This is a genomic window from Achromobacter sp. (assembly GCF_057314935.1).
This window is the reverse complement of record NZ_DBHKZA010000001.1, coordinates 1-56,205: the sequence shown is the minus strand read 5'-3', so window position 1 is coordinate 56,205 and position 56,205 is coordinate 1. Positions and strand designations below refer to the sequence as shown.

At 64.3% G+C, this 56,205-nt stretch carries 52 protein-coding genes and 2 tRNA genes (1 of these 54 only partly in view); 33 read left to right on the top strand and 21 right to left on the bottom strand.

The genetic code is table 11. From position 1 onward, the window contains the following. Positions 1 to 5,904, bottom strand: the 5' portion of a protein-coding gene (locus tag ACO6D5_RS00270; RefSeq protein WP_485824284.1) for a DUF3320 domain-containing protein. Its footprint begins 84 nt before the window's first position; only the first 5,904 of its 5,988 coding nucleotides appear in the window; its start codon is at positions 5,902 to 5,904; its stop codon lies off the left edge, out of view. Between the two features lie 191 nt (positions 5,905 to 6,095). Between ACO6D5_RS00270 and ACO6D5_RS00265 the strand changes: the two genes are divergently transcribed. Then, the gene (locus ACO6D5_RS00265; protein ID WP_485824283.1) at positions 6,096 to 6,866 is read left to right on the top strand and encodes a substrate-binding domain-containing protein; all 771 of its coding nucleotides are present in this window, start codon (positions 6,096 to 6,098) and stop codon (positions 6,864 to 6,866) included. On the opposite strand, the gene ACO6D5_RS00260 is transcribed toward ACO6D5_RS00265, so the two are convergent. After that, positions 6,838 to 7,758, bottom strand: a complete 921-nt coding sequence (locus tag ACO6D5_RS00260; RefSeq protein ID WP_315526631.1) for a LysR substrate-binding domain-containing protein — start codon at positions 7,756 to 7,758, stop codon at positions 6,838 to 6,840. The genes ACO6D5_RS00265 and ACO6D5_RS00260 overlap by 29 nt on opposite strands. Before the next feature lie 101 nt (positions 7,759 to 7,859). Here ACO6D5_RS00260 and ACO6D5_RS00255 point away from each other — a divergent pair, with 101 nt between their 5' ends. Together ACO6D5_RS00255 and ACO6D5_RS00250 are read left to right on the top strand one after the other, a co-directional pair. Continuing rightward, the gene (locus ACO6D5_RS00255) at positions 7,860 to 9,281 is read left to right on the top strand and encodes a CoA transferase (RefSeq protein WP_485824282.1); all 1,422 of its coding nucleotides are present in this window, start codon (positions 7,860 to 7,862) and stop codon (positions 9,279 to 9,281) included. 58 nt (positions 9,282 to 9,339) lie between these two features. Beyond that, positions 9,340 to 10,326: a tripartite tricarboxylate transporter substrate-binding protein gene (locus tag ACO6D5_RS00250; protein ID WP_315526629.1), complete on the top strand. Its 987-nt coding sequence runs from the start codon at positions 9,340 to 9,342 to the stop codon at positions 10,324 to 10,326. A 52-nt stretch (positions 10,327 to 10,378) separates the two neighbouring features. Here ACO6D5_RS00250 and ACO6D5_RS00245 read toward each other — a convergent pair whose 3' ends face one another. The 6 genes from ACO6D5_RS00245 to gcvA all read right to left on the bottom strand — a co-directional run bounded on the left by ACO6D5_RS00245 (position 10,379) and on the right by gcvA (position 16,034). Beyond that, a complete protein-coding gene (locus ACO6D5_RS00245; RefSeq protein ID WP_485824281.1) occupies positions 10,379 to 11,209 on the bottom strand; it encodes a lysozyme inhibitor LprI family protein in 831 nt (276 codons plus the stop codon). Between the two features lie 34 nt (positions 11,210 to 11,243). Further along, complete coding sequence (locus ACO6D5_RS00240; RefSeq protein WP_485824280.1) at positions 11,244 to 12,425, bottom strand: COG3904 family protein; 1,182 nt, start codon at positions 12,423 to 12,425, stop codon at positions 11,244 to 11,246. A 139-nt stretch (positions 12,426 to 12,564) separates the two neighbouring features. Continuing rightward, positions 12,565 to 12,993 carry a VOC family protein gene (locus tag ACO6D5_RS00235; protein WP_485824279.1) on the bottom strand — a complete coding sequence of 143 codons (429 nt, stop codon included), beginning with the start codon at positions 12,991 to 12,993 and terminating at the stop codon, positions 12,565 to 12,567. A gap of 60 nt (positions 12,994 to 13,053) precedes the next feature. After that, positions 13,054 to 14,109 (bottom strand): diguanylate cyclase, encoded by a 1,056-nt coding sequence (locus tag ACO6D5_RS00230; protein ID WP_315526625.1) that lies wholly within the window; start codon positions 14,107 to 14,109, stop codon positions 13,054 to 13,056. Positions 14,110 to 14,344: 235 nt separating this feature from the next. Next, positions 14,345 to 14,944 carry a nitroreductase family protein gene (locus ACO6D5_RS00225; RefSeq protein WP_315526624.1) on the bottom strand — a complete coding sequence of 200 codons (600 nt, stop codon included), beginning with the start codon at positions 14,942 to 14,944 and terminating at the stop codon, positions 14,345 to 14,347. Positions 14,945 to 15,110: 166 nt separating this feature from the next. After that, the gene (gcvA, locus tag ACO6D5_RS00220; protein ID WP_485824278.1) at positions 15,111 to 16,034 is read right to left on the bottom strand and encodes a transcriptional regulator GcvA; all 924 of its coding nucleotides are present in this window, start codon (positions 16,032 to 16,034) and stop codon (positions 15,111 to 15,113) included. 111 nt (positions 16,035 to 16,145) lie between these two features. Here gcvA and ACO6D5_RS00215 point away from each other — a divergent pair, with 111 nt between their 5' ends. Both ACO6D5_RS00215 and ACO6D5_RS00210 read left to right on the top strand, forming a co-directional pair. Further along, positions 16,146 to 16,964 (top strand): aminotransferase class IV family protein, encoded by an 819-nt coding sequence (locus ACO6D5_RS00215; protein WP_485824277.1) that lies wholly within the window; start codon positions 16,146 to 16,148, stop codon positions 16,962 to 16,964. 74 nt (positions 16,965 to 17,038) lie between these two features. Continuing rightward, positions 17,039 to 17,410 (top strand): tRNA-binding protein, encoded by a 372-nt coding sequence (locus tag ACO6D5_RS00210; RefSeq protein WP_315526621.1) that lies wholly within the window; start codon positions 17,039 to 17,041, stop codon positions 17,408 to 17,410. 56 nt (positions 17,411 to 17,466) lie between these two features. On the opposite strand, the gene ACO6D5_RS00205 is transcribed toward ACO6D5_RS00210, so the two are convergent. From ACO6D5_RS00205 to ACO6D5_RS00195, 3 genes are read right to left on the bottom strand one after another with little or no spacing between them, the layout of a single operon-like run. Then, the gene (locus ACO6D5_RS00205) at positions 17,467 to 18,432 is read right to left on the bottom strand and encodes a Bug family tripartite tricarboxylate transporter substrate binding protein (protein WP_485824276.1); all 966 of its coding nucleotides are present in this window, start codon (positions 18,430 to 18,432) and stop codon (positions 17,467 to 17,469) included. A gap of 51 nt (positions 18,433 to 18,483) precedes the next feature. Beyond that, positions 18,484 to 18,981, bottom strand: coding sequence for a DUF3237 family protein (locus ACO6D5_RS00200; RefSeq protein WP_315526619.1), 498 nt, complete (start codon positions 18,979 to 18,981; stop codon positions 18,484 to 18,486). Next, a complete protein-coding gene (locus ACO6D5_RS00195) occupies positions 18,978 to 20,243 on the bottom strand; it encodes a flavin-dependent oxidoreductase (protein WP_485824275.1) in 1,266 nt (421 codons plus the stop codon). The genes ACO6D5_RS00200 and ACO6D5_RS00195 overlap by 4 nt, the downstream gene beginning before the upstream one ends. A gap of 135 nt (positions 20,244 to 20,378) precedes the next feature. On the opposite strand from ACO6D5_RS00195, the gene ACO6D5_RS00190 reads away from it, so the two are divergent. From ACO6D5_RS00190 to ACO6D5_RS00125, 14 genes are all read left to right on the top strand, one after another. Beyond that, the gene (locus ACO6D5_RS00190; RefSeq protein WP_315526617.1) at positions 20,379 to 20,870 is read left to right on the top strand and encodes a MarR family winged helix-turn-helix transcriptional regulator; all 492 of its coding nucleotides are present in this window, start codon (positions 20,379 to 20,381) and stop codon (positions 20,868 to 20,870) included. A 72-nt stretch (positions 20,871 to 20,942) separates the two neighbouring features. Further along, entirely contained in the window at positions 20,943 to 21,722 is a 780-nt protein-coding gene (locus ACO6D5_RS00185) for a tyrosine-protein phosphatase (protein ID WP_485824274.1), read from the top strand. Positions 21,723 to 21,818: 96 nt separating this feature from the next. Next, on the top strand, positions 21,819 to 22,124 hold the full coding sequence (locus tag ACO6D5_RS00180) for a hypothetical protein (RefSeq protein ID WP_485824273.1): 306 nt from the start codon (positions 21,819 to 21,821) through the stop codon (positions 22,122 to 22,124). A gap of 174 nt (positions 22,125 to 22,298) precedes the next feature. Next, complete coding sequence (locus tag ACO6D5_RS00175) at positions 22,299 to 23,435, top strand: FAD-dependent oxidoreductase (RefSeq protein WP_315526614.1); 1,137 nt, start codon at positions 22,299 to 22,301, stop codon at positions 23,433 to 23,435. 28 nt (positions 23,436 to 23,463) lie between these two features. Then, positions 23,464 to 23,859, top strand: coding sequence for a Rid family hydrolase (locus tag ACO6D5_RS00170; RefSeq protein WP_315526613.1), 396 nt, complete (start codon positions 23,464 to 23,466; stop codon positions 23,857 to 23,859). A gap of 120 nt (positions 23,860 to 23,979) precedes the next feature. Beyond that, complete coding sequence (locus tag ACO6D5_RS00165; RefSeq protein ID WP_315526612.1) at positions 23,980 to 25,425, top strand: M81 family metallopeptidase; 1,446 nt, start codon at positions 23,980 to 23,982, stop codon at positions 25,423 to 25,425. A 54-nt stretch (positions 25,426 to 25,479) separates the two neighbouring features. After that, positions 25,480 to 27,051 carry an ABC transporter substrate-binding protein gene (locus tag ACO6D5_RS00160; RefSeq protein ID WP_315526611.1) on the top strand — a complete coding sequence of 524 codons (1,572 nt, stop codon included), beginning with the start codon at positions 25,480 to 25,482 and terminating at the stop codon, positions 27,049 to 27,051. Between the two features lie 52 nt (positions 27,052 to 27,103). Further along, entirely contained in the window at positions 27,104 to 28,039 is a 936-nt protein-coding gene (locus ACO6D5_RS00155; RefSeq protein WP_315526610.1) for an ABC transporter permease, read from the top strand. A 12-nt stretch (positions 28,040 to 28,051) separates the two neighbouring features. Next, positions 28,052 to 28,927 (top strand): ABC transporter permease subunit, encoded by an 876-nt coding sequence (locus tag ACO6D5_RS00150; protein WP_315526609.1) that lies wholly within the window; start codon positions 28,052 to 28,054, stop codon positions 28,925 to 28,927. A gap of 8 nt (positions 28,928 to 28,935) precedes the next feature. Next, positions 28,936 to 29,943: an ABC transporter ATP-binding protein gene (locus ACO6D5_RS00145; RefSeq protein ID WP_485824272.1), complete on the top strand. Its 1,008-nt coding sequence runs from the start codon at positions 28,936 to 28,938 to the stop codon at positions 29,941 to 29,943. A gap of 8 nt (positions 29,944 to 29,951) precedes the next feature. Continuing rightward, positions 29,952 to 30,959 carry an ABC transporter ATP-binding protein gene (locus tag ACO6D5_RS00140; RefSeq protein ID WP_485824271.1) on the top strand — a complete coding sequence of 336 codons (1,008 nt, stop codon included), beginning with the start codon at positions 29,952 to 29,954 and terminating at the stop codon, positions 30,957 to 30,959. Between the two features lie 22 nt (positions 30,960 to 30,981). After that, positions 30,982 to 32,436, top strand: a complete 1,455-nt coding sequence (locus tag ACO6D5_RS00135; RefSeq protein ID WP_315526606.1) for an amidohydrolase family protein — start codon at positions 30,982 to 30,984, stop codon at positions 32,434 to 32,436. Positions 32,437 to 32,526: 90 nt separating this feature from the next. Then, positions 32,527 to 33,159: a helix-turn-helix domain-containing protein gene (locus ACO6D5_RS00130; RefSeq protein ID WP_315526605.1), complete on the top strand. Its 633-nt coding sequence runs from the start codon at positions 32,527 to 32,529 to the stop codon at positions 33,157 to 33,159. A 262-nt stretch (positions 33,160 to 33,421) separates the two neighbouring features. Then, positions 33,422 to 33,601 (top strand): hypothetical protein, encoded by a 180-nt coding sequence (locus tag ACO6D5_RS00125; protein ID WP_183015264.1) that lies wholly within the window; start codon positions 33,422 to 33,424, stop codon positions 33,599 to 33,601. A gap of 203 nt (positions 33,602 to 33,804) precedes the next feature. Here the strand turns inward: ACO6D5_RS00125 and ACO6D5_RS00120 are convergent, their stop codons facing one another. Beyond that, the gene (locus ACO6D5_RS00120; RefSeq protein WP_485824270.1) at positions 33,805 to 34,251 is read right to left on the bottom strand and encodes a GNAT family N-acetyltransferase; all 447 of its coding nucleotides are present in this window, start codon (positions 34,249 to 34,251) and stop codon (positions 33,805 to 33,807) included. 321 nt (positions 34,252 to 34,572) lie between these two features. On the opposite strand from ACO6D5_RS00120, the gene ACO6D5_RS00115 reads away from it, so the two are divergent. Next, complete coding sequence (locus ACO6D5_RS00115) at positions 34,573 to 35,049, top strand: hypothetical protein (protein ID WP_485824269.1); 477 nt, start codon at positions 34,573 to 34,575, stop codon at positions 35,047 to 35,049. A gap of 65 nt (positions 35,050 to 35,114) precedes the next feature. Further along, positions 35,115 to 35,663: an AAA family ATPase gene (locus tag ACO6D5_RS00110; protein WP_485824268.1), complete on the top strand. Its 549-nt coding sequence runs from the start codon at positions 35,115 to 35,117 to the stop codon at positions 35,661 to 35,663. Between the two features lie 28 nt (positions 35,664 to 35,691). On the opposite strand, the gene ACO6D5_RS00105 is transcribed toward ACO6D5_RS00110, so the two are convergent. Then, on the bottom strand, positions 35,692 to 36,513 hold the full coding sequence (locus ACO6D5_RS00105; RefSeq protein ID WP_315526601.1) for an EAL domain-containing protein: 822 nt from the start codon (positions 36,511 to 36,513) through the stop codon (positions 35,692 to 35,694). 317 nt (positions 36,514 to 36,830) lie between these two features. Here ACO6D5_RS00105 and ACO6D5_RS00100 point away from each other — a divergent pair, with 317 nt between their 5' ends. From ACO6D5_RS00100 to ACO6D5_RS00075, 6 genes are all read left to right on the top strand, one after another. Further along, positions 36,831 to 37,421, top strand: a complete 591-nt coding sequence (locus ACO6D5_RS00100; protein WP_315526600.1) for a lipid-binding SYLF domain-containing protein — start codon at positions 36,831 to 36,833, stop codon at positions 37,419 to 37,421. A 110-nt stretch (positions 37,422 to 37,531) separates the two neighbouring features. Further along, the gene (locus ACO6D5_RS00095; protein WP_485824267.1) at positions 37,532 to 38,701 is read left to right on the top strand and encodes a helix-turn-helix domain-containing protein; all 1,170 of its coding nucleotides are present in this window, start codon (positions 37,532 to 37,534) and stop codon (positions 38,699 to 38,701) included. 145 nt (positions 38,702 to 38,846) lie between these two features. After that, positions 38,847 to 39,479: a paraquat-inducible protein A gene (locus ACO6D5_RS00090; RefSeq protein WP_485824266.1), complete on the top strand. Its 633-nt coding sequence runs from the start codon at positions 38,847 to 38,849 to the stop codon at positions 39,477 to 39,479. After that, positions 39,476 to 40,111, top strand: coding sequence for a paraquat-inducible protein A (locus ACO6D5_RS00085; RefSeq protein ID WP_485824265.1), 636 nt, complete (start codon positions 39,476 to 39,478; stop codon positions 40,109 to 40,111). Before ACO6D5_RS00090 ends, ACO6D5_RS00085 begins: the two co-directional genes overlap by 4 nt. Positions 40,112 to 40,227: 116 nt before the next feature. Further along, a complete protein-coding gene (locus tag ACO6D5_RS00080; protein ID WP_485824264.1) occupies positions 40,228 to 41,772 on the top strand; it encodes a PqiB family protein in 1,545 nt (514 codons plus the stop codon). After that, positions 41,769 to 42,395, top strand: a complete 627-nt coding sequence (locus ACO6D5_RS00075; protein WP_485824263.1) for a PqiC family protein — start codon at positions 41,769 to 41,771, stop codon at positions 42,393 to 42,395. The genes ACO6D5_RS00080 and ACO6D5_RS00075 overlap by 4 nt, the downstream gene beginning before the upstream one ends. A 97-nt stretch (positions 42,396 to 42,492) precedes the next feature. Here the strand turns inward: ACO6D5_RS00075 and ACO6D5_RS00070 are convergent. The 8 genes from ACO6D5_RS00070 to ACO6D5_RS00035 form a co-directional block, all read right to left on the bottom strand. Then, positions 42,493 to 42,577, bottom strand: a tRNA-Leu gene (locus ACO6D5_RS00070). Positions 42,578 to 42,743: 166 nt separating this feature from the next. Next, entirely contained in the window at positions 42,744 to 43,733 is a 990-nt protein-coding gene (locus ACO6D5_RS00065) for a Bug family tripartite tricarboxylate transporter substrate binding protein (protein WP_485824262.1), read from the bottom strand. 107 nt (positions 43,734 to 43,840) lie between these two features. Next, positions 43,841 to 45,016, bottom strand: a complete 1,176-nt coding sequence (locus ACO6D5_RS00060; RefSeq protein WP_315526593.1) for an alpha-hydroxy-acid oxidizing protein — start codon at positions 45,014 to 45,016, stop codon at positions 43,841 to 43,843. Further along, positions 45,013 to 46,410, bottom strand: a complete 1,398-nt coding sequence (hglS, locus tag ACO6D5_RS00055) for a 2-oxoadipate dioxygenase/decarboxylase HglS (protein WP_485824261.1) — start codon at positions 46,408 to 46,410, stop codon at positions 45,013 to 45,015. The genes ACO6D5_RS00060 and hglS overlap by 4 nt, the downstream gene beginning before the upstream one ends. A gap of 81 nt (positions 46,411 to 46,491) precedes the next feature. After that, entirely contained in the window at positions 46,492 to 47,433 is a 942-nt protein-coding gene (locus tag ACO6D5_RS00050; protein ID WP_485824260.1) for a LysR substrate-binding domain-containing protein, read from the bottom strand. Positions 47,434 to 47,560: 127 nt separating this feature from the next. Then, on the bottom strand, positions 47,561 to 48,034 hold the full coding sequence (gene secG / locus ACO6D5_RS00045; RefSeq protein WP_315526590.1) for a preprotein translocase subunit SecG: 474 nt from the start codon (positions 48,032 to 48,034) through the stop codon (positions 47,561 to 47,563). 21 nt (positions 48,035 to 48,055) lie between these two features. Further along, positions 48,056 to 48,802, bottom strand: a complete 747-nt coding sequence (tpiA, locus tag ACO6D5_RS00040) for a triose-phosphate isomerase (protein ID WP_006223634.1) — start codon at positions 48,800 to 48,802, stop codon at positions 48,056 to 48,058. Positions 48,803 to 48,932: 130 nt separating this feature from the next. Beyond that, positions 48,933 to 49,910: an NAD(P)H-quinone oxidoreductase gene (locus ACO6D5_RS00035; protein WP_315526588.1), complete on the bottom strand. Its 978-nt coding sequence runs from the start codon at positions 49,908 to 49,910 to the stop codon at positions 48,933 to 48,935. Positions 49,911 to 50,065: 155 nt separating this feature from the next. Here ACO6D5_RS00035 and ACO6D5_RS00030 point away from each other — a divergent pair. From ACO6D5_RS00030 to ACO6D5_RS00005, 6 genes are all read left to right on the top strand, one after another. After that, positions 50,066 to 50,153 (top strand) — tRNA-Ser (locus ACO6D5_RS00030). A 367-nt stretch (positions 50,154 to 50,520) separates the two neighbouring features. Then, positions 50,521 to 52,233, top strand: a complete 1,713-nt coding sequence (locus ACO6D5_RS00025; protein WP_485824259.1) for a hypothetical protein — start codon at positions 50,521 to 50,523, stop codon at positions 52,231 to 52,233. Between the two features lie 144 nt (positions 52,234 to 52,377). After that, positions 52,378 to 52,815: a universal stress protein gene (locus ACO6D5_RS00020; RefSeq protein ID WP_315526586.1), complete on the top strand. Its 438-nt coding sequence runs from the start codon at positions 52,378 to 52,380 to the stop codon at positions 52,813 to 52,815. After that, entirely contained in the window at positions 52,812 to 53,048 is a 237-nt protein-coding gene (locus ACO6D5_RS00015) for a hypothetical protein (protein ID WP_485824258.1), read from the top strand. Before ACO6D5_RS00020 ends, ACO6D5_RS00015 begins: the two co-directional genes overlap by 4 nt. A gap of 105 nt (positions 53,049 to 53,153) precedes the next feature. Beyond that, positions 53,154 to 54,233: an RDD family protein gene (locus ACO6D5_RS00010; protein ID WP_315526584.1), complete on the top strand. Its 1,080-nt coding sequence runs from the start codon at positions 53,154 to 53,156 to the stop codon at positions 54,231 to 54,233. 27 nt (positions 54,234 to 54,260) lie between these two features. After that, a complete protein-coding gene (locus tag ACO6D5_RS00005) occupies positions 54,261 to 55,796 on the top strand; it encodes a tetratricopeptide repeat protein (RefSeq protein WP_485824257.1) in 1,536 nt (511 codons plus the stop codon). Positions 55,797 to 56,205: the final 409 nt, after the last annotated feature.

Sequence of the window (56,205 nt, the reverse complement as noted above, 5' to 3'; positions counted from 1 at the left end):
CGCCTCCGCCAAGGTCCGTGCCATTCCCAGCATCCTGCACACCGACTTGATCACATCTGCCTTCGGTGAGTTTCCGGTCATCGCCAACACATGCAAGACGCCGTTGGCCAGTTCCTGGACGCACACGTCGTCGACGCGACGGCGCGTCGCCTCGTCTTCGCCTGCCCCGCGAAAGCCCGTCCATTCCTCGGGCTTCACGCCTGCCGGCCAGTAGAAGGTGGCTTCGCCTTCCTCTGTCTGCCCCACGTCCATCGGCGTCAGCGCGCGCAGCCGCTCGACGATCCTGACGCCCGTGCGCTCCAGGCCCCAGGCCCGCGCCACCTTACGGTGCAGCACGGTTTCGGCAATCGGCCCTTCGGTCTCGATCACCGCACGCAGCTGTTCGGTCACCTGGCCGTTGTTGGCGCGGCTGTAGAACGCGTCTGAATCCCCGCCGTCCAGCGCCGCCAGGGGGTACACCTCGAACCCGCCCGCCATGCCGGCGTCGGCCGATGCGCCGATCCCGGCCGCCCAAGCGCCCTCTTCCGTCGTAATCACGAACGCCACGGCGGGGCCTGCGTCCGGCGCGTTCGCCTGAACCGTTTCCTCCACCTCGTCCTCTTCCAGCGCCTCGTCGGCCTTGCGCTGCAGCTCCGCATCCAATCGGGCCAGGATCTTCTCCACTTCACGTTCGGGGTTGATCCACCAGTCGGTCGACCAGACCCGGTGCAGGCGCCATCCCAACCCTTCCAGCACGACCTGCCGCAGACGGTCGCGGTCGCGCGCCGTGGCGCCGGAATGGTAGGCGCGGCCATCGCATTCGATTCCCATCAGGTACCGGCCCGGCGCGCGCGGATCCACCACGCCCATGTCGATCCGGTATCCCGAACATCCCACTTGGGGATGCACGGTCCAACCGTGATTGCGCAGCACCTTGATAACCTGGGTCTCAAACGGGCTATCCGGCTCGCGCCCCGTGGGCAACGACTGCTCGACCAGCGCGCGCGGCCCCTTCAGCGCAAACTCCAGGTAGTGCTTCAGGTCCCGCACGCCTGTCGCCCGCACGCGGGACAGGTCGATCTGTTCCGGCATCAGCGTGCTGTAGATCACCACGCCTTCCCGCGCGCGCGAAATCGCGACGTTCAAGCGGCGATGGCCGCCCTCGCCATTCAACGGCCCGAAGTTCATCGTCATCTTGCCCGCCGCATCCGGGCCAAAGGTGATCGAAAAATAGATGACATCGCGCTCGTCGCCCTGCACGTTCTCCAGGTTCTTGATGAAAAGCGGTTCGCGCGATTGGGCAGAGATGGCCTTGTCCAGTTCGGCATTGGCGCGGCGGCGCGCGTCCAGCAGCGTTTCGATCAGCGATTGCTGAGGTTGGTTGAAGGTCACCACACCCAGCGTCTGACGGCGGCGCGACTTGTCCAGATAGTGCTGTTCGATACCTTGCACGATGGCTTCGGCTTCGCGCCGGTTGGTGCGGCTGCCGCCCCGGTCATAGACGCCCGCCACCTTTTCCAGGCGCACGGCCACGTCGTCGGTGACAGGCGACGGGAAGGTGATCAGCTGCGAATCGTAGTAGGTCACGTTGCTGAAGGTGATCAGGCTTTCATGCTTGCTGCGGTAGTGCCACTGCAGGCGCAGACGGTTCATGTCGGCGCCCAGGCATTCATCCAGGATGCTCTCCAGGTCTTCGACCTGCCCGTCGTCGCCGGCGCCGTCCTCTTCCGGCGCGGACTTGCTGAAGAAACTGGTGGGCGGCAGCTGCTTGGTATCACCCACCACCACCAGTTGCTGGCCGCGCGCGATGGCGCCGACGGAATCCCACACGGGAATCTGCGACGCCTCGTCGAAGACCACGACATCGAACTGCGAATGGCCCGCGTCCAGGTACTGCGCAACGGACAACGGCGACATCAGCAGGCAGGGCTTCAGCTTGGGCAACAGCGACGGCAGGCGTTGCATCAGCTGGCGCACGGGAACGTGGCGGGCCTTCTTCTGCAGCTCGCGCCGCAGCAATCCCAATTCGCTGTCCGGGCTGACCAGGATGCCGTTGCCCGCGGGCACCTTGCCGGCCAGCAGGGCGGCGATGTAGGCCGACGTGAGTTTCTGGAATCGGTCGTCGGCATCGCGGAATTCGCGGATCTTGCGTTCGTGGTCGGCGCTGGAGAATGACCGCAGCACCGGCGAATGGTCGATGACCTTCTTCACCCACCAATTGCGGTAGCTGAATTCAAAATGCGCTTCGACCTGCGCAAGGGGAACGCGCCCCTGTTCCAGCGATGCAACCAGGCCTTGCAGTTGCGCGCCGATCGCCTGTTCGCGGGCTTCGCGCCACACGCACCAGGGCATCAGGAACTGCCTGTTGTGGCGCCAGCCGGCGAGGACGCCCTGGATGCGTTCCAGTGCGCCATTGGCATCCGTGCCTCCCGACAGCGCCTCGGTGGGCTTTGCCAGCGTGTCCACGTCGGCGATCCTGTCTTGCAGGACGCGCCACGCGTTGCGGCAGTCGGCCAGGCGCTTGGCCAACGCCGCGCCCGGTTGCAGCAAGGCGCGGTTCTCGCCCACCAGCGGCTGCAGCCGCGTGCGCAAATCGGCGGCCACGGCAGCATCGCCCGCCACCCGCGTGACGGCGTCGGCAAAGCGCTGCGCCCATTGCTCGTGGCGTTGGACCTGATCCCAATCCGTACTCAGACCCGTGTAGGCATCCTGCAGCAGACGCTGAGCGTCGGCCTTCAGGACAGCCAGCTCGCGATCTTCGAGATTGACCAACGCCAGCGGCGTCAGCACCGCGCTGATCGCCGCGTCGTCCGGGCGTTGGGAATCCGTGCGGTAGGCGGCCAGGCGCTTGCGGATGCCGCCCTTGGCGAACACGGACTTCGGCCACCACGACGAACACGCGGCCAGCCATTCAGCCTTCAGCGCATTGGCGTCCACTTCCGCCAACTGCGCGTTCCATTGCGCCCCCACTTGCGCCCAGTGCGCGTTGCGCGCCAGCCCGTGGCGCACCATGTCCTGCACCTGGACGCGGGCAGAAGGATCGTGCGCTTGCCCAGCCAATCCGAGAGGCACTTGCGGGGCGGCCAGCAGCACGTCCATCAACGGGTCCAGCCTGGCATAGGCGTCCAGGCTCAGGCCGGCAGCCGGCACGCCCAGGTCTTCGCCTGCCGCCGCGACGTGCTGCTGGAACCCGGCAATCGCCTGATCCAGCGTCTGCGCCGCCGCCAGCAGCGCATCCTGCCAACTGGGGCTCCACTCGGCCATGCCGATGTGCGCCAGCGGGTGGCCAAGCAGCGTGCCCAGTTCGCCAGACAAGGTCGCCATGCGCCTTGCGGTCTCGCGCAGTTGCGCGAGCTCCCTGCGCTCGTGCGCCTGCCCGTGCGGCCAGGACATCGGCGACGGCTCGCGCCCGGCGTTCTGGATGCAGGTGCCGATGGCGTCGTATACCGTCAGGCCGTTTGGATGCTCGTGATGCAGCGCGTCAACCAGTCCGTTCAGGTCCTGGCGCAGCACAGACAGGCGCTCGGCCTCGCGCGCCCAGTCGTCCGTCGTGCGCTGGCCGCTGTGATCCAGCGCCTTGCCCAGCTGTTGCAGCACTTCGGCTTTGCGCGCCTTGGACGAATGCAGCTCCAGGCAGAACGGACCCAGGCCGATGTTGGCCAACCGACGGTGCACGACTTCCAGCGCGGCCATTTTTTCGGACACGAACAGCACCGTCTTGCCGCGCGCCAGCAGGTGCGCGATCAGGTTGGTGATGGTCTGGCTCTTGCCGGTGCCCGGCGGGCCTTCCAGCACCAGATCGCGGCCGGCATCGACGGCGCAAATGGCTTTCAGCTGCGACGAGTCGGACAGCAGCGGGGTCAGCAGGTCTTCGGGCTTGTAGCTGTCGTCCAGCCGGTCCAAGCGCGCATCCAGGGGTTCCTTCGCGAAGGCTTGCCCCGGATGATCGATCAGGTGTTTGACGACGCGGTTGGCTTTCAGTTGCTCGGTGCGGTCCTGCAGGTCCTTCCACATCAGGTACTTCGTGAACGAGAAGATGCCCAGGTGCACCTGGTCCAGCACTTCCCAGCCGGCGATCTCGCGCACGGCCAGACGGAAGGCTTGCAGCACGCGGGCCACGTCCACGCCCTTGTCGTCGGCGGGCAGGATGTCCAGGCCCGGGATGCGCAGTTCGTAGTTGTTGCGCAGCATCTGCAGCAACGTGGGGTTGATGATGGTCTCGTCGTCGTGGCGGACCAGGCGGAAGCCGCTGCGCACCGACTGGCGCTGCAACGACACCGGCACCAGGATCAGCGGCGCCAGGTGCGCGCTTTCCGCACCCGGACTTTCCGTCCAGCGCAGCATGCCCATCGCCAGGTACAGCGTGTTGGCGCCGCCCTCTTCCAGGCCGGTGCGCGCCGCGCCGAAGATGGCCAGCAGATTGGCGTCCAGCGCCTCCTGGGTGACGCGCGCGATCAGTTCCTTGTTGCCCAGCGCCTCCAGCGCCATGTCGTCCAACGGCGCGCGGCCGCCCCGGCTCTGGTGCACGTCGGCCACGCGCGGGTCATTGCCTTCCATCAGCGCGGCGGGCAAGGGCCGGATGCGGAATTCGCTGCCGTCGACGATGGCGTCTTCCAGCCGGCCCAGGTCGGGCACGACGAGCGGCAGCGTGGACTTGGTCAGCTTGAAGTTCAGCAGCCGGTTGCGCAGCGTCAGGTCCAGCAAACGCGATTTCCACTTGGCCAGCCGGCCTTCAGGCGTATCGTCGGCGGGCTCCAGGCTGATGACGAACTCGGGGTCGAGCGGCGGCAGGTCGGGCGTGGGTTCGATGGCCGCGGGGCGTTCGACGTCGTCCGCGCCGCCCGGCGTTACCGACAGCACGCGCGACGGCAAGGGCTTGATCTGCAGTTCGCGCGCACGGTGCACGTCGATGGCGTAGCGGAACGTGTCTTCCTCCCGCAGATGGGCGGCGCCCTGTTCCAGCGCCAGGCGCAGGGACGGGCGGAAGTTCGGATGCTGCGCGATGCCGGTGGTTTCGAACACCAGGAATTCGCCGCTGTCCACGCGTTTGCGCACCGCTTGCACGTCGTCGGTCAGCGGGTCTGCGAAACACGCTTGATGCAGCCATACGCCGACCCAGGCATGGCCGTCCTTCATCAGGATGACCGGGCGCAGCCCGGCCTGCTCCAGGCAGGACGAGAACAGCATGGCCAGGTCCAGGCAGGTGGCCACGCGAGCTTCCATGATGCGGTCCGGCGTGCGGATCTTCTGGCCATCCACGCCGAAGGACGCGGGCGGCTCGGCGTAATGCAGGGATTCCGCGGCCAGCGTGCTGTAGATGGCCGACACCTGCTTCCAGACCACATCGCGGCTCTTGGACTGGTAGCCGTTCATCTGCAAATCGGCATGCTGCGCGCGCAGCAGCTTGGACGCCTTGCCGATCAGCACGTCCACCGCCGGATTGTTCGGCATCGAGAACGCGGCCAGCAGTTCAGGCAAGGCCCGCGTGCCGGCCCACTGGTCATAGGCCAGGACGGTGATCGGCTGCGACGCGCGGCCCAGTTCCTGCGTACCGGCCAGCACCGCCACGTCGATGCTGGCGCGCACGGCCTCTTGCAAGTCGGCTACGTAGGCATGGTCAGGCGTCAGGTCCAAGGGCGAGATGCGGCGGACTTCGCCCGGCGCCAACTTGTCGAAGCGCAGCTTCACGCTTTGCGCGAAAGCGGGATTGCAGCGGATATGCACTTCGATGTTCTCGAAGGCCTGCGGCGTACGGTTGGTCAAGCGCAGGGACCGGACGACGGGAACGGCATTCTGGATGGACGCGTAGCCCAGCGTCGGGTCCGATTCGATCGTGAGGGCGATGGCGTCGGGCGTGTTCAACCCGGCGGCATGCGCCGCGCCTTCCTGGATCGCCGGCGGTTCCAGGTCTTGTCGCTTATCCATCGATATCTCTCTGCGAATACGGGGCGCTGGCCCCATTTCTAATCTGCAAGGACGAATTCTAAAGCCGTATCGAATGGCGGCGCCGGGTAACAGTCATTACAGGCGGAATATTCGCGTGTGCGCGAGCGTCAATCGTATTGGCACGCCGCGTTTCGGCGCCGATCGAAGACACTTGAATGAGGGTAAAGGATATGAAGTCGTTCAGAACGTTGGCCAGCGGCATGGTGGTGTTGGCCTCTTTGGCCGCCACTTCCGCATGGGCCGCGCAAGACCTGAATGTGTACGGCCCCGGCGGCCCCGCCCCCGCCATGAAGGAAGCCGCGGCGGCATTCGGCAAGACCCATGGCCTCACCGTCAACGTCACCGCCGGCCCCACGCCGGCATGGGCCGACAAGGCCAAGCAAGATGCCGACGTGCTGTTCAGCGGCGCCGAGAACATGATGAGCGGCTTCGCCACTGCCCTGCCCGGCGTGTTCGACCTGCGCGACGCCCGCACGCTGTACCTGCGCCCGTCGGCGATCCTGGTGCGCCCCGGCAACCCCAAGGGCATCAACGGCTTCAAGGACCTGCTCAAACCGGGAATCAAGGTCATGGCCGTGTCCGGCGCCGGGCAGACCGGCCTGTGGGAAGACGTGGCCGGCCGCTTGGGCGATATCGGCACCGTGCGCGCATTCCGCGCCAATCTGGTGCTGCCCGAAGCCGCCAACAGCGCCATGGCGCGTACCCAGTGGACCGAAGACCAGAGCATCGACGCGTGGTTGATCTGGAACATCTGGCAGGTGTCGAACCCCACGCTTGCCAGCGTGGTGGAAATCGAAGAGCCCTACCGCATCTATCGCGACGCCGGCGCGGTGGTGACCCGGCAGGGCAAGAACCACCCGCAGGCGCAGGCCTTTGTGGATTATCTGGCGTCGGCCGACGGCAAGGCCATCTTCAAGAAGTGGGGATGGAAGACGGACTGACCGACAGCCGCGCCGCCACGTGCAGAAACGACGCCAGCGCCGGATTCGCGTCGTCGCGGCGCCAGGCCAGGCCGACTTCCTGCTTCAGGAATTCGGTCGTATCCGACAGCGGCACATAGCTGACTTTCGGATGGATCAACGACTGTAGATTGCTGGGGATCAGCGCCACGGACAAGCCCGCCGCGACCAGGCAGATCACACTGCCGATCTGCGCGCTTTCCTGGTCGATCTGCGGATAGAACCCGGCCGTGGCGCACGCGGAAATCAATTGCGCGTGCGCGGCCGGCACATGCTGGCGCGTAAAGGCCACGAACGATTCGTGCGCCAGTTCCTTCAACGCGACAGACCGGCGCTTTGCCAGCCGGTGCGTGTGCGGCAACGCGCACATCAAGCGGTCGTGCTGGTAGCGCATCGACGCCAGCAGCGTTTCGTCGTCTGCCAGCGGCGTGCGCAACATGCCCACGTCCAGGTATCGCCCCTTGATGCGTTCCAGCTGGTCGCGCGTGGTCATTTCGAACACCCGCAGCTTGACCTGGGGATAGTCGCGCCGGAACTGCCCGATCAGGTCGGGCATGAAGCCATAGCCGGCGCTGCCGATGTACCCCAGGGACAACTGGCCGATGTCGCCGCCGGCCGCATGCTGGGCGCGTTCGACGGCCACGCGCTCATAGCGCAGCCATTGGTAGGCCTCTTCAAGGAATACCGTGCCCGCCGGCGTGAGCGCGACGCTGCGCTTGTTGCGTACGAAGAGCGGCGTACCCACGTGCGATTCCAGCTTCTGGATGGCCTGGCTTAACGGCGACTGCGCGATCCCGACACGCAGGGCCGCGCGGCCGTAATGCAACTCTTCGGCCACGGCGATGAATTGGCGCAGCAATCGGCTATTCAACATAAAGATAATTATCGTCTTACAGAGTATTGAATTATATGTTGGACACGAAAAATAGGCGCTTCTAGACTGGGCTTCCCATTACCGCCTGTCCGGATAGAACAATGAGCGAGACAAACATCCAGGCCCAAGATGCCTATGGCGCCATCGCCGCGCTGCTGGGCCGCGATTGGACCCAGCAAGAGTCCCCCGAACGCCGCCTGCGTTTCCATGGCGTCAGCCCGCGATTCGATTCCCCGCATAAATTGACCGTGGCCGCCGCCAGCGCCATCGGCGCGTATGCGTTGACCATAGAACGCTGGCATCACATGGCGACCGCCCAGCACCAGACCATGGCCATCGACTGGATGCAGGCAGCCTGCTCGCTGAATCCCGGGCATTTTCAGACGCAAAGCGGATTTTCGCTGCCGGCCTTATCGCTGCTGACGGAACTGAAGGCCGATTTCTATCAAACCGCCGACGACCGCTGGTTCTTCCCTATCGGCTCATACCCGCATTTGCGCGACGGCGTGCTGGAGGTACTGGATTGCGCGAACACCAATGCGGCACTCGCCAAGGCCATCGCACGTTGGAACGGCGACGATCTGGAAACGGCATTTGCCGAACGCAAGCTGCCGGGCGTCTATGCACGTTCGCAAGACGCGTGGCTAAGCCATCCCCAGGGCAGGCTGCTGGCCGACCTGTCGGCGGTTGAAGTCGTCAAGATCGCCGACAGCGAACCGGAACCCGCCCGCGCAAACGTCCGGCCCCTGGATGGGCTGCGCGTGCTGGATCTGGGCCATGTCATCGCCGGACCGGTCGTGGCGCGCTCGCTGGCCGAGCACGGCGCCGACGTCCTGCGCATTACCTCGCCCGCCATGCAGGACCCGTTTCGCCAAACCGTGGACACCAACATCGGCAAACGCTCCGCGTTCCTGGATTTCGATGCGCCGACCGGCTTGCAGGCGGCGCGCGACCTGATCGCCGGCGCGGATGTGGTCGTGCAGTCGTGGCGACCGGGCAGCATGCGCAACCGCGGCCTGGGTCCGCAAGACGCCGCCGCGATCCGGCCTGGCGTGATCTATGTCACCGTCACCGCGTTTGGCGACGAGGGGCCGTGGGGGCAACGCGGCGGCTTCGAACAACTGGGCCAGACCGTCAGCGGCATTTCGGTGCGCGAGGGCGGCAAGGGCAAACCTCGCGTCGTGCCGCCCTATTTGCTGAACGATTATCTGACCGGGTATCTGGGCGCTACCGGCGTCATGCAAGCGCTGATACGCCGCGCGCAAGAAGGCGGCAGTTACCACGTCAAGGTGTCGCTGGCCCGCACGTCGATGTGGGTGCAGGACCTTGGGCTGTTGACCGACTTCGACCCCGCGCAGCCGCGACGCCATTTTGCGCTGGAACTCAATCCCCTCCTGGAACGCCGCGAATCCGCCTATGGCGTGCTGGAGCAGTTTCCGCCCGTGGCGCAGTTTTCGCGGACGCGCGCGGCCTGGGTTCTGCCGCCGGCGCCAAACGGCGCGCATCCGGCGCAGTGGCTGTAGCGCCGCCGCTTGCAGATCGACGACGCTACATCCTTAGAAAAAAAGCAGAGGAGACATCATGGACATTCAACGAGTCACCCGCACGCTTGCGGCCGCTGCCATCCTGGGTATGGCGGGCGGCGCCCACGCGGCCGACGGATATCCCAACAAGCCCATCACGCTGATCATCGGCTTCGCACCCGGTGGTCCCACCGACGCGATAGGCCGGGTCTTGTTCAAGACCGTGTCGCAGAAACTGAAAGTGCCCATCATCATCGAAAACAAGCCGGGTGCGGGCGGCAATATCGGCACGGCGGAATTGATGCGCGCCAAGCCTGATGGTTACACGCTGCTGTACGGCACGTCCTCGATCACGACGGCGCCGCCTCTGTTCGGGCGCGATGACCTGAACCCCAAGACGGCGTTCCTGACCGCCAGTTGCTCCGTCAGCGTGCCGCTGATCCTGCTGACGAACAAGGCCATGGACCAACAGTCCGCAACCCAGTTCTACGACACGGTCAAGGCGAATCCCGGCAAGTACTTCCAGGGTTCGTCAGGCAATGGGGCGATCGATCATCTGGTGTCCATGGACATCGCGAACCGCATGGGCCTGGATATCCAGCACGTGCCCTACAAAGGCAACGGCCCGGCGCTGACCGACCTGGTCAGCGGCAACGTGAATTTCATGTATTCCGGCTCGTTCAACAGCGCCATGCCCTTCATTCAGAACGGCCAGGCGCGGGCGCTGGCAGTCACGTCGGAAAAGCGCTCAGCCAGCTTGCCGGACGTGCCCAGCCTGAGCGAAGCGGTGCCCGGCCTAAAGGGGTTCGATGCCGGCACCTGGCAAGTGCTGATCGCGCCCAAGGGCACCGACCCCGCCATCCTGGCCAAGCTGGACCAGGTGCTGCAGGAATCCCTGAAAGACCCCGAGGTGCAGAAAAGCCTGCGGTTCCAGGGCGCCGAGCTGATGGACAAGGACCCGAAGGCTTGCCAGGAGTATGTGGCCGCGGAATATTCCCGCTGGAGCGACACGATCAAACGGCTGGGCCTGAAGGCCGAGAATTGATCGGGCCACGCCCGGTGCGCTCAAGGGCGCTCCGGGCGCAGCCGCCTGGCGGTTACTGCGCGCCTGGAAACGCGGAATCCGTCAGGCAGGCTTTCGCCCATTCATAATCGTCCGACCCGTCGATCTCCCCGTCGATTTTTGGCAGCGGCTTGGACGCATAGACATATTCCGGCTGTTCAGGTTGCCGGTTCCATTTCGCCTGAGTGTCTCCGACGCTGGCGCAAGCCTCGTCCGAACTGCTGAACGAGCAGGATGCGATGACGCGCGGCTTGCCGCCCACCACATTGGCGACATACCGCTTGGTATAGACGGCGCCCGAAGCCCAGGATTCGTCCACCGAGCAAATGCGGTCGTTGTTCTGGTAGTGGCGAATCGCGAAGCAGCCGTAATACTCGTAATCGCGCGGCAGCACGTCGCAAGACGTCCAGTAGCCCGCGAACGCGCCGCCGGTGAATTGCGCCTGGAACTGCTTTTGCTGCACCGCGCGGTCGATGATTTCCGGCGTGGACGATCCCTTCCGGGCTTCCTTGAACTGCGCCGTGCGGCTGCTGATCAATTCCCGCGCGACCTCGCCCACGGTCTTGTCGTCGGCCAGGGCATCGGGGTCGGAGATCAGATGGTCCAGCGCCTTGTCGCGCGCCTCGATCCAGCGCTTCTGGCTGTCCACCAGCATGGTGCGGATCTCGGCGTCGGGCGCCTGCTTCAGGATCGCCTGATAGGCCCGGTTCAATTCGGCATCGGCCGCTACCGTTTTCTTGTCCGAGCAGATCAGTTTTTCGGCGGCCGTGCCGGCCTTCGCGCAATTGATCGCCAGCGCGGGCGTCGACGCCACGAACAGTCCGGCAAGAAGCAAAGCCCTTGCTGCGGGGAATCCAGATTGCATGATGTTCTCTATTCCAAAGGCCAGCCGGGTCGGCTTAGCGGCTGATGACTTCGCTGTCTTCCATCACGATGCGGTAGCGGTTGCGCAAGTCCAGCACATACGTGAAGTTCGACGTGCCCGAGGCGGTCTTGCCGCGTGCCGGGCTGGATACGGTGTAGTCGTAGATGCCCATCACCAGGCACATCTGGTCCTTGCAGTTCGCCTTCAGCGAACTTTGGTCCACCACGAAGCGGCGAATCGGCCAGCGGGCGAAATATGCCTTCTTGTCCGCCAGAATCTCAGACTTGGGGCGCTTCTTCTTGAAGTAGTCGACCGTATCCGCATAGAACTCGCGCGTGAAGTTCATCGCGTCTTCATTCGGACCGGCGCCGGTCTGGATCATCAGCGCGGCGGCATTGATCGCCCGTTGCTCGTCGGAAATGGCGGCAGGCGCCGTTTCTTTTTCCATATACGGATTGGCCACCGGGGCCGGCCCCGTGTGCGCGGTCTGAGCCGGCGTTTGCACAGGCTGCGAGGGCGGCGGCAACACCGGCGCCGATGCGGTTGCCGATGCATTATTCGGACTGCCGCCCGTGGCCGCGCGCGGCGCGCCATTTTGCGCGACCTGCGTCTGCCCCGTGCGGTTGATGCCGTACTTGGCGATTTCCTGCGGCTTGAAGAAGTACATCTCTTTGGACGGCGTGCTGAACATGATGCCCAGCACGTCCGCCGACACGCCATATTTCGGCAGCGTCGCAACGATGTCGGACACGCCGAACTGGGCCTGTTCGCCCGTCATTTCCGGCGCGGAGATCTGGTGCACGCCCAGGCGGCCTTCGGCCAGGCGCTGGCGGCCGGCGAAGAACACGAATGCGCACGCGGACGCGCAATAGCTGTCTTTGGGGATGAACGTATTCAACCCGCGCTCGTAGACTTCCTCAGCCACGACCAGGCCGATATGCACCAGCCCGCCGCCATTGTTCTGCAGAATCAGGGTGGCGATCGTAGGATGCTCGCGCAGCGCCTTTTTCAGGTGCAGCATGTCGTTGGCGCCGACACCGGTGTGATAGATCAGCAAGTCGGGCGCGCTGGGGAAATAGACGAACGGGCCATAGCGCTCGGCCTCCTCGGCCGGCTGCGGCTGCGCGGGCGCCCGGGCCTGCGCCGAGGCGGCGGTCATGGCGCCCAGCGACAGCGCCACGCCCACTCCAAAAGCCGTTAGTTTTCTTTTCAGCATCGGTTCTGTTCTATCGCAAGTAGGGAAACGGGCGTTTCCCGGCCTGGGCTGCGAGGCAATGACGTCCCCTTGCATCCCTGAGAGGCGCAAATTTATCAGTCTTCGCCGCTCGGCGCATGTCGCCGGGAAGACCTGGCCGTCAGAAAGTCACTTTGACCGAGGGCGCGCTGCGATGGGCTACGCCGTGGAATACGGCTTCGATGTTGTTGCCGTCGGGGTCCAGCACGAATGCCCCGTAGTACCCGGGGTGGTAGTTGCGGAATCCGGGCGCGCCGTTATCCGTGCCGCCATGGGCCAGCGCCGCTTGATGAAAAGCGTCGACCATCGCCTGGTCTTGCGCCTGGAAGGCCAGATGGTGGCGCCCGGTCAGCTGCCCTTGCGCCGCCGCGCTGTCCGCGGTGGAGACGAACAGTTCATCGGCCCAGAAATACCCGTCGCCCGTGCCGCCCATCGGCACCTTCAGGGCATCAAACACGGCCTGATAGAACGCCTGGCTGGCGGGAAGATCGCGGACGACCAACTGGATGTGATCGATCAGGCGGCCGCGGTGGAGTTCGTTGGTCTGCATGGAGCGCTCCAGGTTGCAGGGGGACCGCCTCAATATAGCGCCGTCCGGCCGCGCCCGAATTCAATGTATCGTCCGCGCCCCTTTGCGCGCCCGCTTGACCTCGTACATGCGCGCATCGGCCAGCCGAACCGCCGCCTCGGCGTCCAGGCCGCGGGGGTCCACCGCCACCACGCCGACGCTTGCGCCCTCGTAGGGCACCACCGCGTCGCCCAGTTGATACCGGCCGATCGTGGCCGCCATCGCGCGTTCCTCCAGCGAACGGGCCGCGTCTTCGGCTTCGCCGCGCAGAGCTTCGCCCCCGGGGCCCGTATTGCCGCGTTCGATGGCGGGGCCGGGGCCGATCAGCACGAATTCGTCGCCGCCGATGCGGCCCAGCATGTCCGACGTGCGCAGCGTGCCAGCCAGCCGGCGCGAGACCTCCTGCAGGAACACGTCGCCCTGCTGGTGGCCGTACGTGTCATTGATGCCCTTGAAGCCATCCAGGTCGATCACGCCAACCAGCACGCTGCCGCCTTCGCGCAGGGCGCGCTTTTCCAGGCGTTCGAGCTCTTCGTACAGCGCGCGGCGGTTGGGCAGCCCGGTCAGCGTATCGGTCAACGCGTAGGACATCAGGCGGACATTGGCGGCGTGCAGTTGTTCCATCAAGAGCTCGCGCTCCAGGAAGTTGGCGATCACGTTGGAGAACAGCTTCAATACGGATTCCGCCTGCGGAGCGATCTGGTGCTGCTGCGCGCTGGCGGCGCACAGCGTGCCCAGCAGCATGCCTTCGTCGGTGCGCACGGGCGCGCTGACATACGTCTGGATGCCAAGCTGGCGGGCGGCATCGGAATCAGGCCAGCACTGGGAGACATCGCTGGTGCACATGCGGCCTTCTTCCAGCGCACGCCTGCACAGGGTGTCCGACCAAGGAACCGACAAGCCTTCGGGGATTTGCAGATCGCCCACGTTGCGCGCAAAGCGCACGTGCTGCACATCGGCTTTCAGGTCGATCGAGGTGAGATACGTGGATTCCAATCCTGTCACGCTGCCCAGCATGTCCAGCAACGGGCGGGTCAGTTGCTCGACCGATTTGGCCTGAGGCAGGGAAGTCGACAGTCCGGCGAGTATCGGATCCAACAGCAATCTCCTCGAATCGCGCGCTTATAGATGCGGCAGTATTTGCAGCCCTGCCCCTGGGACGGGACCGGGCCGGTCAGCTGCCATTATGCACTGCGCCTACGGCGGGTATTACGGCGCCTGCCGCATGGTCGCACTCCGTAAAAAATGGAAAACCCGCATTCCCCTGTTCGGGCAATGCGGGTTTGAATCGGTTGACGATGCCGGGCGCCGGTCAGCGCCCGAAATAATCCGATCAGCCGATCACGCGGAAGCGCTCGGCGTCGTCCATGAAGCCCTTGTCGCCGAAGCCGTTTTCGTTCGAACCGAACGGCATTTGCGCGCGCAGCTTCCACGACGCCGGGATCTTCCATTCGTTGGCCACGACGCCGTCGATCAACGGGTTGTAGTGTTGCAGGCTGGCGCCGACGCCGGCGTTGGCCAACGCGGTCCAGACCGACAGCTGGGCCATGCCGCCCGCTTGTTCCGACCACACCGGGAAATTGTCGGCGTACAGGGCGAACTTCTCTTGCAGGCTGCGCACGACGTCCTGGTCTTCGAAGAACAGCACCGTGCCCACGCCGGCGGCAAAGCTCTTGAGCTTGGCTTCGGTCTTGTCAAAGCCTTCGGCGGGCGCAACCTTGCGCACGGCTTCGATGGCCAGGTCCCACAGCTTGATGCTTTCGGCGCCGAACAGGATGACGGCGCGCGAACTTTGCGAATTGAACGACGAGGGGCTGTGCTTGATCGCGTCTTGGATCAGCGTCGCCAGTTCCTCTTTGGAGGCCGACAGGTTGCGGCCCAGCGAATATTGGGTGCGGCGCTTCTTGAGGGCGTCGAGATAAGCGTTGCTCATAAGAATATGACCTTTCGACCAGTAGATAGAGGGGTGGTATGCGAGGCGATTCTACCGGCAGGCCCGTGACCGGAAAACCCATTCCAATCAAAAATCCGGGGATTGGGGTCGGAACAAACTGTTCTATTCATGAACCCAATTGCGCGGATAGCATGAGCACACGACGCTATTGCCGCGCCTGCTGCCCAATGGCCGCAAGCATCCATTCGCGCAACGCCTGCACGCGGGGATCCCCCGCGGCGCCCGCCGGGTGCACCAGGTAATAGGCGTACTCCGGCGCCACCCGCACGCCCACGTCGAACAGCCGGACCAAGCGACCAGCCTGCACGTCCCGGTCCACGAGCTCCCATTCCACCAGCCCCACCGCGCCACCGTCGATCACGGCCTGCACCACGTGGCTGGATTCGGTGAAGGCGACGCTGCGGCTGTCGTCAAAGCCATCGATGCCGGCCGCCGCCATCCACATTGGCCAGTTCGGCCACACCACGCCACCCGGTTTGCAGTCCACGTAGCAAAGCGTGTGCGCGAACAGGTCGCGCGGCGTCTTCAACGGCGGACCGGCGCGCAGCAACGCCGGGCTGCATACCGGGACCACCACGGTATGGAACAGGCGATGCGCGATCGCCCCCGGGTATTTCCCTGCCCCGAAACGGATCGCGACATCCACGTCGTCAGCGTCAAAATCCCGCACCTCGTCGCTGATGTCGAACGTCAAGTCCAGTCCGGGATGCGCGGCGCGAAACGTTGGCAGCCGGGGCAGCAGCCAGTTGGTGGCAAAGCGCGCGCCCACCGACAGGCGCAGATGTTCGGATCCGCGGCTCACGCGCCTGGCTTTGGCGGCCGCGCGCTGCAGCGTTTGCAGCGCATCGGCGGCCGCTTCGAACAGGATCGCGCCGGCGGGCGTCAACTGGATGTTGCGGCTGCTGCGGGTGAACAGCACGATGTCCAATTGGTCTTCGATCTCTTTGATCTGGTAGCTGACGGCAGCAGGCGTCAGCCCGACCTCATCGGCGGCCCGCGTGAAGTTCAGGTGGCGCGCGGCGGCTTCAAAGGTACGAAGGGCGCGCGTGCCAGGCAGCAGTCGATTCATGATCTTCAAGCAAAATTTGATGATTGAATGAAAATTACTCGTTTCCCTCGGGAGATTCAACGGGGGATAGTAGAAGCACTTGATGATCAACCCCCTCCAGGAGCTTCCCCCATGCCGGCCAACCCACCCACTTCCTTCGTCGCGCATCGCAATGGCCGCCCGGCCACCGCGCACGACCTGACGCCCTTGGCGTTTGCCGGCTACGCCCACTTCACCGCCATGCAGGTGCGGGACGGGCAGGTGCGGGGGCTGGACCTGCATCTGGCGCGGCTGCGCGCGGCGTCGATCAGGATGTACGGGCAAGCTTTGCCTGACGAGCAGATCCTGACGGCGCTGCGGGCCGCGATCCAGGCCGGGCCGGCGGATGTCTCGCTGGTGGCCACGGTGTATTCGCCCGCCGGTGAATTCACCGTGGCGGGGCCCGAGGTGCAGCCCGAACTGCTGGTGCGGACCGGGCCGCCCGCCACCGGCCCGAGCGGCCCGCTGGCGCTGGCGGCGATTCCGCATGAGCGGATGCTGCCTTCCGTCAAGCATGTGGGCGAGGTAGCCAAGACCTACCTCTTGCGCGAAGCCGCCGCGCAAGGCTTCGATGATGCGGCGTTCGTGGACCGGCAAGGCCGGCTGAGCGAGGCCTCCATCTGGAACCTGGCATTCTGGGACGGCGAGGCCGTCGTGTGGCCGGATGCGGCGATGCTGACCGGCACGACCCTGGGCATCGTACGGCGCCAACTGGATCGGATGGGCGTGCCGCAACGGCTGCAGGCCGTCACGCCGGACAGCGTGCAAGACTTGCGGGGCGCGGTCGTCATGAACTCGTGGACGCCCGGCGTGGCGGTGAACCGGATTGGCGCGGCCGCCTTGCCCGCCGCGCCCCGCTTCGTCGAACTTTTGCATGCGGCCTTTCAGGCGGAGACGCCGGTATCGCCCTGAACGCGCTGGCGGCTGCCCCTGCGCCGTCCGGAGGCCGTTTCCTATAATCGGCCCTCCCCGACCAGAGGGTTCCCATGCATTTCACTCAAGATCCCAGCACCCCGCCCGCCGACCCGATCGACTTCGACGACTTCATGAAGGTCGACATCCGCATCGGCACCATCGTTACCGCGCAAGCCTTTCCCGAAGCGCGCAAGCCCGCCTACAAACTGGCCATCGATTTCGGCGCCGGCGTGGGCGTGAAGAAAAGTTCGGCCCAGATCACGGCGCGCTACGCCTTGGAAGAACTGACAGGCAAGCGCGTCATGGCCGTGGTGAATTTTCCGCCGCGCCAGATCGGGCCGATGCGCTCCGAAGTGCTGGTGCTGGGTTTTGCCGACGACGCCGGCGCGATCGTGCTGGCCGTGCCGGACGACCAGGTGCCCAACGGCACGCGGCTGACCTGACCGCGGCTTCCGGCAGACCGCAGCGGTCTATCCGCCGAAGCCTGCCCTCGCGCGATTCAATCCGCGCGGAATCCCGTCGCTTTCACCACGTCTGACCAGCGCCTGGATTCCGACGCCAGCAAAGTTTGCAACGCTTGACGGTCGGACCCGACCACCACGAAACCGGCCTCGCCCAGGCTGCGCACCACCGCAGGCTGGCGCAGCGCCTGCGCGCTGTCCCGCTGCAATCGGTTCAGCACCACGTCCGGCGTGCCGGCAGGCGCGAACAGCGCGAACCAGGCGCCGAAATTGATCGCGGGCAAGCCGCGTTCGGCAAACGTCGGCACCGCGGCTAAAGCGGGAGAGCGTTGCGCCCCGGTGATCGCCAGCGCGCGCAGTTTGCCTCCCTGCACCTGCGGCACCGCCAGCGCCGTCGTCACGAAGGCGGCCTGGACCGCGCCGGACACCAGGCCTGACACGGCGTCGCCCGTGGAGCGGTAATGAATGGCCTCGATCTTCATGCCGGCTTCGCGGGCAAATAGCTCGGCGCCGAAATGCCCCGGGGTGCCCGCGCCAAAGGTTGCGAAATTGAGGCGGTCCGATGCCTTGCGGGCCCCGTCGATGAACGCGCCCAGATCCTGATAGGGCGAATCCGCCGGCACCACCAGCACGAAGTCGGCGCGTACGACTTCCGAGATGGGCGCGAAGTCCCGCGGCGGGTCATAGTTCAAGTTGCGATAGGTAGCCGGCGAAATGCTGATGGAACCGACCTCGCCCAGCAGCAGGGTCTGGCCGTCCGCCGGGCTGCGCGCCACCGTCTGCGCGGCGATCTGCCCGCCCGCGCCCACCTTGTTTTCCACCACCACGCTTTCGCCCAGCAGCGGCCCCATGTGCTGCGATAGCGTGCGGGCCACGATGTCCGGTCCCGTTCCCGGCGGAAAGCCCACATTCAGGCGTACGGGGCCATTGGGAAACTGCGCCATCGCCGCGAACGGCAGGCACAGCAGGAAGCCGCCGAACAAGCGGCGCAACGTCGATGTCATGGTTGTCTCCGAATGGTTTTGTTATCCATGCCGCGGCGGCCCGCCGCGGGTTCAGCAAATGCGGTAGAAGCGCAATTCGACGCGGTCGGGGTAGCGCGCGCCCGTGCCGATGAACAGGCTTTCGTTCATCCAGCCCAAGGCCGGCGACGCGGTTTCAAAGCGCGGGTAACTGCGGAAGTAGATGCGGGCGGGGTCCACCGCTACGCCACGCGCCAGGCGGGCGATATCGTCGGCGTGCCCCGTGCGGATGCCGGTGTTCTCGACATAGATGCGTTCGCCGTCGGGCGTTTCGATGACGTAGCGCGCGTGGATGTCGGTGTAGGTGGCCGAACGGATCACCTGGAAATCCGCGCCGCCGGGCAGCACCTTGCCGCGCAGGCGCGGGCCGTCCACCGTGCCGCCCGTGATCGGGATGACGCGGCGGCAGCCTTGCGGGGTATCCCCCACTTCCTGCGGCACGCCTACCTCGACGACAACGGTCGCCACATGCTCAAGCTGCGGCGCCAGCGGGTCCGCAAAGGCGGCGGTTGCATGGGTCTTGTCGTTCATGGCGCTTCCCCCCGGCTCTTGCGCACGGTGGCGGGATCGAATCCCGCGAGTTGTTTGTAGCGCAACGATACCGTCGCCAGCTCCTGCGGCGAGATCACGTTGCCGATATCGTCAAAGCCTTGCGGCGCGCGCTCTTCGGCCATCTGCATCACTTGCTCGGGCCCGTTCAGGCGGTTGCGCAACACGATGCCCGCCGTGCGGGGCAGCCGCTCGGCTTCGTATTCCAGCAAGGCGATCTCCGGCGTACGCACCGCGCCGCTCATCGCTTGCGCCAGCCAATCGGACAGGCAGCGCGCGTCCAGGATCGCCTGCGCCGACCCGTTCGACCCGATGGGATACATGGGATGCGCGGCATCGCCCAGCAAGGTCACGCGCCCCCGCGTCCAACGCGGCAACGGGTCGCGGTCCACCAGCGGGAATTCGTAGATCGCCTGCGCGCCGTCAATGATGGCGGGGATGTCGATCCAGTCCCACCGCCAATCGGCGTAGCGGTCCGCGAACACCGACTTGTCCACCTGCCGGTTCCAGTCGGTTGCGGGCAACTCCGCGCCCGGCACCGACAGCTCGGCGATCCAGTTGATCAACGACCGCCCCTCGCGGCGCAGGGGTTCAGAGATGGGGTAGCAGACGAACTTCTGGTCCTGATGCCCGGCCATGAACATGCTGCGGCCATCCAGATACGGCGGCGCTTCGGTCACGGCGCGCCACAGCATGCGGCCGGAGAAGCGCGGTTCGTCGCCCGTGGGATGCAATTGGCGGCGCAAGGCCGAATGGATGCCGTCGGCGCCCACCACGATGTCGGCACGCACGCTGTGCAGGGCCCCGTCCGTGCGGCACCGGAAATGCGCCGTCGCGCCTGAGGCGTCCTGTTCCACCGATTCCAGCACCTTGCCCGTCACGATGGCGTCCTGGCCCAGCCGCGCGCGCACGGTCTGCGCCAACAGCATCTGGAATTCCCCCCGGTGCACGGAAAACTGCGGCAGCGGGTAACCGGCCTCCAGGCCGCGCGGCTCGCGCCAGATCGGCTGACCGAACTTGTTGTAGTAATGCAGTTGCGAGGTTTCGATGGCGCGCTCGGCCAATCCGGCAAGCAGGCCCAGCGGTTCAAGTTCGCTGACCGCGTGCGGCAGCAGATTGATGCCGACGCCCAAAGGCCTGAGTTCCTGCGCGCTTTCAAAGACGCGGCACTCGATGCCGCGCCGATGCAGCATCAAGGCGAGCGTCAGCCCGCCGATGCCTGCGCCGGCGATGACGATTTGCATGTCTGCTCCTGGTGTTATTTGTTATGCAACATAACAAAATCCGGGTGGGCTCCGCACCCCGGGGATTTCCCGTAATGCGGTAGCGCGGCGACAATAGGTGCATTAGTGTTGAGGCCCCCCGATCACGATCGCCCCATGTCCAGAGCCGCATCCCAACGCCCCCGGCGCCCCGCCGCGCGGGGCGAGCATTTCGATCCGCATGTGCCCGGCATCCAATACGGCGCGCTGGACGACCTGGTCGGCTACGCCATCCGGCGCGCCCAGATCGTGATCTACGAAGACTTCCTGAATGCGTTGGCGCCGTGGGACATCACGCCGCAGCGTTTTTCCTCGCTGTCTCTGATCGCCGCCAACGCCAATTTGAAACTCACGGACCTGGCCCGCATCCTGGGCATCGCGCGTTCGGGGGCCGTACAGATCGTCAACCAGTTGCAGGACCTGGGCTATGTCGAACGGCAGGAGGCCGAACACGACAAGCGCGCCTATTCGCTGGCGATGACCCCGGCCGGCGAAACGGTGCTGGCCGAGATCACCCGGGCCGTGAAGGCGCATGATGCGCGCATCAGCGCGCAACTGAGCGCGGCGCAGAAGCACCAGTTGATCGGATTGCTGGGAAAACTGGGGTAGCCCGCAACCGGGCGCACGCGGGCCACGGTGATACGATCATCGGCAAGCCTCCAAGAACAAGGAACCCGCCCCATGCCCAGTCCAACTCCTGCCGACACGCCGCTTGCCACCGGCCGACGCCGCCTGGCGCTGGACAGCGTGCACAACGCCCGCGACCTGGGCGGCCTGACCGGCGCGAATGGACGGCGGTTGCGTGACGGCAAGCTCTTTCGCAGCGGCAACCCCGGCCGGGCCAGTGCCGCCGACCTGGAATTCCTGAGCACGCTGGGGCTGCAAGCCGTCATCGATTTCCGCGCCGACACCGAGAAAGCGCAAGACGACCCCCACTTCGGCAAACGCTTCCCCTGGATCGCGTCGCCGGTGCTGGATGGCAACATGGCCATGGCCGTGCTGTTGCCCAAGCTGCGCCAAAGCACGCAAGCCGCCGCCAACGCGATGATGGTGGACATCTACCGCGAATTCCCGTCCCGCTACCAGGCGCCCTTCGGCGGCTTTCTCAAGACTGCCGCCAGCGGCAAGACATTGCTGTTCCACTGCACCGCCGGCAAGGACCGCACGGGTTTCGCGTCGTTGCTGCTGCTGTCGGCCTTGGGCGTATCGCAAGACGACATCGTGGCGAACTACCTGGAATCGAACCATTGGAACGCGCGCTTTTTCCAGGAGATCCTGGCCAGATCCGCGGAACGCGGCGTGCGCGACGACGTCATGATGCCGCTGCTGGAAGTCACCCCCGCCTACCTGGAAGCGTCAGTGCACGCAATCGACCAGACGTTCGGCGGAATGGACGCGTATCTGCGCGACGTGCTGGACGTGGATGTGGACGTCCTGCGTGCGCACTACCTGGAGGATTGAGACGCCTGCACGCTTGAAGGCAAGCGTCTCAACCTGCGGACCCATTGCGGAGCAACGCAGGATATCCGCGAATTCACCCCGAAAGGATCGACACCCATGCTGAAAGACCGCGGATTCCAGATCTGGCTAGCCGTGTTCGCGTTGGTCGCCGGCACGCTGGTCGCCCTGCTGTGGCCAAAGAGCGCCGGCCATCCCTCCATCGGCGGCGGCGGCTACGACCTGTCGAATTGGGTCTACACGCTGGCCCTGCTGGCATTCACCGGAGTGTGGACGCTGGTCACGCTGCTGGTGGGCCTGAACCGCAGCACGCCGCATTCGGCGAAACGCGGGTACTGGCTGGCGGCGATCGGCGCGGTCACCTTCGTCGCCTCTCTGGTCGCGTTTGGCCACCACGTGACGTAGACGCACGTCCAGCGCTTTGCATTCAACCCGCTGGCGGTCCTTGCCAGCGGGTTTTTTGCGCCGCGTTGAAACCCTGGCGCCTGCCATCAGGGCATTCCCCTATTACCCGTCTGCCGTCAAAAAACTATCGTATTCGAGAATTATCAAATAATAGAATTCTCGCTTCCGACAAAAATGACTGCTGAACCCCTATACGATTTCGCCGTGGTCGGCGCCGGTATCGCCGGCGCGTCCGTGGCCTACCGCCTGAGCGCCACGGCGTCTGTGGCAGTGCTGGAACGCGAGTCCCAACCGGGTTATCACTCCACCGGCCGTTCCGCGGCCATGTTCATGGAGACCTACGGCACCACGCAGATCAAGGCGCTGACCCGCGCCAGCCGCGCCTTCTACGAGCAGCCACCGCAAGGGTTCAGCGAGCATCCGCTGCTTAGCCCCCGCGGCGTGCTGTACATCGCCACGCCGGAACAGAAGGACCTGCTGCAAGAGGTGTTCGACGACTTCCACAGCCAGTCGCCCAACGTGACGTTGATCGACGCCGACCAGGCCGTGGCGCGCGTGCCCTGCCTGCGCGCCGACCAGCTTTGCGGCGCGATCGAAGAACCGGATGCGCGCGATATCGACGTGCATGCCCTGCACCAGGGGTTCCTGCGCGGCATGAGCCGGCAAGGCGCGGTGCTGCACAACAACGCGGAGCTGGTATCCGCCGCCTATGCGGACGACGCCTGGACGCTGACGCTGGCGGACGGCCGCGCCATCCGGGCGCGGGTGCTGGTCAATGCCGCCGGCGCCTGGGCGGACCACGCCGCGGCCCTGTGCGGCGCCGCCCCCATCGGCCTGCAACCGTGCCGCCGCACGGCTTTCACGTTCTCTGGCCCGCAAGACACCGATTTTTCCCACTGGCCGGCCGTGGTCGGCGTAGATGAAAGCTATTACTTCAAGCCTGACGCCGGCCAGTTGCTGGGATCGCCCGCCAACGCCGACCCGGTGGCCGCGCATGACGTCGTGCCCGAAGAGCTGGATGTGGCGACCGGCATCTACCGCATCGAATCGGCCACGTCGCTCACCATCCGCCGACCCAAGCACACCTGGGCGGGCTTGCGCTCGTTCGTGCGCGACGGCGACTTCGTGGTGGGATGGGACGCGGACGCCCCGGCTTTCTTCTGGTTGGCCGCGCAAGGCGGCTATGGCATCCAGACGGCAGCCGCCACCTCCGAACTGGCCGCGGCATTGCTGACGCACCAGCCGCTTCCCGACCACTTGCACGCGCATGGCGTCAACGCCGACGCGGTGCGTCCCGAGCGCCTGCGCTGACCTTCCCCCACCTTCCACGGACTCCCCCATGACCGCCATCACCCGTTACCCCAGCTCCCTGCCCCTGCCGTTCTCGCGCGCCACCCAGGCGGGCGGCTTCCTCTTCCTGTCGGGCCAGATACCGATGGATGCCAGCGGACAGGTCGTGCGCGGCGATATCACCGCCCAGACCCACGCCGCCATCGAACGCATCAAGGAAACGCTGGCGCTGACGGGCGCGACCCTGAAGGACGTCGTGCGGGTGACGGTGTGGTTGTCGGACCTGACGCTATTCGCGCCGTTCAACGAAGCCTATCGCAGCCACTTCGCGTCGGACTTCCCGTCGCGTTCGACCGTCGAGGCCAAGCTGGCGATGGACGTGGACGTAGAGATCGAAGTGCAGGCGTGGCTGGGCGCGGTTCAAGCCCCGGCTTCGAAGGCCTGAAACCCGGCCGTTTGATCGCACGACACCGCCAGGCCGCGTGCCCGGCGGGGCAGCCCCCCCAAATGCGCGCGCCCTGATGCCCGCGCCCCGAAATCCCTTTTTTTGCGCGGAGCGTCATCCATGAAGATCTTCTCCGGGTCCCTGGCGACCGAGACCAACACCTTTTCCCCCATCCCGACCGGCCTGTCCGCCTACCGGGCACGCGGCTATTACCCCGCCGGCCAGCATCCGGACCGCATGCAAATGTTCTCGGGCCCGCTGTGGGCCGCGCGCCAGCGCGCCGTGGGCAAGGACTGGACGTTGATCGAAGGCATGACTGCGGGCGCGACGCCGGCCGGGGTCACCACCCGCCACGCCTACGAAACGCTGCGCGACGAACTGCTTGAAGACCTGCGCCGCGCGGGCAAGGTCGATATCGCCCTGTTCGGCCTGCACGGCGCCATGGTGGCCGACGGCTATGACGACTGCGAAGGCGACCTGCTGAGCCGCGCGCGCGCAATCGTCGGCCCCGACACCGTCATCGGCGCAGAACTGGATCCGCACTGCCATTTGACGGACGCCATGGTCGACAGCGCCGACTTCCTGGTCTGTTTCAAGGAATATCCGCACACGGACATCCTGGACCGCGCATTCGACCTGGTGGACCTGTGCGTGGCCCGCGCCGAAGGGCGCAACACCCCCACGCGCGCGGTCTTCGACTGCGAGATGATTTCCATCATGCACACCAGCCGAGAACCCATGCGCAGCTTCGTGGACCGCCTGTTGGCCATGGAAGGCAAGGAAGGCGTGCTGTCGGTCTCCATCGCCCACGGCTTTCCCTGGGGCGACACGCCCGACATGGGCTCCAAGGTCCTGGTCTATACCGACGGCGACCAACGCCAGGCCGACGCGCTGGCGCGTGCGCTGGGCGAAGAGATCATCGGCTTTCGCGACCAGCTGGCGCCGCCCTACCCCGGCGCCGACGAGGCGCTGGACCAGGCCTTGGCGAAAAAGGAATTCCCCGTGGTGCTGGCGGACTCCGCCGACAACGCCGGCGGCGGCGCTCCCAGCGACGCCACCTTCATCCTGGAACGCGTGCTGGCGCGCGGTATCACCGACGTCGCCACCGGCCCTTTCTGGGACCCGGTTGCCGTGCAGCTTTGCTTTGAAGCGGGCGAAGGCGCGCAGATCAAGCTGCGCGTGGGCGGCAAAGTCGCGCCCGTGTCCGGGCAGCCGCTGGACCTGGACTGCGAGATCCTGGCGCTCAAGCGCGACGCCGTCATGACGGGGCTGGCGGGCACGCCCGCCCTGCTGGGCGACGTCGCCGTCGTGCGCACCCAGGGCGTGACGATCGTCATGAACACCTCGCGCACCCAGGCCATGGGCACGGACCTGTTCACCCAGTTCGGCGTAGACCTGCAGGCGATGAAGCTCATCATCGTGAAGTCGTCCCAGCACTTCTACGCCTCGTACTCGAAGGTGGGCCGCCACGTCATCTACGTCGAGACGCCGGGCGCCATCACCCAGGACGTCAACGCGCTGCCTTTCACCAAGCGCAAATTGCCCAAGTGGCCGTTCAAGGCCTGAGGCGCCATCCATCGCCGCCCTGACCGGGCATTCAGAATGAATAAGGGGATAACAATGATCAGACGTTTCAGCTTGCTGGGGGCCGCGGCGCTCCTGGCCATGAGCGCCGCCACCGGCGCGCTTGCCCAGACCAAGACCTTGCGCATGGTGCCGCACGCGGACCTGAAGACGCTGGACCCGCTGTTCAACACGGCCTACATCACGCGCAACCACGGCTACATGGTGTTCGACACCCTGTTCTCGCAAGACAGCAAGGGGCAGGTCAAGCCCCAGATGGTGGACAGCTGGACCACGTCCGAAGACGGCAAGACGTGGACCTTCACCCTGCGTCCCGGCCTGAAGTTCAACGACGGCACGCCGGTCACGGCCGAGGACTGCATCGCGTCGCTGCAGCGCTGGGCAAAGAAAGACACGCTGGGGCAGGCCATGATGGCGGCCGGCGCCGAATTCGCCGCCACCGGCGACAACACCTTCACGCTGACCCTCAAGGAGCCTTTCGGCCTCGTGTTGGACGCGCTGTCCAAGCCTTCGGGCATGCCGCCCTTCATCATGCCCAAGCGGCTGGCCATGACGGACCCGAACACGCAGGTCACCGAAATGGTGGGCTCGGGCCCGTTCCTGTTCAAGCGCGATGAATGGGTGCCCGGCAACAAGGTCGTCTATGTGAAGAACCCCGCCTACGTGCCCCGCGCCGAACCGGCCGATGGCCTGGCGGGCGGCAAGAACGTGAAGGTGGACCGCGTCGAGTGGCTGTACATCCCCGACGGCAACACCGCCACCGCGGCGCTGATGAACGGCGAGGTCGACATGATCGAACAGATCACGCCCGACTTCCTGCCCGTCGTGGAAAGCAACCCGGACATCACCCTGAGCACGTCGGTCGCCTCGCAAGGCATGGTCATCGTCAACGCGCTGCATCCGCCGTTCAACAACCCGCTGGCCCGCCAGGCGCTCTACCACCTGGTAAGCCAGAAGGAAATGCTGTCGGCCATGGGCTACCCGGAGAAATACCGCGTCGACTACTGCGCCACCCTGTACATCTGCGGTTCGCCATTGGCCACCGACGCCGGCGCCGCGCCCTATGCCAAGCCTGACCCGGCGCGCGCCAAGCAATTGCTGCAGGAAGCCGGCTACAAGGGCGAGAAGGTGGTGCTGCTGTATCCGACCGACCACCTGAGCGCGCCCGCCGTGATGGTGCTGGCGCAGAACATGAAGAAGGCCGGCATCAAGGTGGACGTGCAGTCAATGGACTGGGCGTCGCTGGCCGGCCGCCGGCTGAAGAAGGACCCGCCCGAACAGGGCGGCTGGAACATCTTCCTGACCTGGGGCGGCTACTACGACGCCAGCACGCCGGTGACCAACCCCTGGCTGTCCGCCGCCTGCGGCAACAGCCTGCCGGGCTGGCCGTGCGACAAGGAACTGGACACGCTGCGCACCAGCTGGATCCGCGAAACCGATGCCGGAAAGCGCAAGGAGATCGCCGCGCAGTTGCAAGCGCGCGCCTATCAGACCGTGCCCTACGTCATGTGGGGCGAATTCAAGCCCGTCTTCGCCGTGCGCGGCCTCAAGCACACCGAGTTGATCAAGAACGGCATCCCGGTGATGTGGAACATCGAAAAGCCGTAAGGCAGACGCCGGGCGCCGTGCGCGCCCGGCCGCAAGCCAAGGGGAATCCAGCGTGAAATACATCCTGCGCCGCATCGCGGCCGTCATTCCAGTCATGGCCGTCGTCGCGGTCGTGGTGTTCCTGCTGATCCACCTGTCGCCGGGCGATCCGGCTGCGGTGATCGCGGGCGACAACGCGACCGCCGAGGACGTCGAGAAAATCCGGCAGAACCTGGGCCTGGACAAGCCGCTGCCGCAGCAGTTCATCATCTGGATCAGCCACATCGCGGTGGGCGACCTGGGCACCTCGATGTCCTCGCAGATGCCGGTGTCGCAGCTCATCGGCCAACGCATGGGGCCGACGGTGTCGATCGCCCTCTTCACGATGCTCTTCGCCGTGCTGGTGGCGGTGCCGCTGGGCGTGCTGGCGGCCTGGAATGCCGGACGCTGGCTCGACCGGCTGGTGATGATCGGGGCGGTCTGTGCATTTTCGGTGCCCGTGTTCCTGATCGGCTACAGCCTCGTCTATGGCTTTTCGATCAAGCTGGGCTGGCTGCCGGTGCAGGGCTACAAGCCTCTCGCGGAGGGCCTGGTGCCGTACCTGCGCCACCTGGTGCTGCCCTGCCTGTCGCTGGGCCTGGTGTACATGGCGCTGCTGACCCGCATGACGCGCGCCACCATGCTGGAGGCCTTGTCCGAAGACTACATCCGCACCGCACGCGCCAAGGGCCTGTCGTCGGGCCCGATCGTATGGCATGCGTTGAAGAACGCCGCCAACCCCATCGTCACCACCATCGGCGTGGGCGTGGCCCTGCTGATCGGCGGCGTCGTGGTCACCGAAACCGTGTTCGCGATCCCCGGGCTGGGGCGCCTGACCATCGACGCCGTGCTGCGCCACGACTACCCGGTGATCCAGGGCGTGCTGCTGGTGGCCTCGGGCATCTACGTGCTGATCAACCTGCTGGTCGACCTGAGCTACCGGCTCTTCGATCCCCGCATCCGCTACTGAGAAGGGCAACGCATGAACACGACCACCCTGCCGCTTCCGGTACCCCGCCCGCGCTTGCGCCGTGCCGTCCGGTCGCTGCGCCGCCATCCCATGCTGTACGTGGGCGGCGCGATCCTGCTGGTGCTGGCGGCCATTGCGCTGGCCGCGCCCTGGCTCGCCACCGTCGACCCGCAAGACATCAACCCGATGGCCCGCATGAAGCCGCCATCGACCGAACACTTCTTCGGCACCGACGCGCTGGGCCGCGACGTGTATTCGCGCACCGTCTGGGGCGCGCGCGTGTCGCTGCTGGTCGGCATCGTGGTGGCCGTCGTCTCGACCGTCGCCGGCGTGATGCTGGGCATGCTGGCCGGCTACTTCCGGCGCGTCGACGCGCTCATCATGCGCATCATGGACGGCCTGATGGCGATTCCCGGCGTGCTGCTGGCGATCGCGCTGATGGCCACCCTGAAAGGCGGTTTGGGCACCGTGATCATCGCCATCGTCATCCCCGAGGTGCCGCGCGTCGTCCGCCTGGTGCGCGCGCTGGTGCTGACCATCCGCGAGCAGCCCTACATCGAAGCCGCCGTCTCGGTCGGCACCCGCGTGCCGTCGATCCTGCTGCGCCACATCCTGCCCAACCTGTTCGCCCCCTTGATGGTGCAAGCCACCTTCATCGCCGCCTCCGCCATCCTGACCGAGGCCGTGCTGAGTTTCCTGGGCGTGGGGATCCCGCCGCAGATCCCCAGCTGGGGCAACATCATGGCCGAAGGCCGCAACTTCGTGGCCGTGGCGTTTCACATCATTCTGTACCCGGGACTATTCCTGGGCGTGGCGGTCCTTGCCGTCAACCTGGTGGGCGACGGGCTGCGCGACATGCTCGACCCCCGTCTGGCCAAAAAGCTGTAGGAGCGCCCATGCAACCCACTCCTGTCTTGCGCGTGCAGGACCTGACCACCTGCTTCGATGGCGACGACACCACCGTCGTGGCCGTCGACAAGCTGTCGTTCGACCTCTTGCCTGGCGAAACGCTGGGCCTGGTCGGCGAATCCGGCTGTGGCAAGAGCGTCACGTCCCTGTCCATCATGCGCCTGCTGCGCGCCCCCGGCCGTGTCGCGGGCGGCAGCATCGAGTTCGACGGACGCGACCTGCTGGCCCTGCCCGAAAAATCCATGCGCGCCATCCGCGGCAACCAGATCTCGATGATCTTCCAAGAGCCCATGACCTCCTTGAACCCCGTCATCACGGTGGGCAAGCAGATCAGCGAATCGCTCATGCTGCATCAGGGCCTGTCGCGCCGCGACGCCCTGGCGCAGGCCGAAAAATTGCTGGAACTGGTGCAGATCTCGGACCCGGCGCGCCGCGTGCGCGAATATCCCTACCAGCTGTCCGGCGGCATGCGCCAACGCGCCATGATCGCCATGGCGCTGGCGTGCCAGCCCAAGGTGTTGATCGCCGACGAGCCCACCACCGCGCTGGACGTCACCATCCAGGCGCAGATCCTGCACCTGCTGCGCGACATCCAGGCCCGCCTGGGCACGGCCATCGTGCTGATCACGCACGACCTGGGTGTCGTCGCGCAGATGTGCCAGCGCGTCATCGTGATGTACGCCGGCCGCAAGGTGGAAGAAGGCAGCGTGGACGACGTGCTGGACCGTCCGCAGCATCCCTATACCCAGGCATTGATCCGTTCCCTGCCCGACTTCGTCGACGGCCAGGACCACACGGCGCGACTGGCCGAACTGCCCGGCATCGTGCCGGTGATGACGCCGGCATCCCGCGGCTGCGCCTTCGCCGCGCGCTGTCCGCAAGCGCTGCCGCGCTGCACGGAGGAGTCGCCGCCCGCCATCGATGCCGGCAGCCGCCACCGCGTGTGGTGCTGGGCGCGCCTGTCCGAGCCGGCGCCTGTCGCCATGACCGCCTGAGACTCGCCATGAACCTTCACGACATCCCCCTCTCGTCCGCGGCCGCTGTCCGCACCGCGCTTGCCGCCGTGCCTATGCTGGAAGTCATCGGCCTGAAAAAGCATTTCCCCGTCGACAACGGGCGTGGCGCGAAAGTCCTGCGCGCCGTGGACGGCATATCGCTGTCCGTTCCGCGTGGCCAGACGCTGAGCCTGGTAGGCGAGTCCGGCTGCGGCAAATCCACCACCGGCAAATGCCTGATCCGCCTGACCGACCCCACCGAAGGCCGCATCCTGCTGGAAGGAGAAGATCTGGCGACGATGAACAGCAGCCAGTTGCGCGCCATGCGCCAGCGCATGCAGTTCATCTTCCAGGACCCGTTCTCTTCCATGAACCCGCGCATGCGGGTGCGCGACATCATCGGCGAGCCGCTGCGCAACTTCGGCCACGACCGCGCCGCCATCCGTGAACGCGTCGCGCAGTTGCTGGCGCGCGTCAGCCTGCGTCCCGACGCCGCCGACCGCTACCCCCACGAGTTCTCGGGCGGGCAACGCCAGCGCATCGTCATCGCGCGCGCCCTGGCGCTGGACCCCGGCCTGATCGTCTGCGACGAGCCGGTATCCGCGCTGGATGTCTCCGTCCAGGCGCAGGTCATCAACCTGCTGATGGACTTGCAGCGCGACCTGGGCCTGACCTACGTATTCATCTCGCACGATCTGAGCGTGGTGCGCCACATCAGCCACCGCGTTGCTGTGATGTATCTGGGCAAGATCGTGGAAATCGGCACCCGCGACGCCATTTTCGACCGCCCCGCGCACCCCTACACCCGGGCCCTGCTGGCCGCCGTGCCCTCCGCGCGCCAAGGCCAGCGCACGCCCGTCGAAGTCCTGAAAGGCGAAATCCCCAGCCCGCTCTCGCCCCCCTCCGGCTGCGCCTTCCGTACCCGCTGCCCGATGGCGCAGCCGCGCTGCGCCGAAGAAACCCCTTTGCCCCGCGAAGTCGCCCCCGAACAGCAAGTCGCTTGCCACTTTGCCTGAACCCACTTAGCCGGAGATCCGCATGTCCCAGCCTGACGCCACCCCGTTCGACTACATCCTTGCCGGCGGCACCGTCATCGACGGCGCCAATACCCCCGGCCAGCGCGCCGACGTGGGCGTGCGCGGCGACCGGATCGCCGCCGTGGGTGATCTCTCCGCCAGCGCCGCACACCGCCGGATCGACGTCAGCGGCAAGGTGGTCGCGCCCGGCTTCATCGACTCGCACACGCACGACGACAACTACCTGCTCAAGCACCGCGACATGACGCCGAAGATTTCGCAGGGCGTCACCACGGTCGTCACTGGCAACTGCGGCATCAGCCTGGCGCCGCTGGCCCACGCCAGCCCGCCCGCCCCGCTGGACCTGCTGGACGAAGGCGGCTCGTACCGGTACGCGCGCTTCTCCGACTACCTGGATGCGCTGCGCGCCACGCCCGCCGCCGTCAACGCCGCCTGCATGGTCGGCCACTCCACCCTGCGCGCCGCCGTCATGCCCGACCTGCAGCGCGAGGCCACCCCCGACGAAGTGCAGGCCATGCGGATGCTGGCCGACGACGCCCTGGCCAGCGGCGCCATCGGCATCTCGACCGGCACCTTCTACCCGCCCGCCGCGCGCGCCACCACGGAAGAGATCATCGAAGTCTGCCGGCCGCTGAACACCCACGGCGGCATCTATGCCACCCACATGCGCGACGAGGGCGAGCACATCGTCGCGGCGCTGGAAGAAACCTTCCGCATCGGCCGCGAACTGGACGTACCCGTCGTGATCTCGCACCACAAGGTCATGGGCCAGCCCAACTTCGGACGTTCAGCGGAAACCCTGCCCTTGATCGAAGCCGCCATGGCAAAGCAGGACGTCTCGCTTGACGCCTATCCCTACGTGGCCGGCTCCACCATGCTCAAGCAAGACCGCGTGCTCCTGGCCGGCCGCACCATCATCACCTGGTGCAAGCCGTTCCCGGAACTGAGCGGACGCGACCTGGAGGAAGTCGCCGCCGAACGCGGCAAATCCAAATACGACGTCGTGCCGGACCTACAACCCGCGGGCGCCATCTACTTCATGATGGACGAGCCCGACGTCCAGCGCATCCTGAAATTCGGCCCCACCATGATCGGCTCTGACGGCCTGCCGCATGACGAACGCCCCCACCCGCGGCTGTGGGGCACCTTCCCCCGCGTGCTGGGCCACTACTCCCGCGACTTGGGGCTCTTCCCCCTGGAGACTGCCGTCTGGAAGATGACCGGCCTGACCGCCGCCAAGTTCGGCCTGGCCGAACGCGGCCAGGTGCAGCCCGGTTATTTCGCTGACCTGGTCGTCTTCGACCCCGCCACCGTCGCCGACGCCGCCACCTTCGAACGCCCGACGGAACGCGCCGCCGGCATCCATTCCGTCTATGTCAATGGCGCGCCCGTCTGGGAAGGCCAGGCCTTCACCGGCCAGCACGCCGGCCGCGTCCTGAACCGGACCCCGGCCTGAACGCAGGTCCACCCCTTACAATCCGGCGTAGACGCGGCAGGGCTTGCGGGCCCTGCCCCAGCCCTCAACCCATTGATGCCAGATCGCTACATGGCCCAACCCGGCAATACATCCCCGCCCGAAATCGTCGGCAAGGAAGAAATGGGCGCTCGCCTGCGCGCCGAGCGCAAGGCCAGAAAGATGACCTTGCAGGCGCTATCGCAGGCCAGCGGCATCGCGGTATCGACGCTATCGAAGGCAGAACTCGGGCAAATCGCCCTGAGCTACGAAAAGTTCGCCGCGCTGGCGCGCGCGCTGGACATCGACATGACGCGCATGTTCATGCTGCGTGACGCCTCCCAGGCCGCCGTCGCCCCCACCTACGTCAAGAACAAGCTCAGCGACGCCCGCGACTACATCACGGAAAACTACCACTACCGCCTGCTGATGGGCGAATACCCCGGCAAGAAGATGCTGCCGATGGTGGCCCTGATCGATTCGCGAAAGGTGGTGGAATTTGAGGACTACATCCGGCACCCGGGCCAGGAATTCGTCGTGGTGCTGTCGGGCAAGGTCCGGATCCAGTTCGAGAACGGCGATAGCGTCGTGCTGGGGAAGCTGGAATCGGCGTATTTCGATAGCAGTATCGGGCACGTGTACCTGTCGTTGAGCAGGAAACCCGCGGAAGTGCTGGCGGTGTGCAGCGATATGGAGGACGTGCCGTCCCGGTTGAAGGGGACATGAAGGAGGCCGGTCCCGGGGTCGAGGCTTGGCGTTGAGCTGGGCTGGGCTGGGCTGGGACTCGGAGATTTGAGCGCTTTGGCTTGCACTGGCATATGACTGTCATATTTGCCGGCCATACTTGTCGACGAGATGCTTGGGGAACCCGGCCTGAACCGGGCCAGCCCCGGATATTCATATGAATCGTAATTCGTTGGCCGGCGCGTCAAGCTGGCTTACGATGCCTAGCATCTACTGGGCCCGGTGCCCGCAGGAATGCTCCGACATGCAACGCTTGATCTCCCCCATTTTGACCCGCCGCCCGGCGCTGCTTGCCGGCCCGCTTAGTGGTCGCCGCTATGACGCGGTGTATTCAGTAAAAGCCCATCGTGAAGCCCGGATGCTGAATGAATCGGCACAGCGGATTTTGGCCGTTTCGGCTCGGTATATGTTGGCTGGGGCTTGATTTTCATTTTTTATGCCCGGCATTGCCCTGGGCAGCGCCAAATTAAAAATCCCGCTGAGACGTCACGTTTCAGCGGGATTATTTTTACGCGCTGAGTGGGGCGACAACGGACGGCTCACAATTTCAAGTCTCGCCCTCTACGGCGTCGACGCTGGTACGAAAAGCACGTCGGCTTCCGGCCAAACGCAGATGTTTGACCGCCCTCATAAGGATGGCCGAAGCTTGACGAACACGAGTTCGGGATCCTGGTCATCCAGATTTTCAATTTGGCCACTTTTGATAAAGCCAAGGTGCGCAAGCAAATGGCGCATCGCGATGTTTGAGGTATTCGTCGACGTGAACAATTTTCCTCCTTCGCATCGCAACTCCAAGGCCCGCATGATTGCCTTGGCGACGCCACGGCGCCGTGCAGAATCCTTGACCACGATCAGCGGGATGAAGTCGTGCTCGAAGAAGGATCTGTTAAGCACTCCGTAACCGATCAGCGCCGAAGCATCTTCCGCCTCTACAGCGGCCCAGCATTGGCCCGCGGCCACCGCATTGACGATAAATGCCCTTCTGCTCAGTTCCTGCTTGGCGATCGGATCCAGGGCAATGATCGAATCGATGTCTGCGCTCTGGGCTAGCCGGACGTTCGTTTGGGGAGGCATCGTCGCCACGCATCAGGATTGGAGAATGCCTAGTCTATCGTGTCGGGAGTGTTCAGCCGCGGTTACCTTGTGGAGACGCGCGCTTCTGGCCGAAAACGGCCGTCCGCGAGTTTCCGCGTTCGACGGCGGACTCAATCGATCATTGCAGCGGTTTCTCCCATTGGGGCAAGTATGCGGATGGGCAGAACAAGCGGCGTGGCTACCGCAGCTTCCAGCTCGCGGCTGTGCCGCTCGCAGACGGCACGACAATAGGGGCAGCCTGGCCCCTTGCGGCCTGTGTCGCCTTTAAAATGCAAGGATCGCCAACACGCGTTACTCGACATGGCCTTGCCACCAGAACCTTACTTTCCGCGCCGTATCGCCCACATTGACACTTGGCACGTTGCTGGCCATGCGATCAAGATCTATGGCATTCATCGCGATTCCAATTGGGCCTCACCTATTCTTCCCGATGCGGTAATCGCCTCTGTGCGCACGGCCGTGCAAAACGTGCTTGCCGAGCATGCTTGCGGCGAGCGCAGCCATGGTCTGGGATTCTGCATCGTGCATCTCGGCGAGGAAGCGGTATGGCTACTTGTGGATTGGTGGCTCTCAGGCGGGATAGTGTGCCAGCGCATGCTCTCAGCGCCTCTGGCGCAGCCGGCCTTGTTCACGCCGGTGAGCACACCGGCGCTGGCCTGCGTATGGGAACTGGCAATTACCGCGCATGAGCGCAATGCGTGGGTGCGGCATATGCTTACCGATAATCCCAGCCCGCCTGCTTACCTTGAAGATATATTGAAGACGGGCGCATACTGAATTTGAAAGGTTAAGCCCCGATGCTGATGGGGAAACCGCCACAACGCCCGGACCAACGGCACAATATGTTCAGACCCGAAGAAATCCTTATCCTGACAGGCCCACCTGGCTCCGGGAAGACGACCGCCGGGAACATCATTACGCAATTGCCAGGCTGTCCAAAGGTCCATTTGCATGCGGACGATTTTTGGCGTTTTATCAAGGCAGGTTCCATACCGCCGTGGCAAAGCGAAGCCCACACCCAGAATGCGACTGTGATCGAAGTCTTGGCCAACGCAGCAGCCGGCTACGCGGGCGGCGGCTGCTTCGTGTTGGTGGATGGCATTATTGGCCCCTGGTTTCTCGACGCGTTCCGCAGCCTTGACGTGGCGCCGCACTATATCGTGCTTCGTCCGGATCTTGCAGAGGCGATCAGACGCTGTCAGGGACGAGGCGGAGACACCCTTTCAGACCCCGTTCCCATCTCTGCGCTGCATCGGCAATTCGGGAATTTGGGTGCCTTGGAACATCATGCGCTGTCGGTTACCGGCCTGAGCGTCGGCCAGACCTGCGACGCCATCGGCCGCGCGGTGGAAAGCGGACGCTTCCGATTAAATGGTTCTGACAGGGCGTGAACACGAATATCGCCACAATTATCAGTATTCAAGCTGTCAACGAGTTGCGGCTGTACCTCGCCACGCAGGGACCACTTAAAAAATCCGCCACTTCGCTCGGCCTTCCAAAAAGAAAACCTTGAAACGCCGAACAGCCGGCTTTTTTCAAATAATTCAATTGCTCAGCCGTTTCGACCCCTTCGGCCACAACATCGACATCCAGTGCCTGGGCCAGCATGACGATGGCGCCGATAATACCCTGATCCTTCTTGCTCACCACCACTTCATCAATGAATGTCTTATCAATCTTGATCCGGGATATTGATAGATATCGCAAGTAGAACATTGATGAAAATCCAGTGCCAAAGTCGTCCAGGGCAATGCCCACGCCGGCATCGCGAATGCGTCGAAACTCGCCCTGCTGCCTGCTGCCCTTGGCGTTGAAAAACACGCTCTCGGTCACTTCAAGAATGAGTCTACCCGGCGCTATCTGATAACGGTCCAGCAGTTCGAGAACCTCGCCAACGAAACGCGGATTATTGAACTGGTGCGCGCTGACGTTGACACTCAACGTCCATTCGGAGGTGACTGGGTTCTCAGACCACTGCCGCAATTGCTGGCAGCCCTCTTCCAGGGCCCAAGCACCCATGCTCAGGATGTCGCCACTTCGCTCGGCGATCGGCACGAATAGCGAGGGAGGAATCGGGCCGTACTCCACGGAGTTCCAACGCATCAACGCCTCCATGCCGATGATCTTCTGCAATCGATCGACAATGGGTTGATAGTGGAGATATAACTCGCCGCGCACTAGCGCATTGGCCAGCGCATCCTGCAGCGAATCGAATGCCTGCGTAGAAGCATATTGATTCATGAGCCCTCTCCAAGCATTCACCAACGCCTTTCCTTACCGTTCAGAAAACGCCTGACTATTTTCAGTCTGGTGGATGCGGCATCGAATTTCAGGATTATGAAACGACGATTCCAGGCGCAGAAATGACGGTGCGCGGCCCTAGGTTAAGCCAATAATTCAACTACGTCTTGCCATTTGATGCCAAATTTCAAACTGCTGATGAACGGGTATCTTAAATGAAACACCCCATCGCTGCACTCTATTGACAAGCATTATCTCGGTATTAATACTGCCTGCGCGCCGACTTACGCGGCGTATAACAAAACCCGAGGTCTTTCATGTTCATGGCAAGTCGTAAACACTTGGATTGTGTCCGCAGTCGTTTTTCTCTTTATCTGCAGTCGGCTTTGCTGGCGTTCGCCTGCGCGCTGGGTCCAACGGGTGTCGCTTTCGCCGACTCTGCGCTGGCGATCCGCAATGATTCCGCAAGCGCGCTGCAACATCTTTACGCGGCCGAGCCAAGCACGAAAGAACTGGGCGAAAAAGCGGTGGCCGTACTGGTCTTTCCCAAGATCTACAAGGCGGGCTTTGTCGTTGGCGGCGAGCACGGACAAGGCACCTTGTTCAAGGGCAAGGAGCCTATCGGCTATTACGAAATCTCTGCTATGTCCCTGGGTCTTCAGGCAGGAGCCCAGACATTTGGATATGCGCTTTTCTTCATGAACCAGAAGTCGCTGAACTATCTCGAGAAAAGCGACGGCTGGGCGTTGGGCAGCGGCCCGAGCCTGGTGGCCTGGGACAAATCCGTCGCCTCCAGCCTGTCCAGCACCACCTTGTCGCAGGACGTTTTTGCGGTGCCCTTCGGTGCGCAGGGTTTGATGGCGGGCATGGGGCTGGAAGGCTCCAAGATTTCCACCATCACGCCCTGAGGCGGTTTGCGAAAAACCGCTCACGCCGGTCTCAAGTCCACCTGCCTCGGGCCGGTCGCGAATGCGGATTGTGCAAGCGGAATGAGATCGACGGCCGGGCCCGGTGCCCGGTGGCTTGCTCCGATGTCTCCTTTCTCGCGCCGGTTTGTCTCACCCTGGAGGTATTTCAATTACTCCCCAAAGAGCGCGATGTAAATTCGTCCACGATTTCCTGCAAGTCGATGCGTTGGGGAAAGCAATTCTCTGAAGAGGTGGAGCGTCCGGCAATCTGGCTGACGGTAAAACCTGAATCCATGTCGAACGCCACACCGTCCATCAAGCTCAGAAGTTTCTTGCACATCAGCCCCTATCTGGCCAGCCGGGGCGTCGCCCCGCTTGAGTTCTTTCAGCGCGCCGGGGTTTCTCCGAACATTTTCCAGACGCCTGATATCTGGCTGCCGCGCGCCCAGTGTTTTCAGATCGCCAACGACATGGCGGCCATCGCGCAGGACGCGTTCGCGGGTGCGTACGTGGGCCGCTTGATGGATTTGGGTTCGCTCGGCGATTGGGGGAGTCTGGTTCTGGGTTCGAAGAATGTGGCCCAAGCCTGTGCCATGGCAGCGATCCACGCGGAGATGCTGCATCAGGGCGGAGAGGTTCGCATCGTCACGGAAGGCAGGACGACAAAACTGATTCACCGTTTCACCGGCCGGCTCGACGTCGATCCGCGGCAGTTCATCCTTGGAACTCTCGCGGTGCTGCGAAAGGTGCCTTTGATGTCCGGCCAACCATCGGCCATACGCGTTCACCTGCAGGCCTCGCGAGGCCGCGGGGACGACGCACTGGAAGAATGCCTGGGCCCCCACATCGAAACCGGGGCCGAATACAACATGGTCGAATTCGACCGCGACTTGCTTGCGGCGCCGCTTCAACCCTTGAAGGACGACTCCCGCAAGATCACGCAGGCGCTGCAGTCGACCGTTGATACCGCAGGACTGCTCATAGAACGGATTTCAGAGCAAGACGACATCAACCTCAGGTCCGTCGCGAAAGAAATCGGCATGTCGTCCCGGACCCTTCAGCGCCGTCTTAAATGCAGCGGTGTCGATTTCGAAGACTTGAAAGACGAGACCCGCCGCAGCGAGGCGCTTCGCCTGATCCGGGTTGGCAGGTATTCGGCGACCGAAATCGCTTACATGGTCGGCTATAGCGATCCGGCGCATTTCACCCGTGCGTTCAAGCGCTGGACGGGCCGAACCCCGTCCCATTTCCGTTCCGCGTCGCGCGAACGTCAGTGCTGACTAAGCACTTTGGCATCGAATGGCAAGCCCAGGCGCGGCATCTTCTGTAGCCTCGCGGGCTGCGCTAGCGGGCGGCGCAACGGCGGCGGCCGGTTTCCCTGGGCAGGCCTTCGCAACGCAACAGCACGGTTATGCAGCCAAAGACATGAACGTTTACCCACACCTGGTGGCCTGCGAGCACTGCGACAGCGTTTACCAACGCTGCACATTGGCGGCAGGCGAGGTCGCCCGCTGCAGCCGCTGTGAGGCCGTGCTCCAACGCGCCAATCCGTTGGATGTGAATCGCTGGCTGGCATTGACCCTCACGACAGCGATCGTCTTCCTGATCGCGAACGTCTGCCCCGTCGTACGCATCAGCCTGAAGGGAACGCATAGAGAGGCGACGCTGTGGGAATTCGCATGGTCGCTCGCCCAAGGAAGCGTGGCGCCCCTTGCACTGGTCGCTGCGCTAGTGATCATCCTGGTGCCGCTTGCGCAAATCGTCCTGCTTGCCTGGGTGCTGCTCTATGCGCGTGTTGGCCATCGCGCCCCGGGCTTTGCCCGGGCCTTGCGGATGCTTGCGGCCTTGCGGCCATGGAGCATGGTCGAAGTCGGCATCCTGGGCATTCTGGTGGCGATCATCAAGCTCATCAGTCTGGTGGAAGTCACCCTCGGAGCGGGCGTCTGGGCGACCGCCGTGTTGATGGTATTGCTGACCGTGATCGCCCATCGGGACCTTGCTTCGCTGTGGGATCAAACCGAAGGCGATCCGGCATTGCGAAGCAGGAGCGCGGCATGACCCGGCAGCCTTTCGCAGGCGATCTGTCGATCGTCGGCTGCCACACCTGCGGCCTGGTTTGCGAGGACCGGCACACGACCGGGCGAGCCTGCCAGTGTCCTCGCTGCGGCTCGACGCTCCATCATCGGCGTCCCAACGGCATTGCGCGCGCCTGGGCGCTGCTGCTGACAGCCGTCATCTGCTACATCCCCGCCAATGTGCTGCCTGTCATGCACACCAGCGTGCTGGGCAAGGGCAGCAGCAGCACGATCATGGAAGGCGCGGTGGAATTCTGGACGTCGGGCTCTTATGGCATCGCGTTCGTGATCTTCATCGCCAGCGTAGCAGTGCCTTGCGCCAAATTCCTGATTCTTGGGCTATTGCTCGCCACCTCCCAACGACGTAGCCGGTGGGCGACGCGAGAGCGCGCCAAGTTGTACCGCATGGTGGAGTTCGTCGGGTACTGGTCGATGCTGGATGTGCTGGTGGTGGCGGTAGTGGCCGCGCTAGTGCAATTCCATGGCCTCACCGACATCTCGCCGCGCGTCGGCATCCTTTTCTTCGGCATGGTGGTGATTTTCACCATGCTTGCGGCGATGTCGTTCGACCCCCGACATATTTGGGATGGTGAAATCAATGGTGGTGATGAATGAATGATGCTTCCAGGGAGCTCCACGGACTTGCTGGCCCTACGGTGATACCCCGCAAGAAATGGCGAATTTCGCTCGTCTGGCTGGTTCCCGTCATCGCCGCGTTGATCGGCCTTTCCATGTTGGTACAAACCTGGATGACCGAGGGCCCGGTGATCAGCATCACGTTCCATACTGCCGCCGGCCTGGAAGAGGGTAAGACCCTGGTGAAGTACAAGGACGTGAACGTCGGCACCGTGACCGCGATCGGCCTGAGCGAAGACGGTTCCCGTGTGGTCGCAACGGTTGCGCTGGACAAGGATGCGGCCAGCCTGGCGCGCGAGGACTCGCGGTTTTGGGTGGTGCGCCCGCGCATCGGCATCGATGGGGTTTCCGGCGTGGATACGCTGCTGTCGGGGGCCTATATCGGCGTCGACCGAGGACAATCGGCAGAGCCCGGCAAGGAATTCACGGGCCTGGAAAGCCCACCCACCGTCATCGGCGATACGCCTGGCCGGTCATTCGTGCTGCATACCGAAGATCTGGGCTCTTTGGACGTCGGATCTCCTGTCTATTACCGGCGCATTCAAGTCGGCCGTGTCGCGTCATACCAGCTGGGCGAGGATGGCAAGGCGGTCGCCCTGCGGCTCTTCGTCAATGCGCCCTACGACCGTTTCGTCACCACGGCAACGCGCTTCTGGAACGCCAGCGGGGTTGACGTGTCGCTGGGTGCGGACGGATTCAAACTGCAAACGCAATCGATTGCCACCATTCTGGCGGGGGGAGTTTCCTTCGGAACGTCCCCGGGCGTGTCCGGCGAGCCTGCGGCGGAAGACACGGCGTACGAATTGGCCAAGGATCAGCAGGCCGCCCTTGCCCCGCCCGACGGGCCGTCGCAGACCGCCTATCTGGTGTTCGAGCAATCCCTGCGGGGCCTGACTATCGGGGCGCCGGTGCAGTTCGACGGCATGGACCTGGGCAAGGTCATCTCCATCAAGCCGGACTACGATCCCGTCAGGCGTCGCTTCCAGTCCAAGGTCGGCGTTGTGGTTTATCCGCAGCGGCTAGGCGAGATCATGGAGAAAATGCCGGCGGTGGACGGCACCGAGGAAGACCGGCTGATGCACATGCTGCAAGAAATGGTGGCGCACGGCTTGCGGGCCCAGGCAAGGACGGGAAACTTGCTGACCGGCCAGCTTTACATCGCCCTGGACTTCATCCCGAATACGCCCAAGGTCGCGTTTGATCCGCAACGCCGTCCGATCACGCTGCCCACCGTCAGCGGCAGCTTTGACCAATTGCAGGAACGCGTCGCCAGCATCGTGGGCAAGATCGACAAGATGCCCTTGGACAGCATCGCGCGCAATCTTGACGCCTCCTTCGCCAACCTGAATAAAGCGCTGCTGCAGGTGAACGGCCTGGTTCTGCCGCAGGCCACCCAGACCCTGCGCCAGGCGCAACAAACCATCGGCGCCGCGCAGGGCATGCTTGCCGAAGATGCGACGTTGCGGCAGAACCTGGGCCAGGCCCTTCAGGAAATTCAGCGCGCCGCCCGCTCGGTACGCACATTGACCGACCTGTTGAGCCGATATCCCGAGGCGATGGTGCGAGGCCGCCCCAAGAACGCCACCTTGGAGGCTTCCGCAGAGCCGCCAGCACGCACGATGGAGACTCCCCAACGATGACCCGCCCTATTCGCACCAGCCTGCTCCTCCTGACCCTGGGGCTGGCAGCCTGCAGCGCTTCGGCGCCCGTCCGCCATTACACGTTGCTCACCCCTCACGGGGAAGTCCGGCCTCAGCCGGCGCCTGCCCGCTTCGTGGTCGACGTGCTGCCGGTGACGTTGCCGGAGTATCTGAATCAGCCCCAATTGGTCGTCAGGCAAGACGACAGCAGCATGCTCGCCGTCCTGGACGACGAGCGGTGGCTGGGGCCGTTGGACGAAGAGATACGCAACGCGCTGTCGGCACAACTGGCCGATCGCCTGGGCATCCAGGACGTCGCCGGGCTGTCCCTGCCAAGCGAAGGGCAAGTCATCAAAGTGAAATTGCAGATTCGCCGGCTTGACGCGTGGCCGGGAAAGCGGGTGCAGCTCGAAGCGGGTTGGACCTTGGGGGATGCCCGCGCGCCGGGCAGCGCCAGGCTGGTTTGCCAAGGACGTTTCGAGGCGCCCGCGGCCGCCGGTTACCCCGAGCTGGTGCAAGCGCAGCAGCGCGTGATCGCGGCGTTGGCCGATCGGATCGGCCAGGACGCGACGACGTGGTCGGCCTCGCGCCAGTCGAAATGCGGAACCGCCCCGCTGTCCTAGGACGGTCTGCTCCGGCCCCAAAAAGCGAAAGGCAAAAAGCAAAAGCAAAAAGCCCGCTGAAACTTCACGTTTCAGCGGGCTTTTTACGAGGAATTCTTGGTGCCGACGGCGAGACTCGAACTCGCACAGCTTTCGCCACTACCCCCTCAAGATAGCGTGTCTACCAATTTCACCACGTCGGCAAATCCAAACCAGAAAAGCATGCCTTCCTGGAAAGTCGAGCATTCTATCACGCAATTCGGCATTCTGGCGAATCCGTCCCGTTTTGCCGCTCGACCGGCCCCACGCCGCCAACCGGGCGTCCGGAGGAGAACCGGGCGGATCGCCGCCCGGCCCTGCCTAGGGCATTCAGTTGATCTGCAGGTTCGTCGCCTTGACCACGTCTGCCCACTTGCGGGTTTCGCTTTCCATGAAGGCTTTGAACGCTTGCGGCGTGTTGGGCGGCGGGGGCATCAGAAAGCCGTTGGTCTGATAGTTGGCGGCCAGCGCGGTGTCGGAGGTCAGCGCCTTGTTGATGGCCGTGTTCACCTTCAGGACGATTTCCGGCGGGGTACCGGCCGGCGCAAACAGGCCGAACCAGGCCGCGACGTCGAAGCCTTCCACGCCGGATTCGGCGATGGTGGGAATCTCCGGCGCGAAGGGCACGCGGGCCGCGGTGGTCACCGCCAGGCCGGTCAACTTGCCGGCGCGCACATGCGGCAGCAGCGGCGGCAGGTTGTCGAAGATGGAGTCCACCTGGCCGCCCAGCAGATCGGCCACGGCCGGGCCGCTACCACGATAGGGCACGTGCAGGATATCAATGCCGGTCTTCATCTTGAACAGCTCGCAGCCCAAGTGCGCGGACGAGCCGTTGCCCGGGGACGCGCAGGTCAGTTTGCCGGGGTTCTTCTTGGCGTAGGCGATGTATTCTTGCACCGACTTGACCGGCACGCTGGCATTGACGGCCAGGATGTTGGGCACCACGTTCAACAACGCGACGGCGTCCAGGTCCTTGAGCGCGTCGTACGACATCTTGGAGTACAGCGACTGGTTGATCGCCGTGGAAATCGACCCGACGAACAAGGTGTAGCCGTCAGCCGGTGCGCGGGCCACGGCTTCGGCGCCGATGTTGCTGTTGGCGCCCGGCTTGTTTTCCACAATGAAGGTCTGGCCGAGTTCCTTGCCCAGCACGTCCGCGATCATGCGGGCGCTGATGTCGGTCGTGCCGCCCGGGGCATATCCCACCACCAGCCGGACTGGCTTGGCCGGATACGTGTCGGCCTGTGCCTGCACCTGCCCGGTGGCCGCGCAGGCCAGCAACGCGGCCATGCCGGCCATTTTGAAATTCATCTTCTTCATGTCTCCTCCTGTTGAAAGCGGATCGGCGCGCGGCAAATGGCGCGCCCCTGTTTTTTGTGGTGTGGGGCAACCCTGGCCCGGTATGGCCGGCCGGCCTTCTGGCCGTTCTAGGCGGCGCAGGCCGCGCGCACGGGCGCAATCAAATCCGGCGTGACGTCAGCCAGCGTCCGGCAACCCAGCAGGGCCATGTTGGTCGAAATTTCGCTGCGGAATATCTCGGCAACTTTGCGGATGCCGGCGTTGCCGCCGACGGCCGCGCCGAACAGCTGGGGACGGCCGGTGAAGACCATGCTCGCGCCCAGCGCCACCGCCTTGAGCACATCGGAGCCGCGGCGAAAGCCGCCGTCGACCATGACCGGAAAACCTGCGGGCACGGCGGCCACGACGTCGGGCAGCGCCTGCAAGGGCGAAATGCAACCGTCAAGCTGACGCCCGCCATGGTTGGAGACAATCACCCCATCCACGCCAGCCGCAGCGGCCATCCGCGCGTCCTCGGCGTGCATCACGCCCTTGAGCACCAGCTTGCCCGGCCAGTTCTCCCGGATCCAGCGGATATGTTCCCAAGACAGCTTGTCGCGCTCGCCCCGAAAGCCGTTGGGCGGGTCTTGCGTGATGGGCGGACCGATTTCCTCATACAGGTTCGCAAAGCGCGGCACCCCGCTGCCCAGCAGCGTGCGCATGAAGACGTTCACACTCCAGCGCGGATGGCGCATGCCGTCCAGCACGACGCTGGAACTCATCTTGAATGGCACGGTGAATGCCAGCTTCTGCAGGTTTTCGCGATTGGCGCCCACGCAGGTATCGATGGTCACCACCAGCACGGGGATCTCGGCCTGGCGCAGACGCGCAATCAGCTTGGCGATGCGGTCGACGTTGCCCGGCAGATAGGCCTGGTACCAACAGCGCTTGCCGGTCGCCTCCTGCAGCCGCTCCAACGGCACGCTGGAGGCGCCGCTGATGATGAACGGAATCTGGGCATCCTGCGCGGCGCGCGCCAGCGCCAGATCGCACTCGTGCATGACGATGGCCGAGAATCCCGTCGGGGCGAAGCCTACCGGCATGGCATAGGTCTGGCCGAAAAGGTCAACCTGGCTGCTGCGTTGGTCCACCACGCGCAGACCGCGGGGCCGGAAGCCGATGTCGCGCAGTGCCCGGACGCTTTCGTCGAGCGACGCGCCGTCTTCCGTGCCGCCGCAGACGTACCCTTCGACGCAGCGCGGCAGGATGCGGCGCGCCTCCAGTTCGAAGTCGCGCACCGACAAGCAGCGGTTCAAGCGGCTCATGCCGCCACCGGCGTACCGGTATGCAGGCCCAGCGCCTGCAGGCAAGCGGCCAGGGAGCGATCCTGCGTGTCTTGGTAGAGCGCAAGCTCGTCCTGCACCGGCGCGCCCAGCGCGGCTTCGAACGCAGCCTGGCTGGCGTTCTGCGCGTATTCAGCCTGAGCCTTGTCGCCCAAATTCGACTGGAAGATCCCGGCGGCGCTGACCGGCAGAAAATCCTCGTACACCAGCGGCTCGAACCGGATGTAGCCCTGGCCGATCAGCGACTGCACGTCACCCGCTTGCGCAGTGCCTTGCTTGCCGGTCAGGAAGTAGCGGAAATAGGCCAGGCCCTGATCGTGCAATTGCGCGTAGTCGTCCGGAAACGCGGCAAAACAGTCCTGCAGGTTCTGCATGTAAGCGGCGGCATTGCTTTCATTGGGCGCGCCGTTGATACGGCTGCGCGCCAGATCCAGCGACTGGTCGTACAGCGCCCGGCCTTTGCGGGTCAGGGCGACGCCGCGCTGCTCGATCTCGCCGAAGCGGGCGGTATGGCTGCCCACCCCGCTCTGACCATCCGCCCCGGCGAACAGCACCGGTTCCTCCAGCGCCTTGAAACTCGTCTGACGCAACAGGATCGGACACTTGCGCGGCGGCGGGCCTTCGATCACCGCCTTGGCCGACACGCCACGGCGCGGCATCTCGGCTTGGGCCTCGTCGATGTCCAGCGTGCGCGGCGTCAGATGGTTGATGTGCGGTCCCTTGAAGGCCACCACGTCGGCGATCAGGCGATGCTGGCCGTGCAATTCCCGGTAGTCATCCAGGCTGACCGTCGCCTCGCTGTGCCAGCGGAACGTATGCAGCGCTTCGGCGACGAATTCCTGGGCATCGGCGTCGTGCAAGCCGCCCTGCGTTTCAAAGCGGCCGGCCAGTTCCACCGTCCGAGCCGTAAAGATCTGGCGCGCCGCCAGAATGCGGGCGGCCTTGTCGCGCAGCGCTGCGTCGTCGATCAATTCCAGACGCAGCAGCGACGTGAAGACGCGGAACGGGCTGGCTTGCAGAGAGGCCTCGTGCGTGGCGCGAAATGCCGTCGAGTGCACTGGCACGCCGGCCGGCGACAGGTCGTAGTAACCCACCGGCTGCATGCCCATCACGGCGAACACGCGCCGCATGTTGGCAAGCTCTTCCGGCGTGCCGACGCGAATCGCGCCGTGGCGCTCGATGTCCAGGCGTTCGATTTCGCCCGTGCGCGCCAGTTGTGCTGCAAGGTCGGGCTGCTCGGCCAAGGTCTTGGCGTTGACGTCGGCCACCAGCGCCAGCAAGGTGTCGTACAGGGGCACTTCCGACTTGTACATGTCGGACATGGCGCGGGAGAACCAGGCGCGGATTTGATCCGGATTGACGAAATTCTGACTCATGGCGGGCTCGGCACATCGGTAAACAGGGATGGCCCGCATGAAATCACGCCCGGCAAGCGCAATCAAATGAAAAAATTCGGCTTAATCAGTCCGTTTTTTCATGGATCGCACACGCAGGGCGTCGCGGTCCCGCTTTTGCGCGGCCTCTTGTTCGACCCACGCCACGAATTGCTTGATCTTCGGGACTTCGGCGGAGTGTTCGGAATAGGCGACGAAGTAAGCGCCGTCGCTGGGCTGCACGTAGCCCCAGGGAATGACCAGCTTGCCGGCTTGCAGTTCTTCTTCGGCCAGCAATCTTGGGGTCAGGGCAATGCCGCAGCCGCCTTCGGCCGCGCGCACGCACATGTAGAACGTGTCGAACCGAGGGCCGTGGTAGCTGCGGTCCGACTGGAATTGCTGGTGCGAGAAATAGTCGTGCCACGCTTCCGGGCGCGACGCGCACTGGATCAGCGCATGGTCGCTGAGCGCCTCCAGGCTGGGCACCGCATCGCCGGGCAGAAAGCCGGGCGCGCACACCGGCACTACCTCGGCTGCGAACAGCTCGCGGCATTGGGCGCCAGGCAAGGTGCCATGGCCGAAGAAGAAGGAAATGTCGATCTTGGCCTGCATCAGATCGAACGGCCGCGTTTCACTGCGCACCTTCACCTGGATATCCGGATGCGCGGCCATGAAGCGCTGCAGCCGCGGAATCAGCCACCGCGCGCCAAACGTGGGCTGCGTGCCGATGGTAAGCACCTGGGTTTCGCCGCCATAGGTCAGGATGTAACGGGACGACATGTCCACCTGGTTCAGGATCGCCCTGACCTCGGACTGGTACAGCGCCCCTGCGGGCGTCAATTGCAGCCGCCGGCGCACGCGCAGAAACAGCGGGTTGCGCAACAGCGCCTCCAGCTGCGCGATCTGCTTGCTGATCGCGCTTTGGGTCATGTGCAGTTCTTCGGCGGCGCGCGTGATGCTCATGTGCCGCGCAACCGCATCGAAGCTCTGGAGCGCCATCATTGACGGCATCAAACGCTTTTCCATGGGGCCGATCCGAAATGTCCGGCGCGCGAGCCGGACTGCGATGACAGGATATCCGGCCTTGCAGCCCGTGGCACGGCGCCAATGAAAAAGGCCGGCGTCAGACGCCGGCCTTTTTGTCTACGCGGGCTTACTTCGCCGGCGTTGCGGGCGTCTCGGCCGGCTTGTCGCCTGCTGCGGGCGCGGCCGGCGCCGTGGGCACCGAAGCGTCGGGCTTGGCCGGCGCGGCAGGCACCGAAGCGGCGCCCGGGACGGAGGACGCGCCTGCGCCCGGCGCGGCGGGCACAGAACCCGGCACTTGCGGAACCGAACGGTCGGACGGGAAGCTCTGCATCACGCCGGAGTCCACGGCCGGGCCGTTCGTGCCCTTGTGGCTGACGTAAGCCAGGCCAGCGGTGGACGCGAAGAAGACCACGGCGGCCCACTTGGTGGCGCGCGACAGGAAGTTGGCGGCGCCGGTGGCACCGAACAGGCTGCCGGACGAACCGCTACCGAAAGCGGAACCCATGTCGGCGCCCTTGCCCTGCTGCAGCAGGACCAGAACGATGATAGCCAGCGCCGAAAAGACTTGGACGGCCAGCAGAAGTTTAAGCATCAAGGGCATTACAGACTCCGGAACGGAAACTTAGATGGCGGCAATACGCAAAAATTCTTCAGCCACAAGCGACGCGCCGCCGACCAGGGCTCCGTCGATATCTGTCATGGCGAACAAACTGGCGGCGTTGGCAGCTTTGACGCTGCCGCCGTACAAAACCTGCACCTGCGCCGCGCCCAGCGCGCGCAAGGCGGCGCGAATGGCGGCGTGGACTTCTTGCGCCTGCTCGGGGCTGGCGGTGCGGCCAGTGCCGATGGCCCAGACGGGCTCGTAGGCCAGGACCATGCGGGACACGGCGTCTGCGCCCAGCGCCAGCACGGGCTTCAACTGGCGTTCGATGACGGCCAGGGTGTTGCCGGCTTCGCGGTCGGCCAGCGACTCGCCCACGCAGACCACGGGGGTCAGGCCGGCGGCCAGCGCGGCTTGCGCCTTGGCAGCCACGACTTCATCGGTTTCACCGTGCAGCACGCGGCGCTCGGAGTGGCCGGCCAGCGCCCAGCGGCAGCCGAATTCTTTCAGCATCGCACCGGACACTTCACCGGTGTAGGCACCCTTTTCGTGCGCGCTGACATCTTGCGCGCCCCAGGACACGCTGCTTCCGGTCAGGGCCGAACCGGCTTGCGCCAGGTAGGGAAACGGAACACAGATGCCGATGTCGCAGTGGCTCGCGGCATCCGCGGCGCGCAGCTCGGTCAGCAACGCGGCGTTCTCGGCCAGGTTGCCGTGCATCTTCCAGTTGCCCAGCACGAGGCGGGCGCGGTTTTCGACTGAAGTCATGGCGCAATTGTCAGAGAGGGTGAGTCCCGGGGGATGACGCGACCGCCCACGGGCCTGCCTGGAAAAAATTCCAGGCGAAACCCGAGATTGTATCCTGTTGCGCGGCGATACGCCGAACGCCGCGCGTTTCTTACATTGTCAGGATGATTTTGCCGATATTTTCGCCGCCTTCCATCATGGCGTGCGCCTTGGAGGCCTCGGCCAAGGGGAACGTCGCGTGCACGATCGGCTTGATGGCCCCATTTTCCAGCAAAGGCCAGGCGTGTTCGCGCAGGGCGCGCGCGATGGCGCCCTTGAAGTCGATCGAACGGGGACGCAGCGTGGACCCGGTGATGGTCAGGCGGCGGCGCATGACCTGAGAAGTATCCACATCCGCGCGCGCCCCGCCCAGCTGGGCGATGATGACGATACGGCCGTCGTCCGCCAGGCATTGCATGTCGCGGGCGATGTAGTCGCCGGCCACCATGTCCAGGATGACGTCCACGCCCCGCCCGCTGGTGGCGTCCATGACTTCCTTCACGAAGTCCTGCGTCTTGTAATTGATGCCCTTTTCGGCACCCAGCGCTTCGACCGCGCGGGCGCGGTCGTCGCTGCCGACCGTCGCGTAGACCTGATTGCCCATCGCGCGGGCCAGCTGGATCGCCGTGGTGCCGATGCCGCTTGCGCCACCGTGCACCAGCAGGATCTCGCCTTCGGACAGGCGGCCGCGGTCGAACACGTTGCTCCAGACGGTGAAATAGGTTTCCGGCAGGCCGGCCGCTTCGATGTCGGACAGCCCCTTGGGAATGGGCAGGCACTGGGCGACGGGCGCCACGCAGTATTCGGCGTAACCACCGCCCGCCACCAGCGCGCAGACCTTGTCGCCCACGGCAAAGCCGCTGCCGGCCACGTCGCCGCCCACGATTTCGCCGGCCACTTCCAGGCCCGGCAGGTCGGACGCGCCGCGCGGCGGGGCGTAGTTGCCCTTGCGCTGGAACACGTCGGGGCGGTTGATGCCCGCGGCGCTGACTTTGATCAAGACTTCACCCGCGCCGGCCTCGGGCGTGGGGCGTTCTACGGGGACCAGAACCTCGGGGCCGCCGGGGCGGGAGATTTCTACAGCGTGCATCGCGTGCCTCCTTTTGCAGCAAATGGATTATTATTGCGCCCTTTACGGCGTATCGCGATTGGGTTCGGGCAGAATGTTTGCCTGACGGCCGAATCGCACAGACCCCGGTCGAGCCAAGGCGGCGCACCCTGCGTGGCCCACGGCGACAACACCCCGGAAGCGTGGCAGAGTGGTCGATTGCACCGGTCTTGAAAACCGGCAACGGGTAACCGTTCGTGAGTTCGAATCTCACCGCTTCCGCCAATACAAACAAGCACTTAGCGCCACTCGGCGCAGGGCAGCGCAAAAAAGAAGTAGCCCTGTTACTGCCCTCGAGCACCGCTGAGATCGGTGGCCTTCAGTGCCAGACCAACGCATTTGGTGAGCACACAGCCGTGCCGCGAATCCGTAAGCGCTGCAACACGCTCTCCCCCTCGCACCTCCCGTGCAGGCCCAAGGCGCCGCAACATGCAGCTATGCATCCCGACTTCACCCTCACATTGATCGCAGCGCTCGCCGCCAATCAAACGGCCCCGACGTTCCGGCGCCTCACATGCATTGGCAGACGAACTTCAATCGACACTCCGATCTCGATGCTTGAAAACTATAAATTCACAACATTGGCGCGCAAATGAATTCACACATTGTTTTTGGCGAAAACAATCTCACCGCCATTAATAAAACGCGAAAATCTATTTTTGAGATTTCGGCAGTATTTATCGTTTCCTTTGTCGTCATGTTCCTGACAATGGATCGCACAGTCAATATATACGACGAAGGAATAATATTAACCGCAGCAATGCGAGTAGCTGCCGGAGACATCATTCACAGAGATTTCTATGCGAACTACGGACCCGCTGAATTTTATGTCGTCTCTTGGCTTCTGAAGGCTTTTGGTCACAGTATTCTCCCAGAAAGAATATTTGACCTATCCATGCGCGCCGGAATCGCGACGCTTATATATTCTTCGTTGGTGTATTACTGCGGTCGCTCGATGGCATTCGCGGCCACTTCCGTTTGTGTCATATGGCTATGCACGGTTGGCAATCATGGCTACCCGATCTACCCAGCACTATTACTGTCGCTTGGTAGCACCTTGATAATGACAAAGGTGTTCGCGCGCAACATTTCTATTTTATATCCTTTCGTCGCTGGCACGTTAACGGGCTTAGGTGCACTTTTTCGTTACGACATTGGGTTCTTCGCTTTTATAGCAAATACGCTGGCTGCCCTTCTGATTCTTGCCTCAACCAGAACACAAATAGAGCAAATATCCAAAGGCGCGCTGAAGAAAATCACGGCCTATGCGTTCGGCGCAGGACTGCCTGTTGCAGTGGTTCTCTTTTTCTACTTCAGCCAGAGCGCGCTGAACTCTTTTTTTCACGATGTGGTCGCTTTTCCAAGCCAATACTACGCTCGCACAAGGGGCCTGCCTTTCCCGTCCGTATCCAGCCTCTTTGATGGGCTTGGTTTTATTTTGCTTGCCATATACATTCCAATAATTATCGGAGGGATGGTGGCAATCGGATTTTTTGGGAAACAGGTCGCTGGCCTGGTGAGCACTGGGGATGGCGAAAGAGCCAAATCATTTTTCAATGAAAAATCTGTTTTGGCCATTTTCCTAACTTTTTTGGTCGCAATGTTTTATTTGAAGGGTATCGTTCGAGTAAGCATTGAACACATGCAGCTATCTCTACTTCCGTCAATCATGCTGCTTGCCGTCCTAGCTGGAATTATCAAGAAAAATAAAATACTCTTCGCTGCCGCGCTGTCCGTAGTAGCCTTATCGTGCCTCGCCACCGCACTACTTTCCGGATACAAGAAACTGGCCCACAACCACAACCTGGTGGCGAACGACCTCAAAGGTTTTATCAAGGCTTCCAAAGCATCCGGAAATGCACAACGCGCCAATAGCAGCGAAGCATCAATCGACCCCAAATCAATGGCGCCCTTCTACGTTGAGGGCGACCGCGCAAATGCCGTCCGATTCATACAGGAAAACACGGCGCCGGGGGAACGAATTTATGTCGGACTAACCACGCATGACAAGGTTTTCGTTAATGACGTTTCCGCGTATTTTATGGCCAATAGACTGCCAATAACAAAATGGCATCATTTCGATCCAGGCCTGCAATCAAGTGAAAAGATTCAATCCGAAATAATCGATGACTTGGAGAAAGCAAAACCGAATTACATTTGGCTTGAATCGACCTGGAACGGAGTGAATGAACCCAACGACAGCGCTCTTAGTAGCGGAATAAAGATGCTTGATGGATACATCCTTCAACATTACCTGCCGGCGCAGACCTTTGGCCAAATAGTGATACTCCGGAGAAGAGGATAGTTCGGGATACGCGTCACACCCACAAGGCGTTAGCCTCGCTGCCAGCATGGCACAAGCGTAGTATGTCTTTTGTTATTTTCGCTCCTAGCCTGGCGGCAGCAAGGCGCATGTCGCGGGCCGCCCCCCTTTATTTAGGAGGTTGCCATGTACAAGCACATACTCATCCCCATCGACGGATCCAGCCTGTCAGACGCAGGCCTGACCCAAGGGCTTGCGCTGGCCCGCGCACTGGGCGCCAGCGTGACCATCGTGACGGCCTACGCCACCTTTCACGCGCCGTCCATGGAGACCGTGCAACTGGAAGGCGTGCGCGCCGTGTACGAACATCAGGCCAGCGAATTAGCCCGGTCTTACCTGGCTGAAGCCGAGGCGAAGGCGAAGTCGGCGGGCGTGCCGTGCAACACCGAGATGCGCGAAAGCGATACCCCCTATCAAGTCATTATCGACATTGCGATGACTCAGGGTTGCGACCTGATCGCCATGTCCTCGCACGGGCGCAGCGGCATGGCGGCCCTGCTGCTGGGCAGCCAGACGCAGAAAGTGCTGGCACACTCGACGTTGCCGGTGCTGGTGTACCGTTGACGCGACTGGCCCGCTGGGCGTCGCTGGCGGGCGGCGACTTCACGCGCCAATACCTGTATTCCATCGTGCGCGGCCACGTCGAGGACATGGCGGGCGGAGCCACCGCGACACGCCTGGAAGACGGCCTGCGCAAGCGTGAAGCAGACAGGCCCAAGGCACCGGCTCCGGCCGGCGAACGGGCCCCGCCCCCGCTGCACAACGGCCGATCCGACGGCGGCGTCATCAATTTCTAGCCTTGAACGCGCCCGGCGCGGAAAGCGTCAGGGTTTTCGATAAACTGCCGCACTTCAGCCGCAGCGGGATCGCAACGCGGCAGCATCCAGAACAAGATATCAACCATGCAGTGCCCGAAATGCAATTGGCAGAACCCGGCATCCAACACGCGTTGCTTCAGTTGCCAGACGCCCTTGCCCGCCAAGCCGGCCGCCAAGCCAGCCGCGCCCCCCTCCAAGTCCCATTCCCCCCGTGCGCAACAGGCGCCGCTATTCCCCAGCATCTGGTCCAGATTGGGCGCCACCGCCATCGACGGCGCATTCATGGCGCTGGCGATCGTCGTGCTGATCGCCGCTGCCTCGTACACCTATGAAGGCATTACCGGGTCTCCCCACCCCGTCCTGCTGGCCGTTGGCGCAGGGCTGCTGGGCTGGCTGCTGCCCGCCTTCATGGACGCCTGGGGCAAGGGCTCGCCCGGCAAACGGCTGCTGAAGATGCGCGTGGTGAATCGCAAGGGTCAGGCGCCCGGCCTGCTGCGTTCGATCTGGCGGCATCAATTGAAGTACACGCTGAATGTCGTCATGCCCGGCATCTTCCACCACATCCAGCAGATGGTGTTCGGGGAGCGCGCGATGCACAATTCGCTGGCCGGCACCCATGTGGTGTCCAGCCTGGCGTCCCCCCACGCCATCGCCCCGGCGGTGGCTCAAGCGCGCGCGGTCACTAGCGCCGGAAAATTTTTCTTCATCGTCTTCGGCATGCTGACCTTGGTGGTGGGCGGCATGATCATCGGCCTTGCCGTCACGGACTCGAACAAGCCGGACAATCCGCTGCATGCCGAGATCACGCATCTGGACCGCGTGTCGGACCCCGTGCGCCGGCTGGCCGAAAACCATTACCAACGCACCCGCGCATTCGCCGCGACGCTGGCGGACCTGGGCGTGACGCAGGCTGCGCTGGAGGGCTCGGGTTTCAGCAAGCTGGACATGAACCCCGTCAATGGCGTGCTGCGCTTCACCATCGCCGGCACGCCCGGCGCCGATGGCGCGCCCAGCCTGGCGGGCAAGCACCTGGCCTACCTGCCCGAGATGCGCTCGGAAAAGAAAGGCGGCGGCATCGGCCGCTGGCAGTGCGGCAGCGACGACATCGCGTCGGACGATCGCCCCTACCGCTGCCGCCACGACACCACCGCCTTCGCGCGCTAGAACGCTTTGCTGAATTGGGAAACCCGCATGTCCACGTTGACTGAATCCATCCTTCGCGCCGATGACGGCAGCGACTTGCCGCAGATGCTGTCCCTGTGCGAACAAGGGCTGCGCGACCAACCGGGCGCGTCCGTCATGTGGGCGCTGCGCGCGCGCTATCACGCCAAGCGCCACGCCCATGCGGCACGCGACGCCGATCTGGCCCGCGCCCTGGCGCTGGACCCGCAATGCAGTGAGGCGCTGAGCGTCCAGGCCATTGCTCGCTACGATGCCGATGCCAAGCAGGAAGCGTGGTCGCTCGTGCGCGAAGCCCAGAAGCGCGCGCCCTCGCACTATGGGCTGCTGATGGCCGAAGCCTATCTGCTGATCAATGACCGGCGCCTGGAAGACGCCATCGCCGTCTGGACGCGCGCGGCGCAAATGCGGCCGTCTGCCGCCGCGCCCCATTGCTATATCGGCTCGAACCTGCACAACGCGGGGCGCTATCAAGACGCGCGCCCCCATCACGAGCGCGCGGTGGCGCTTGCGCCCAACAACGGCGGCTTCCTGTATGACGCGGGCAACAACTACCGCCGCTTGGGCGACCTGAAGAACGCCATCGCGATGTTCGACCGCGCACGCGCCATCCTGGGCGAGGAAAACGCCATCCAGCACAACCGGGCGTCGTGCCTGCAGGCGCTGGAGCGTCATGAAGACGCGGTGGAAGAGTGGACCAGCCTGTTGCGCCGCGAACCCGATTGGGATTGGCCGTTGGAAGGCAAGGCGCGGTCGCTGCACCGCCTGGGCCGCGCCCACGAGGCCGTGCCGCTGTGGCGGCATCTGGACGCGCTGTCGGATACCGGCTGGGAAGGCCGCAAGGAACAGGCCCGCGAATACGTGCGCAGCGGCGACCCTGAACTGGCGGAGCAAGCCTTGCAAGGGCTGGATCCGATGGACAGCGGCGACGCGCAATTGCTCTTCGTCGCCGGCAACGCGCAGCGCGACCAACGCAACTGGGAAGCGGCGCTTGCCTACTACCTGCGCGGCTATGCGCTTGCGCCCGACAACGATTTCCTGCCGGGCAACGCCGCCGACATGCTGACCCGCCTGGAACGCTACAGCGAAGCCCTGCCGCTGTCAGAAGTGGCGATTTCGCTGGACCCCGACTGGCTGAAATGGCGCCGGGTCCGCATCGACGCATTGACGAACCTGGGCCGTGGCGCCGAAGCGGTGGCCGATGCCGATCGCGCGCTCACGAAGTGGCCGGACAGCGGCCCCCTGCACGCCGAACGCATCAACGCGCTGATTGCCGCCAAGCAACAGGAAGAAGCGCTTGCCGCGTGCGACCGCCTGATCGGGCTGGATCCCGACTACCGCAGCTGGGCCCTGTTTTCGCGCGGAGAAATCTACGGCCACCTGAAACGCCATGCCGAATCGGCCATGGCCTTCCGCCAGGCAGCGGCCTCCTACCAGCAAAACGGCAAGGCCGAATACCAGGACCTGTCGCTGCGCCGCGCCCAGGCCGCGGATGACGCCGCGGCCGCGCCGCGCGGGTTCCTGGGCCGTTTATTCGGCCGGAAGTAGGCGCGCGGTTGCCCCGGCTTTCCGTAGACGCGACAATATCCCTGCCCCCAAGATGGTATAGTCACGCCCGCTGCCGGCCCTGCATGGGCCGCGCAACGCCCGAGTGGTGAAATTGGTAGACACAAGGGACTTAAACTAATTTGAGCCCTTTGGAGGAAACTCCAAAGGTGTAGCCCGTCAAATTCGGCGAACGCCCTGGACCTGTTCCGAGCCAACGCCGAGCCAAGCCCCGGCTGAAAAGCCGGGGAAGGTGTAGAGAGCAGACGGCGGGCACCTAAGGCCAGAAGGCTATGGTGAAGGCGTGCTCCAGACCACGAACGGCGCTTGCGCGCTGGCGGTGAAAGCCGAAGTGGTAAGAAAATCCCTCGGCCGCAAGGTCGTACCGGTTCGATTCCGGTCTCGGGCACCA

Excerpts from the sequence above, each read along its gene's own strand:
- ACO6D5_RS00265 (WP_485824283.1), top strand. The coding sequence starts at position 6,096 with ATGAAGTCGTTCAGAACGTTGGCCAGCGGCATGGTGGTGTTGGCCTCT.
- ACO6D5_RS00260 (WP_315526631.1), bottom strand. The coding sequence starts at position 7,758 with ATGTTGAATAGCCGATTGCTGCGCCAATTCATCGCCGTGGCCGAAGAG.
- ACO6D5_RS00255 (WP_485824282.1), top strand. The coding sequence starts at position 7,860 with ATGAGCGAGACAAACATCCAGGCCCAAGATGCCTATGGCGCCATCGCC.
- ACO6D5_RS00250 (WP_315526629.1), top strand. The coding sequence starts at position 9,340 with ATGGACATTCAACGAGTCACCCGCACGCTTGCGGCCGCTGCCATCCTG.
- ACO6D5_RS00245 (WP_485824281.1), bottom strand. The coding sequence starts at position 11,209 with ATGCAATCTGGATTCCCCGCAGCAAGGGCTTTGCTTCTTGCCGGACTG.
- ACO6D5_RS00240 (WP_485824280.1), bottom strand. The coding sequence starts at position 12,425 with ATGCTGAAAAGAAAACTAACGGCTTTTGGAGTGGGCGTGGCGCTGTCG.
- ACO6D5_RS00235 (WP_485824279.1), bottom strand. The coding sequence starts at position 12,993 with ATGCAGACCAACGAACTCCACCGCGGCCGCCTGATCGATCACATCCAG.
- ACO6D5_RS00225 (WP_315526624.1), bottom strand. The coding sequence starts at position 14,944 with ATGAGCAACGCTTATCTCGACGCCCTCAAGAAGCGCCGCACCCAATAT.
- gcvA (WP_485824278.1), bottom strand. The coding sequence starts at position 16,034 with ATGAATCGACTGCTGCCTGGCACGCGCGCCCTTCGTACCTTTGAAGCC.
- ACO6D5_RS00215 (WP_485824277.1), top strand. The coding sequence starts at position 16,146 with ATGCCGGCCAACCCACCCACTTCCTTCGTCGCGCATCGCAATGGCCGC.
- ACO6D5_RS00210 (WP_315526621.1), top strand. The coding sequence starts at position 17,039 with ATGCATTTCACTCAAGATCCCAGCACCCCGCCCGCCGACCCGATCGAC.
- ACO6D5_RS00205 (WP_485824276.1), bottom strand. The coding sequence starts at position 18,432 with ATGACATCGACGTTGCGCCGCTTGTTCGGCGGCTTCCTGCTGTGCCTG.
- ACO6D5_RS00200 (WP_315526619.1), bottom strand. The coding sequence starts at position 18,981 with ATGAACGACAAGACCCATGCAACCGCCGCCTTTGCGGACCCGCTGGCG.
- ACO6D5_RS00195 (WP_485824275.1), bottom strand. The coding sequence starts at position 20,243 with ATGCAAATCGTCATCGCCGGCGCAGGCATCGGCGGGCTGACGCTCGCC.
- ACO6D5_RS00190 (WP_315526617.1), top strand. The coding sequence starts at position 20,379 with ATGTCCAGAGCCGCATCCCAACGCCCCCGGCGCCCCGCCGCGCGGGGC.
- ACO6D5_RS00185 (WP_485824274.1), top strand. The coding sequence starts at position 20,943 with ATGCCCAGTCCAACTCCTGCCGACACGCCGCTTGCCACCGGCCGACGC.
- ACO6D5_RS00180 (WP_485824273.1), top strand. The coding sequence starts at position 21,819 with ATGCTGAAAGACCGCGGATTCCAGATCTGGCTAGCCGTGTTCGCGTTG.
- ACO6D5_RS00175 (WP_315526614.1), top strand. The coding sequence starts at position 22,299 with ATGACTGCTGAACCCCTATACGATTTCGCCGTGGTCGGCGCCGGTATC.
- ACO6D5_RS00170 (WP_315526613.1), top strand. The coding sequence starts at position 23,464 with ATGACCGCCATCACCCGTTACCCCAGCTCCCTGCCCCTGCCGTTCTCG.
- ACO6D5_RS00165 (WP_315526612.1), top strand. The coding sequence starts at position 23,980 with ATGAAGATCTTCTCCGGGTCCCTGGCGACCGAGACCAACACCTTTTCC.
- ACO6D5_RS00160 (WP_315526611.1), top strand. The coding sequence starts at position 25,480 with ATGATCAGACGTTTCAGCTTGCTGGGGGCCGCGGCGCTCCTGGCCATG.
- ACO6D5_RS00150 (WP_315526609.1), top strand. The coding sequence starts at position 28,052 with ATGAACACGACCACCCTGCCGCTTCCGGTACCCCGCCCGCGCTTGCGC.
- ACO6D5_RS00145 (WP_485824272.1), top strand. The coding sequence starts at position 28,936 with ATGCAACCCACTCCTGTCTTGCGCGTGCAGGACCTGACCACCTGCTTC.
- ACO6D5_RS00140 (WP_485824271.1), top strand. The coding sequence starts at position 29,952 with ATGAACCTTCACGACATCCCCCTCTCGTCCGCGGCCGCTGTCCGCACC.
- ACO6D5_RS00135 (WP_315526606.1), top strand. The coding sequence starts at position 30,982 with ATGTCCCAGCCTGACGCCACCCCGTTCGACTACATCCTTGCCGGCGGC.
- ACO6D5_RS00130 (WP_315526605.1), top strand. The coding sequence starts at position 32,527 with ATGGCCCAACCCGGCAATACATCCCCGCCCGAAATCGTCGGCAAGGAA.
- ACO6D5_RS00125 (WP_183015264.1), top strand. The coding sequence starts at position 33,422 with ATGCAACGCTTGATCTCCCCCATTTTGACCCGCCGCCCGGCGCTGCTT.
- ACO6D5_RS00120 (WP_485824270.1), bottom strand. The coding sequence starts at position 34,251 with ATGCCTCCCCAAACGAACGTCCGGCTAGCCCAGAGCGCAGACATCGAT.
- ACO6D5_RS00115 (WP_485824269.1), top strand. The coding sequence starts at position 34,573 with ATGGCCTTGCCACCAGAACCTTACTTTCCGCGCCGTATCGCCCACATT.
- ACO6D5_RS00110 (WP_485824268.1), top strand. The coding sequence starts at position 35,115 with ATGTTCAGACCCGAAGAAATCCTTATCCTGACAGGCCCACCTGGCTCC.
- ACO6D5_RS00105 (WP_315526601.1), bottom strand. The coding sequence starts at position 36,513 with ATGAATCAATATGCTTCTACGCAGGCATTCGATTCGCTGCAGGATGCG.
- ACO6D5_RS00100 (WP_315526600.1), top strand. The coding sequence starts at position 36,831 with ATGTTCATGGCAAGTCGTAAACACTTGGATTGTGTCCGCAGTCGTTTT.
- ACO6D5_RS00090 (WP_485824266.1), top strand. The coding sequence starts at position 38,847 with ATGAACGTTTACCCACACCTGGTGGCCTGCGAGCACTGCGACAGCGTT.
- ACO6D5_RS00085 (WP_485824265.1), top strand. The coding sequence starts at position 39,476 with ATGACCCGGCAGCCTTTCGCAGGCGATCTGTCGATCGTCGGCTGCCAC.
- ACO6D5_RS00080 (WP_485824264.1), top strand. The coding sequence starts at position 40,228 with ATGTTGGTACAAACCTGGATGACCGAGGGCCCGGTGATCAGCATCACG.
- ACO6D5_RS00075 (WP_485824263.1), top strand. The coding sequence starts at position 41,769 with ATGACCCGCCCTATTCGCACCAGCCTGCTCCTCCTGACCCTGGGGCTG.
- ACO6D5_RS00065 (WP_485824262.1), bottom strand. The coding sequence starts at position 43,733 with ATGAAGAAGATGAATTTCAAAATGGCCGGCATGGCCGCGTTGCTGGCC.
- ACO6D5_RS00060 (WP_315526593.1), bottom strand. The coding sequence starts at position 45,016 with ATGAGCCGCTTGAACCGCTGCTTGTCGGTGCGCGACTTCGAACTGGAG.
- hglS (WP_485824261.1), bottom strand. The coding sequence starts at position 46,410 with ATGAGTCAGAATTTCGTCAATCCGGATCAAATCCGCGCCTGGTTCTCC.
- ACO6D5_RS00050 (WP_485824260.1), bottom strand. The coding sequence starts at position 47,433 with ATGGAAAAGCGTTTGATGCCGTCAATGATGGCGCTCCAGAGCTTCGAT.
- secG (WP_315526590.1), bottom strand. The coding sequence starts at position 48,034 with ATGCCCTTGATGCTTAAACTTCTGCTGGCCGTCCAAGTCTTTTCGGCG.
- tpiA (WP_006223634.1), bottom strand. The coding sequence starts at position 48,802 with ATGACTTCAGTCGAAAACCGCGCCCGCCTCGTGCTGGGCAACTGGAAG.
- ACO6D5_RS00035 (WP_315526588.1), bottom strand. The coding sequence starts at position 49,910 with ATGCACGCTGTAGAAATCTCCCGCCCCGGCGGCCCCGAGGTTCTGGTC.
- ACO6D5_RS00025 (WP_485824259.1), top strand. The coding sequence starts at position 50,521 with ATGAATTCACACATTGTTTTTGGCGAAAACAATCTCACCGCCATTAAT.
- ACO6D5_RS00020 (WP_315526586.1), top strand. The coding sequence starts at position 52,378 with ATGTACAAGCACATACTCATCCCCATCGACGGATCCAGCCTGTCAGAC.
- ACO6D5_RS00010 (WP_315526584.1), top strand. The coding sequence starts at position 53,154 with ATGCAGTGCCCGAAATGCAATTGGCAGAACCCGGCATCCAACACGCGT.
- ACO6D5_RS00005 (WP_485824257.1), top strand. The coding sequence starts at position 54,261 with ATGTCCACGTTGACTGAATCCATCCTTCGCGCCGATGACGGCAGCGAC.